Genomic DNA, 57,671 nt, shown 5'->3' with positions numbered 1-57,671 from the left:
CACGCCCACCGGCTCCGTGCCGAGCACGCGGCCCCTGCGCGAGGACAGGTCGGACATCACCGCGCCCACGTGCTCGTCGGAGACCAGCACGGACACCTCGTCGACAGGTTCGAGCAGCAGCGTGGGCACCTTGGTCGCGGCCTCCTTCAGCGCGAGCGCCCCGGCGATCTGGAAGGCCATGTCGGAGGAGTCGACCGAGTGGGCCTTGCCGTCGTACAGCGTCACCCGCACGTCCACCATGGGGTAGCCGGCGAGGACCCCGCGCTGCATCTGGGTGCGTACCCCCTTCTCCACCGAGGGGATGAACTGGCGCGGCACCACACCGCCGACGATCTTGTCCACGAACTCGAAGCCGCCACCGGACGGCAGGGGCTCGACCTCCAGGTGGCAGACGGCGAACTGGCCGTGGCCGCCGGTCTGCTTGACGTTGCGGCCCAGGGCCTGGCAGCGGCCGCCGAAGGTCTCCCTGAGCGGCACCCGCAGCTCGATCTTCTCCACCTCCACGCCGTGCCGCCTGCTCAGCCGCTCCAGCAGCACGTCGGTGTGGGCCTCGCCCATGCACCACAGCACGAGCTGGCGGGTCTCGGGGTTGTTCTCCAGCCGGAGTGTCGGGTCCTCTGCGACCAGCCGCTGCAACGCCTGGCTCAGCTTGTCGTCATCCGCCTTGGACCTGGGCTGGATCGCCACCGGCAGCAGCGGCTCCGGCATCGTCCAGGCCTTCATCACCAGCGGGTTCTCCCGGTCCGACAGGGTGTCGCCGGTCTCCGCGCGCGACAGTTTGGCCACCGCCGCGATGTCCCCGGCCACGCACTTGGCGGTCGTCCGCTGGAGCTTGCCCAGCGGCGAGGAGAGTGCCCCGATGCGCTCGTCCACATCGTGGTCCTCGTGCCCGCGGTCGGCCAGGCCGTGCCCCGAGACGTGCACCGTCATGTCGGGGCGCAGTGTGCCGGAGAAGACCCGCACCAGGCTGATCCGGCCCACGTACGGGTCGCTGGTCGTCTTGACGATCTCCGCGACCAGGGGCCCGTCGGGGTCACAGGTGATGCCGGCGACGGGCCGGCCGTCGATCGAGGTGATCTCCGGCATCGGGTGCTCGGGTGGCGAGGGGAAGCCCTGGGTGATGAGCTCCAGGACCTCCAGCGCGCCCACGCCGGTCCCTGCGGCCAGCACCGGGTAGAAGCCGCCGCGCGCGACGGCCTTCTCCAGGTCCCCGATGAGGGCCTTGGTGTCGATCTCCTCGCCGGAGAGGTAACGGTCCATCAGGGACTCGTCCTCGCTCTCCTGGATGACGCCCTCGATCAGGGTGCTCCGGTAGATCTCGATCTGGTCGGCGTAGGCCGGGCCTGGGGAGTTCTCCGTCCTGGTGCCGGTCGCGTAGTTGTAGAACTTCTGGCTCAGCAGCCCGATCAGGCCGTTCACCCTGCCGTTGGTCACCACCGGCAGGTACAGCGGCGAGACGCCGTCGCCGAAGGCGTCCTGGCAGGCGGCGAGGACGTCCTCGAAGTTCGCCCGCTGGTGGTCGATCTTGGTGATCACGACCGCGCGGGGCATCCCGACCGCCGCGCACTCCTCCCAGAGCATCCTGGTCAGGCCGTCCACGCCCTCGACGGCCGAGACGACGAACAGCGCCGCGTCGGCCGCGCGCAACCCGGCGCGCAGGTCGCCGGCGAAGTCGGCGTAGCCGGGCGTGTCCAGCAGGTTGATTTTGATGTCGTTGTGGATCACGGGGGCCACGGTGAGGTTCACCGAGCGCTGCTGGCGCACCTCGACCTCGTCGAAGTCGCTGGCCGTCGTGCCGTCCTCGACCCGGCCGGGCCGCTGGATGGTCCTGGTCGCGGCCAGCAGCGCCTCCACGAGCGTTGTCTTCCCTGCACCGGAATGGCCGACCAGCACGACGTTTCTTATCTTGTCCGGCTGATCGACCGTGGGTGCCCTCCCCGCGGCTCCCGCTGTTCCGCCGGTCGCTCTCTCCGCCACATCGCCTCCCGCGTCGTTGCCGAAGGGGCGCGGCCTTGGTGGGGCCACACCCCCGGGATCCGCTGCCGCGTCCGTACACCGCATGGACGCGGTGTGTTCACCAAATACCCATGTGGCGAATATCACAAGAGGGGTGGGGTGATCCTCTTGCGAGAGGGAAGTCTGATCGCTAAGTGTCCGAGCCTCCTCCGGAGAGCTCTCGCCGTATCGGCAACGCCCTGCCACACGGCCCGCCGATGCGCGCTCGCAGGCCGGGTGGCCTACGATCGGAGCGCGATGCTGAAACTTCTGCGCCCCGCCGTCACCCGAGTCTTGACCCCGCTGGGCAGGGCACTCACCCGCCGCGGGATCAGTCCCAACGTGATCACCGCCGTGGGCACGCTCGGCACCGTCGCCGCCGCGCTGTTCTTCTACCCCCGGGGTCAGCTGTTCGTGGGCACGATGGTGATCACCTTCTTCGTGCTGGCCGACCTCCTCGACGGGGTCATGGCCAGGATGACGGGCGCGGGAAGCACCTGGGGCGCCTTCCTCGACTCCACGCTCGACAGGGTCGGCGACGCGGGAATCTTCTCCGGGCTGGTGTTCTGGTTCATCGTGAGCGATCAGCGGACGCTGGCGGGGGTCGCGCTGTTCTGCCTCGTCGCCGGAGCGGTGGTGTCCTATGTCAAGGCCAGGGCGGAGGCGCTGGGCATGACGTGCGACGTCGGGCTCGCCGAGCGGCCGGAGCGCCTGGTGGTGGGCCTGGTCTCGGCCGGCCTCGGCGGCCTCGGCGTGCCGTACATCCTGGCCGCGGGGCTCTGGCTGCTCGCCGCGGCCAGCGCGGTCACGGTCGGCCAGCGCCTGCTGCACGTGCGCCGGCAGGCCGTCCCCACCCCGCCCAGGCCCCTCCGCTGATCGGAAATCGGAAAATCGATGACAGACAAGCCCTCCCCCCAGGACCGTCTCGTCGCGGCCGCGTTCGGTGCCGGATGGACGGTCGTGCCCCGCCTGCCCGAGCGGCTCACCGCCTGGGCCTTCCGCGCCGCCGCCGACCGGCTGTGGAAGCGCAGGGGAAAGTCGGTGCTCAGGCTGGAGGCCAACCTCGCCAGGGTCAAGGGCACCTCGCCGGGCGACCCGGCGATCCGGGAGCTCAGCCGCGACGGCATGCGCTCCTACTTCCGCTACTTCCACGAGGTCTTCCGGCTGCCTTCGATCTCCGTCGCCGAACTCGTCTCCCGGATGCACGTGACCGGGGTGGAGCCCGTCTACGAGAACCTCGCCGCGGGGCGCGGCGTGGTCCTCGCCCTGCCGCACATGGGCAACTGGGACCAGGCGGGCGCCTGGTTCGCCGGGACGGGACATCCCTTCACCACGGTCGCCGAGCGGCTCAAACCCGAGTCGCTGTTCCATCGCTACACCGCCTTCCGCGAGGGACTGGGCATGGAGGTGCTGCCGCTCACCGGTGGTGACGGCCACACCTTCGGCACCCTGGCGCAGCGCCTGCGCGCCGGGCTCCCGGTCGCCCTGCCCGCCGAGCGGGACCTGACCGCGAACGGTGTCGAGGTGCAGTTCTTCGGCTCGTCCACCCGGATGCCCGCCGGTCCCGGCCTGCTGGCCGTGCACACCGGGGCCGCCCTCATCCCGGCGATCCCCTACTTCAGGGGGACCGGCTGGGGCCTGCAGTTCCACGAGGAGATCGCGATCCCGGCCGAGGGCACCAGGAAGGAGAAGGTGGCCGTCGTCATGCAGAGCCTCGCGGGCGTCTTCGAGAAGGGCATCGCCGAGCACCCCGAGGACTGGCACATGCTCCAGCGCCTCTGGCTCGAGGACCTGGAGTCCAGGGGATGAGGATCGGCATCGTCTGCCCCTACACGTGGGACGTGCCGGGCGGAGTCCAGGTGCACATCCGCGATCTCACGGAGGCGCTCACCGAGGAGGGCCACCACGTCTCGGTGATCGCCCCCGCCGCGGACAACGCCCCGCTGCCCCCGTACGTGACCTCGGCGGGCCGCGCGGTTCCGGTGCCCTTCAACGGGTCGGTGGCCAGGCTGTCGTTCGGGTTCCTGTCGGCGAACCGGGTGCGCCGCTGGGTGCGCGAGGGCGCCTTCGACGTGCTGCACGTGCACGAACCGGCCATCCCCTCGCTGGGACTGCTCGCCTGCTGGGTGGCCAGGGGGCCGATCGTGGCCACCTTCCACGCCTCGTACGGTAACTCCCGGTCCCTCTCGGTCACGGCCTCGGTGCTGATGAGCGCGCTGGAGAAGATCACCGGCCGGATCGCCGTGTCCGACGCGGCCAGGAAGACCCTGGTCGAGTTCATGGGCGGCGACGCCGTGCTCATTCCCAACGGGGTGACGGTCGACCGCTACGCCGAGGGCGAGCCGCTGCCCGGCTGGGACCAGGGCGAGGTGATCGGCTTTCTCGGCAGGATGGACGAGCCGCGCAAGGGCCTGCCGGTGCTGCTGGAGGCGTTCGTCCTGCTGGCCGCCGAGCGCCCGGCGCTGCGACTGCTCCTGGCCGGGCCGGGCGACGCCGCCGAGGTGCTGGAGCGCGTCCCGGCCGCCCTCCACGACCGGATCGGCCTGCTCGGCATGGTCAGCGAGGAGGACAAGGTGCGCGCCTACCACACGGTCGACGTCTTCTGCGCGCCCAACCTGGGGGGCGAGAGCTTCGGCATCGTGCTGACCGAGGCGATGTCGGCCGGCGCGGCGATCCTGGCGAGCGACATCCCGGCCTTCCGCAAGGTGCTCGACGACGGCCAGGCGGGAGCGCTGTTCGAGACGGGCAACGCCGAGTCGCTCGCCCGCCGGGCCGCCGAGCTGCTCGACGACCCGGCGCGCCGGGCCAGGCTGTCGCAGGAGGCCCGCGCCGCCGTGCGGAAGTACGACTGGTCGACGGTCGCCCGTGACGTCCTGCGGGTCTACGAGACGGTGGCGAGCTCGGCCAGGGTCGAGGAGGACGCCGAGAGCGCGGGGAGTGACGAGGGCACGGTGGCGGGCAGGGACTGGGCCGAGGGGAACGACACGCCGTGACGACCACGCTGATCCTGGTGGTGGGCGCCGTCGTGGTGCTCTGCGCCGTCTACATCTCCTGGCGGGCGGGCCGGCTCGACCGGCTGCACATCCGGCTGGAGCTGGCCCGCGAGTCCCTGGACGCCGCCCTGGTGCGGCGGACCGCCGTCAGCCTGGAGCTGGCCGCCTCCCGGCTGCTGGACCCGGCGACGAGCCTGGTGCTGGCCGCGGCCGCCCACGAGGCCCGTACGGCGGGCCCCGAGGAGCGTGAGCACGCCGAGAGCGACCTGTCGCGCGCCCTGCGAGCCGTCGTCGACCAGGAGCGCTTCCGCGACCGGCTGGCCGACACCGCGGCGGGTTCCGAGCTGCTGGAGGAACTGGGGGCCGCGGTGGCCAAGGTCCTCTACTCCCGCCGGTTCTACAACAACGCGGTGGGCGTGACCCGCGCGGCGCAACGCCGCTGGCTGGCCCGCACGCTGCGGCTGGCCGGGCATACCGAGTATCCGGGCTTCTTCGAGATCGACGATGCGCCGCCGAAGGCGCTGGCCGCCGAATAAGCCGCACACAAACTGGAGTAACTGACAAGTCGGACACCGGTAGGCTCTTGGCGGTTTGTGGCTGAGTGGCTGACTTGAGGAGATGAATCGTGCGGGTTTCTCGGATGATCGCCGTCACGCTGGCGGGAGTCGCGGCTCTCGCGCCGGTCGCGGCCTGTTCCTCCGACAAGCCCGCGCCGGCGGGCAATCCGGTGGCGGGTGAGCCGAGTGCGGCTCCGACCCCCACGCCCGAGCCGACGCACCCCTTCACCGGACTGCCGGGCGCGGCCCGCAGGCCGGTGCTCGCGGCGAAGATCGAGAACACCTCGGCGGGCAAACCGCAGCTCGGCCTCAAAAGCGCGGACATCGTCTACGTCGAGCAGGTCGAGGCGGGCCTGACCCGGCTGATGGCGATCTTCTCCTCCAAGATCCCGGCCAAGATCGGCCCGGTTCGCAGCGCCCGTATCTCCGACCTGCACATCGTCCCGCAGTTCGGCAGGCCCGCCTTCGCCTACTCGGGCGCGCAGACCAAGATGCTCCCCCTCATCGCCGAGGCGTCGCTGTTCGACGTCTCCGACAGCCGGGCGCCGGGCGCCTACTTCCGGCAGGAAGGACGCTTCGCCCCCTACAACCTGTTCGCCAACACCAGGCAGCTGCTGACCGAGGCGCCCAAGGCGAGCAGGGCCAAGGACATCGGGCTCACCTTCGGCGACGCCCCCGAGGGCGGCGTGCCGCGGAAGGCGTACAGCGTGAAGTACCCGGCGGCCCGTTTCACCTTCGTCTGGTCGCAGGCGGCGGGCAAGTGGCTGATCTGGCAGGACGGCAAGAAGGACATGGCGGCCGAGGGCGGTCAGCTCGGCGCGCCCACGATCGTCGTGCAGTACACCAAGACGGAGCGCTCGGAGTTTCACGACAAGAACCAGAGCTACACGCCGCTGGTGCACAGCACGGGCAAGGGCAGGGCGATCGTGCTCCGCGACGGGCAGGCGTTTAAGGCCCGCTGGTCACGGGAGACGGAGAAGGACGGCACCGTCTTCACCACGGAGGCGGGTGAGCCGATGAACTTCGCTCCCGGTCAGGTCTGGATCGCGCTGGCCTCCGCCAAACCCGTCATTCCCTGACGCGCGAGTGCTACATGATGTTCAAGAAGATCAGCTAAGAACGACAAGACGGCGTGTAGGGGGCATCCTGCCCAGCGCCTACGATGGAAGCGTAGTGGCCGTCCGGCGCGGGCGGCCCGTGATCCGCAGCCGTCGTGAGGTAGAGACCGTGTCCAGCAGCACGCCCGAAGTCAGCGATACCACCGTCACCGGAACCGCCCGGGTCAAGCGCGGGATGGCAGAGATGCTCAAGGGCGGCGTCATCATGGACGTCGTCAACGCCGAGCAGGCCAAGATCGCCGAGGACGCCGGTGCCGTGGCCGTCATGGCCCTCGAACGGGTACCCGCCGACATCCGCGCCCAGGGCGGCGTCTCCAGGATGAGCGACCCCGACATGATCGACGGCATCATCGCCGCCGTCTCGATCCCGGTCATGGCCAAGGCGCGCATCGGCCACTTCGTCGAGGCCCGGGTGCTCCAGTCGCTCGGTGTCGACTACATCGACGAGTCCGAGGTGCTCACCCCGGCCGACTACGCCAACCACATCGACAAGTGGCAGTTCACGGTGCCCTTCGTCTGTGGCGCGACCAACCTGGGCGAGGCGCTGCGCCGCATCACCGAGGGCGCGGCGATGATCCGCTCCAAGGGCGAGGCGGGCACCGGCGACGTCTCCAACGCCACCACCCACATGCGCAAGATCAGGGGCGAGATCAAGCGCCTGACCTCGTTGCCCGCCGACGAGCTCTATGTCGCGGCCAAGGAGCTCCAGGCGCCGTACGAGCTGGTGGCCGAGGTCGCCAAGACCGGCAAGCTGCCGGTCGTGCTGTTCACCGCCGGTGGTATCGCCACCCCGGCCGACGCCGCGATGATGATGCAGCTCGGCGCCGAGGGCGTGTTCGTCGGCTCGGGCATCTTCAAGTCCGGCAACCCCGCCGAGCGCGCCGCCGCGATCGTCAAGGCCACCACCTTCCACGACGACCCCGACGTCATCGCGAAGGTCTCCCGTGGCCTGGGCGAGGCCATGGTCGGCATCAACGTCGACGACATCCCGGCCCCGCACCGGCTGGCCGAGCGCGGCTGGTAGCGGAACCCAGGGAAACCGGCGGAGAGGCGGCCTCCTTGACGGAGGCCGCCTCTCTGGCGGTAGAAGGGCCGGACAGGAAGGCCCAAGGCTGGTTATGAACCAGTTTGGGGTGATCTGGGGGGTGGCCCTACCCTAAAAAGGCTGTTTCATTTCCAGGGGAAGGACCATTGGTGACCATCGTCCCCACGATCGGCGTGTTCGCGCTCCAAGGCGACGTGCGTGAGCACGTGCGCGCGCTGGAGGCCGTGGGCGCCAGAGCGGTCGCGGTACGGCGCCCCCACGAGCTGGAGGCGGTCGACGGCCTCGTCATCCCGGGCGGCGAGTCCACCACGATGTGGAAGCTCGCCGAGACCTTTGAACTGCTCGAACCGCTCCGGATGCGGATCAAGGCGGGTATGCCCGCCTACGGCTCCTGCGCCGGCATGATCATGCTGGCGGACCGGATCGAGGGCGGCATCGAGGGCCAGCAGACGATCGGCGGCATCGACATGGTCGTCCGGCGCAACGCCTTCGGCCGCCAGGTCGACTCCTTCGAGGCCGACATCGACTTCGCCGGCCGCGGTGCCATGCGGGCGGTCTTCATTCGCGCCCCCTGGGTGGAATCCGTGGGTTCGGGGGTCGAAGTGCTGGCGTTGGCCGAACCTGGAGATAGGATCGTCGCGGTCCGTCAAGGACCGCTGCTCGCCACATCCTTCCACCCGGAGATTACCGGGGATGTTGGTGTGCATTCATATTTCGCTGAGATGGTGAGGGAGCTCTAGGGGATGTCCGGCCACTCCAAATGGGCGACGACGAAGCACAAGAAGGCGGCGCTTGACTCCAAGCGCGGCAAGCTGTTCGCCAAGCTCATCAAGAACATCGAGGTGGCGGCACGGACGGGCGGCCCCGATCCGGACGGCAACCCGACGCTGTACGACGCCATCACCAAGGCGCGCAAGAGCTCGGTTCCGATCGACAACATCGAGCGCGCCCGCAAGCGCGGTGGCGGCCTGGAGGCCGGCGGCGCCGACTGGCAGACCATCATGTACGAGGGCTACGCCCCCGGCGGCGTCGCGGTGCTGATCGAGTGCCTCACCGACAACCGCAACCGGGCGGCCTCCGAGGTCCGTGTCGCGCTGACCCGCAACGGCGGTTCGCTGGCCGACCCGGGTTCGGTGTCCTACATGTTCAACCGCAAGGGCGTCGTGCTCGTCCCCAAGGGCGAGCTGGGTGAGGACGACGTGCTGACCGCGGTCCTCGACGCGGGTGCCGAGGAGGTCAACGACCTGGGCGACCAGTTCGAGGTCGTCTCCGAGGCCACCGACCTCGTGCCGGTCCGCAAGGCACTGCAGGAGGCCGGGATCGACTACGACTCGGCCGAGTCCAGCTTCATGCCGACGATGAACGTCCCGCTCGACGAGGACGGCGCCCGCAAGGTCTTCAGGCTGATCGACGCCCTTGAGGACAGTGACGACGTGCAGAACGTCTGGGCCAACTTCGACGTCTCCGACGAGGTCATGGAGAAGCTCGACGCGTGATCTCGCGCTCGGCGTTCCCGTCGCGGAACTCCGGGCGGTGACCGCCTCCACCGCGCACCACGCGCTCGACCGCCGCTGACACTTCCCGCGGGCCCCGCGAGGGCCGTGCGCGACGTGCTCCCAGGCGGTAGAGTCTGGCACCGAACAGGTGTTCGGTGAGCGGAGGCGTGCCGGTGCGATTGCCCGAACTGCGGGTCATGGGGGTCGATCCCGGGCTTACCCGATGCGGGCTCGGCGCCGTCGAGGGGAGACCGGGCGCGCCACTGAGCCTGGTCAAGGTAGGGGTGGTCCGCACCCCCGCCGACGACGAGATCGGCGCCCGGCTGGTGGCGATCGAGGCCGGCATAGAGCAGTGGCTCGACGAGCTCGAACCCGACGCGGTGGCCGTGGAGCGGGTCTTCGCCCAGCACAACCTCAGGACGGTGATGGGCACCGCGCAGGCCTCCGCCGTGGCGATCCTGTGCGCCTCCCGCAGGGGGCTGCCGGTCGCCCTGCACACGCCGTCCGAGGTCAAGGCGGCGATCACCGGCAGCGGCACGGCCGACAAGCAGCAGGTCGGCACGATGGTGACCCGGCTGCTGCGGCTGGACGCCATGCCCAAGCCCGCCGACGCCGCCGACGCGCTCGCCCTCGCGATCTGCCACGTGTGGCGGGGTGGAGCCCAGAGCAGGCTGGCCGAGGCCGCGGCGAAGGCCGCGAGCGGCCCCGGCACGACCGCCGCGGCCTACTTCCGCGGCCGGGGCAGGGCCGGATACCCGAGAGGAACCACGAAGTGATCGCCTCGGTGCGAGGACAGGTGACCGTGATCGTCCCCGACGGGGCGGTCGTCGAGGTGGGCGGGGTGGGAGTGCTCGTGCACTGCACGCCGGGCACGCTGGCGACGCTCAGAACAGGCGAGGAGGCCCGGCTGGCCACCTCGCTAGTGGTCCGCGAGGAGTCGCTGACGCTGTTCGGCTTCGCCACCGACGACGAGCGCGGGATCTTCGAGATGCTGCAGACGGCCAACGGGGTCGGCCCCAAGGTCGCCCTGGCGATGCTGGCCGTGCACACCCCCAACGCGCTCAGGGTGGCCGTGGCCACCGCCGACGTCAAGGCGCTGACCAGGGTCCCCGGGGTGGGCCCGAAAGGCGCCCAGCGGATCATCGTCGATCTCAAGGGCAAGCTCGGCACGCCCGAGGAGGCGGTCAACGCCGCGCTCAACGGCCGCGCCGCCGCGCCCGTCTGGCGCGATCAGGTCCACTCCGGCCTGGTCGGCCTGGGTTACTCGGTGCGGGACGCGGACGAGGCGGTCGCCGCCGTCGAGCCCCGGGCCGAGGCCGAACTGGCCGAGGGCCGCACCCCGCAGGTGGCGGCGCTGCTCAAGGCGGCACTCAGCGCGCTGAGCATGCGATGAGAGGCTCGGCGGCGAAGGGGCGGCGGCCGGAGCGCGGGCGCCTCCGCCGTACGGTGAGCGGAGGTGGGACGGCGTGAGTTTCGAACGGGATCTGGTGTCGCCGGACGCCGAGGGCGACGAGAGGAACATCGAGGCGGCGCTGCGGCCCAAGCGGCTCGATGAGTTCATCGGCCAGGCACGGGTGCGCGAGCAGTTGTCCCTGGTGCTGCAGAGCGCGCTGCGGCGCAACCGGCCGCCGGACCACGTGCTGATGAGCGGCGGTCCCGGGCTGGGCAAGACGACCCTCTCCATGATCATTGCGACCGAGCTCTCCGTGCCGCTCCGGATCACCTCGGGGCCCGCGCTCGAGCGGGCCGGTGACCTCGCGGCGATCCTGTCGACCCTCTCGGAGGGCGAGGTCCTGTTCATCGACGAGATCCACCGCATGGCCAGGCCCGCCGAGGAGATGCTCTACCTGGCGATGGAGGACTTCCGCGTCGACATCGTGGTGGGCAAGGGGCCGGGGGCGACCGCGATCCCGCTGGAGATCGCCCCGTTCACCCTGGTCGGGGCCACCACCAGGGCCGGCATGCTCCCCGCGCCGCTGCGTGACCGCTTCGGCTTCGTCGCGCACATGGACTTCTACGGGGTCGCCGAGCTGGAGGAGGTGCTGCACCGCTCCTCGCGCCTGCTGGGCGTGGCGCTGCCGGACGACGCCGCCACCGAGATCGCCGGCCGCTCGCGGGGCACGCCCCGTATCGCCAACCGCCTGCTGCGCAGGGTCCGCGACTTCGCCGAGGTGCGCGCGGAAGGCGTCATCACCAGGGACGTCGCCTCCGCCGCGCTCAACCTCTACGAGGTCGACGCCGAGGGGCTCGACAGGCTCGACCGGGCGGTGCTCGAAGCGCTGCTGCGCAAGTTCGGCGGTGGCCCGGTGGGGCTGTCGACGCTGGCGGTCGCGGTGGGGGAGGAGCCGGAGACGGTCGAGGTGGTCGCCGAGCCGTTCCTGGTGCGGCAGGGCCTGCTGGCCCGCACCCCCCGTGGCCGGGTCGCGACCGCCGCGGCCTGGACCCATCTGGGGCTGGTGCCCCCGCCGGACGCCTTCGGCGCCTCGCTTCTCATCGATCTTGGGGATGATGCCGAGCAAATCTAGCGTTGTGCATCGGTAGGGGAGACGTACAAGGTTGATCACAGATAGATGACAACTGTATCGAAATGGGAACTTCCCTGCGTGCCGAATCGTGACTTCGTTGCCGTGCTTCTAACAACTCGCCTAAACTCCGAGCCTTGGCTGGCTGTGTAGGCTGACGTGCTGAGCGGCATGGTCGTATATGACGTCCGGTTTCACGCCGGTCATTCTCAAGAGAGGGAGCGGCCCTGTGGGCGGCAACTATTCAAGTCTGATCATGATCGCTCTCATGGTCGTGGTTTTCTACTTCCTGCTGATCCGGCCGCAGCGTAAGCGGCAGCAGGAGCAGGTCAAGATGCAGAACAGCCTCGCGCCGGGCACCGGTGTCATGACCACGACGGGTCTTTTCGGGACCGTGGTGGCCATCGACGCCGACGACGTGATCCTGGAGATCGCCCCCGGTGTGGAGACCCGCTGGGTGAAGGCGGCGATCGGCCGCGTCCTGGTTCCCGTCGACGATGCGGAGGAGGATGTCAAGCCCGCCGACCACGACGTCGCGGAGACCGCCGAGCAGCAGAGTGAAGAGCGCGACTCGGCGAGCAAGAAACTGTGAGTAGGTTCACCACCAATCCCCTATAACCGAAAGTCGACCAGTGGCCCGACCGACCAGCGGCCAGAGCAAACCGGGGCGCATGCTCCTGCTGCTTCTGGCGATCATTCTCGCCATGGGAGGGGTGATGCTCCTCAACAAGGCGTACACCCCGGAATATGGCCTCGACCTCGCCGGCGGCACGACAGTGACGCTGCAGCCCATCACCCCGAACGGAAGCGCTCCCTCCCAGGAGAGTCTCGACCTGGCGGTGAACATCATCCGCGAGCGGGTGAACGGCAGCGGCATCTCCGACGCCGAGGTCGCCAAGTCCGGTGACAACATCGTCATCTCCGTCCCCGGAGTTGGCCAGGAGGAAGTCGTCAAGCTGGTCGGCACCACTGCGGAACTACGGTTCCGCCAGGTGCTGGCGATCGGGGCCGGATCGCCTCCGCCCCCCGGAGAGCTGGCTACCCAGGCGCCGACGCCGTCTCCCTCGCCCACCACCTCAGGGGGCAAGGGGACCAGGGCGCCCAGGCCCACCGACTCCGCGGCGCCGAAGCCGTCCGCGACGGCCGCCCCCGACACGAACACCTCGCCCGCCGGGCGCGCCCTGTCGTCGGGGCTGCTCAAACCAAGCCCGGGAGCCGGCTCCGAGTCCTCTACGGAGCCTGCTCAACCCGGCGACCAGTCTTCCAAGCCGGGTGACGGCAGCGCCGCGCCGACGGCCCCGCCGACAGCCCCGCCGACGGCGGCCGACGACCCCATGGCGGGTGTCGACCCCACCGGGATCGACCCGGCGGCCCTCAAGGAGTTCCAGACGCTCGACTGCGCCAAGCAGACGAACCGAGGGGCCCAGGACGCGCCGGACAAGCAGTACGTGGGCTGCAGCACCGACGGCAGCACCAAGTTCATCCTCGACAAGGCGGCCGTGACCGGCACCTCGATCGACAGTGCGTCCTCGGGTGTCGACCAGACCACCGGCGAGTGGCTCGTCCAGCTCTCCTTCAAGGGCCAGGGCCCCGACCAGTGGTCGAAGGTCACCACCACCGCCTTCAACTCGCAGGCCCCCCGCAACCAGATCGCCATGGTCCTCGACGGCATGGTCATCTCCGCGCCCGTCATCCAGGAGCCGATCACCGGCGGCCGTGCGCAGATCTCCGGCAACTTCACCCAGGTGAGCGCCGACGAGCTGGCCAACCAGCTCAAGTACGGCGCACTCCCGCTGAAGTTCGAGAAGAGCTCCATCGACGAGGTCTCCTCCACCCTGGGCGCCGACCAGCTGCGCGGCGGCCTCATCGCGGGCGCGATCGGCCTGCTGCTGGTCGTGATCTACTCGATGCTCTACTACCGGGGCCTGGGCGTCGTCTCGGTGCTGAGCCTCCTGGTGGCGACGATCGTGACCTACCAGTCGGTGGTGCTGCTCGGCGCGTTCGCCGGCTTCCGCCTCTCGCTGCCGCACATCATCGGTCTGATCGTCTCGATCGGTATCACCGCCGACTCGTTCATCGTCTACTTCGAACGTATCCGTGACGAGATGAAGGAAGGCCGCCGCTCGCTGCGCACGGCGATCGAGGTCGCCTGGGTCCGGGCCCGGCGCACGATCCTCATCGCGGACGCCGTCATGTTCATCGCCGCCGTGGTGCTCTACTTCCTGGCGGTCGGCGGTGTGGCCGGGTTCGCCTTCGCGATGGGCCTGACCACGCTCATCGACATCGCGGTGGTGTTCATGTTCACCAAGCCGTTCGTCGCGATGCTGGCGAGGCTGAAGTTCTTCGCCAAGGGGCACAAGCTCTCCGGTCTCGACGCCGAGCGCATGAGCGAGACCGTCACCGCTCCCAAGTCCGCTCCGCAGGAGGCCTGATGTCCGGCATCGCGCGTCGGCTGTACCGGGGCGAGGTCAACGTCGACTTCGTCGGCCGCAGGAAGCTTTGGTACAGCCTCTCCGTAATCCTGCTGGTGATCTCCATCGCCGGTCTGGTCGTCAACGGCCTCAACCTGGGCGTGGAGTTCAAGGGCGGGTCCGTCTTCTCCTTCAAGGCCCCGGCGTCCGTCAACATCGAGCAGGTGCGCGGCACGTTCACCGATGCCGGTGTGCACCAAGTCATCGCGCAGACGACCCAGAACGGCTGGCGGGTCACCACGGAGAGCCTCCCGGCAGAGCAGGTCACCGCGGTCCAGAAGGCGGTGGCGAGCGAGTTCAAGCTGCCGCAGAACGAGGTCAACCTGCAGGTGATCGGTGCCTCGTGGGGCGGCCAGGTGGCCAACAAGGCCGTCATCGGACTGATCGTCTTCATGCTGGCGATCATCCTGTACCTGACGATGGCCTTCGAGTGGAAGATGGCGCTGTCGGCCGTCGTGGCGCTGCTGCACGACCTGGTGATCACCGCCGGTGTCTACGCCTGGTCCGGCTTCGAGGTCACCCCGGCGACCCTGCTGGGCTTCCTGACCATCCTCGGATACTCGCTGTACGACGCCGTGGTCGTCTTCGACATGATCAAGGAGGTCACCGCCAAGCTCGGCACGACCTCCAAGATGACCTACACCGAGGCTGCCAACAACGCGCTGAACCACACGCTGATCCGGTCGCTGAACACCACCCTGGTGGCGATCCTGCCGGTCGCGGCGATCCTCTTCATCGGCACCACGCTGTTCGGCGCCGGTACCCTGAAGGACCTGTCGCTGGCCCTGTTCGTCGGCATGATCGTCGGAACCTACTCCTCGCTGTGCGTCGCGACGCCACTGCTGGTCACGCTGAAGGAGCGCGAGCCGCGCTACCAGGCGATCGCCCGCAGGCTCGCCGCCCACGGGGGTGGCTCCGGGGGCAGGACGACGCGTCAGCCGGTCACCGCCGGAGCGTCCAACGGGGCCGCCAACGGGACCGCCAACGTGGCCAACGGGGCCGCGGCCGGCGGCGACAAACGCAAGAAGAAGTAAGCTCCGAGCAGTTCGCGCCTCCGCTCCCTGCCCAGGGGGCGGAGGCGTTTTCCTTCCCCCTCCCCAAGGAGTGCCGACCATGACCGAGCTGAGCAGGCTGATCCTCGATCGCATCCGTGACGTGCCCGACTACCCGCAGCCCGGGGTGATGTTCAAGGACATCACGCCGCTGCTCGCCGACCCGGTGGCGTTCGCCGCGGTGACCAGGGCGCTGGCCGGGCTGTACGAGGTTGACAAGATCGTTGGAATCGAGGCGCGGGGGTTCATCCTGGCCGCCCCGGTCGCCTGCCAGGCGGGCGCGGGCTTCGTCCCGGTACGGAAGAAAGGCAAACTGCCCGCTGAGACGCTTGAGGCGTCCTACGATCTGGAGTACGGCTCCGCCATCATCGAGGTTCACCGGGACGCCTTCATCCCCGGAGAGCGCGTTCTCATCGTCGACGACGTGCTCGCCACGGGAGGAACGGCGCGCGCGGCGGTGGAGCTGGTCCGCGAGGCGGGCGCCGAGGTCGTCGGCCTCGCCGTGCTCATGGAGCTGGCCTTCCTCAAGGGTCGCGAGCGCCTGACGGACGTCGAGTTGCACTCTCTCGTCGTCGTTTGATCGACCCCGCGGACAAAAGCACACAACCCCGTCTGGATACACTGAGGGATCTGGACTCGAACGTGAGGAGTCTGAGTGCCCCGTGATGTGGTCGTCCCCGACACGACCGCCAACGGTGGCGGTCCCGAGATGGCCGTCCCAGCAGGCGACGCCGGTTCCGCCATGTCCGGAGCCGCCGAGGAGAAGCCGGCGGTAAGGCGAAGGCTCGCACGTTTTGGGGGGCAATGGGGTGGCGGCATGAATCCGGTTCTGGAGCCGCTGTTCCGCACGGTCCGCGCCACCCATCCGAAGGCGGATCTGCGGCTCATCGAGCGCGCCTACGACGTGGCGGCCTATCACCACCGCGACCAGAAGCGCAAAAGCGGTGACCCGTACATCACCCACCCGCTGGCGGTGGCGACGATCCTGGCCGAGCTCGGCACCGACGACGAGACGCTGTGCGCCGCGCTGCTGCACGACACCGTCGAGGACACCGCGTACGGCCTGGACGAGCTGCGCTCGGACTTCGGCGACAACATCGCGCTGCTGGTCGACGGCGTCACCAAGCTCGACAAGGTCAAGTTCGGCGCCGCGGCCGAGGCCGAGACCGTACGCAAGATGGTCGTGGCGATGTCCCGGGACATCCGGGTGCTGGTGATCAAGCTCGCCGACCGGCTGCACAACATGCGCACCATGCGCTACCTGCCCGAGCACAAGCGGCACCAGAAGTCCCGCGAGACGCTGGAGATCTTCGCGCCGCTCGCCCACCGGCTGGGCATGAACACCATCAAGTGGGAGCTGGAGGACCTCGCGTTCGCCATGCTCTACCCCAAGCGCTACGACGAGATCGCCCGGATGGTCTCGGAACGGGCCCCGCGCAGGGACCTGTTCCTGCAGGAGGTCATCGAGAAGGTCTCCGGCGACCTGCGGGACGCCAAGATCCGCGCGGCCGTCAAGGGCCGTCCCAAGCACTACTACTCCGTCTACCAGAAGATGATCGCCAGGGACGTCGCCTTCGACGACATCTACGACCTGGTCGGCATCCGGGTGCTGGTCGACACGGTCCGCGACTGCTACGCGGCGCTCGGAACGATTCACGCGCGATGGAACCCGGTGCCCGGCCGGTTCAAGGACTACATCGCGATGCCCAAGTTCAACATGTACCAGTCGCTGCACACCACGGTAATCGGCCCGGAGGGCAAGCCGGTGGAGCTGCAGATCCGCACCCACGGGATGCACCACAGGGCCGAGTACGGTGTGGCGGCGCACTGGAAGTACAAGGAGGACATGACCACCTCCGGTCCTCCGGGGGCGAAGCTGAAGCCCGCCAGCGACATGGCCTGGCTGCGGCAGCTCCTCGACTGGCAGAAGGAGACCGCCGACCCGGGGGAGTTCCTGGAGTCGCTCAGGTTCGACCTGTCGGTCTCGGAGGTCTACGTCTTCACGCCCCGGGGCCAGGTCATCGCCCTGCCCGAGAACGCGACGCCCGTCGACTTCGCCTACGCCGTGCACACCGAGGTGGGGCACCGTTGCATCGGGGCCAGGGTCAACGGCCGCCTGGTGCCCCTGGAGTCGCGGCTGGGCAACGGTGACACAGTGGAGATCTTCACCTCCAAGTCGCCCGACGCGGGCCCCTCGCGTGACTGGCTGAAGTTCGTCAAGTCGGGACGGGCCCGTAACAAGATCCGGCAGTGGTTCTCCAAGGAGCGCCGCGAGACCGCGATCGAGGCGGGCAAGGAGGCGATCGGCCGCGCCATGCGCAAGCAGGGCCTGCCGCTGCAGCGCCTGATGTCCGGAGAGTCCCTCCTGGTCCTCGCCAGGGATCTGCGCTACCCGGACGTCTCCGCGCTCTACGCGGCCGTGGGAGAGGGCCACATCGCCGCGCAGGCGGTCGTGCAGAAGCTCGTGACCTCCATCGGAGGAGTGGACGGCGCGGAAGAGGACATCGCCGAGGTCTCCGTGCCGACCAAGCTGCGCGGTCGTCCCCGGGGCAGTGGCGGCGCCGGAGTGGTCGTCGCGGGCGACTCCGACGTCTGGGTCCGCCTGTCGCGATGCTGCACTCCCGTGCCGGGCGATGAGATCGTCGGTTTCGTCACCCGCGGGCACGGCGTGTCGGTGCACCGCACCAACTGTCCCAACATGGATCAGCTCAAGTCCGAGCCCGACCGCCTGGTCGAGGTCGCCTGGTCCGCCGCGGACGACTCGGTGTTCCTGGTCGCGCTGCAGGTCGAGGCGCTCGACCGGCCGCGCCTGCTCTCGGATGTGACCCGCACGCTCTCCGACCAGCACGTCAACATCCTGTCGGCGTCGGTGACGACGTCCAGGGACAGGGTGGCGATCAGCAAGTTCACCTTCGAGATGGGCGACCCCAAGCATCTGGGGCACGTCCTGAAGGCCGTCCGCAACATCCAGGGCGTCTACGACGTCTACCGGGTCAGCGGCGCCGGTTCCTGAGCGTCGGGCGCGCCCTCGGCCCCTCACCGAGCCGGGGGCGGCGCCGACGCCCCATCACGAACGACAGGGCCGCGGAGGGCACTCCCCGGTAGGGGAGCCCTCCGCGGCCCTGTCGGTCCTTCAGATCGCGTCAGCCGCCCGCGGAAGGGGTCAGGAGAACTCGGCGAGCGTGCGCTCGGCCTCCTCCAGCCAGGAACGGCGGGCGGCGAGGGCCTCCTCGGCGTCCTTGACGTCCTTGTCCCTGCCCGCGTCCCTGGCCTTGGTCAGGCGGCCCTCCAACTGCGCGATCGACTTGCGCAGCTGGTCGACCGTGTTCTGGGCACGGGCGCGCGCCTCGGGGTTGGAGCGCTTCCACTCCGCCTCCTCGGCCTTGCGGACCGCGTCGTCGATCTTGCGCAGGCCGCCCTCCAGCCGGTCGCGCTGCTCGCGCGGGACCGGGCCCGCGGCCTCCCAGCGCTCCAGGATGCCGCGCAGGGCGCTCCTGGCCGCACGGACGTCGGTGACCGGGAGGATCTTCTCGGCCTCGGTCAGGAGTTGCTCCTTGGCCTCGGCGTTGGCCGCCAGCGAGGCGTCGCGCTCGGCGAAGACGGCCGAACGCGCCTGGAAGAACTGGTCCTGGGCGCCCTTGAAACGGCCCCAGAGCTCGTCCTCGACCTCCCGGGAGGCCCGGCCGGCGGACTTCCACTCCTGCATCAGCTCGCGGTAGGCCGACGCGGTGGCACCCCAGTCGGTGGACGAGGCCAGCGCCTCGGCCTCGGCCACGATGCGCTCCTTGGTGGAGCGCACGCCCTCGCGCTGCTCGTCCAGCCCCGCGAAATAGGCCTTGCGCCGCTTGGCGAAGGCCGTGCGGGCCGCCGACAGGCGCTTCCACAGCGCCGCCTCGGTCACCCGGTCGATGCGCTCGGCGGCCTTCCACTCATCGATCAGCTGGCGCAGCCGCTCGCCACCGGTCTTCCAGTGGGTGGTGTCGTCGGCGATGCGCTCGGCCTCGGCGACGATCCGCTCCTTGACGCCCTTGGCCTCGGCCCTGGCCACGTCGCGAGCGGCCTTGACCTCCTCCCGGCGCTGGGCGACCAGCTCCGTGAGGGTGTTGAGGCGGTTCAGCAGCGCGTCGAGGTCGCCGACCGCGTGCGCGTCGGTGATCGCCTCGCGGAGCTTGACGATGGTCGCCTCCGCCTGGGCGGGCGGCAGGTCAGTGCCGCGGAGCCGCTGTTCGAGCAGGGTGACCTGCCCGGCCAGCTCGTCGAACTTGCGATGGAAGTAGGCGAGTGCCTCTTCCGGTTCGCCGGCCTGCCAGGACCCGACGGCCCGTTCTCCCTCAGCCGTACGTACGTAGACGGTGCCGTCGTCGTCTACCCGGCCCCACGGGTCGGTGCTCACCGTGTCCTCCCGCACTTTCATCAGCCTTTCGGGACTTACCGCCCCTTGTATGTATTACGTCAGCTCTTGCTGGACATTGTCACGTCTTTGATTTCGAGGGTTTCCTTCGGTGCCCCGGTGCCGTCAGGTCCCGGAGTGATGACGCCCGCCTTGTTCACCTTGTCGAGGATCTCCAGGCCCTTGGTGACCGTACCGAAGGGGGTGTAGTCCGGCGTCAGCGGGGCGTCGCCGTACACGAGGAAGAACTGGCTGCCGTTGGTGTCGGGACCGCTGTTGGCCATGGCCACGACGCCGCGGGTGTACTTGGCGCCCTCCAGGTTCTCGTTGACGAAGCGGTAGCCGGGGCCACCCTGACCGTCGGTGGGGTTCTTGCCGTCGGCCTTGGCCAGCGGGTCGCCGCACTGCAACATCGGGAACTGGTCGGAGCCCAGCCGGTGACACTTGGAACCGTCAAAGTACTTCTTCTGCGCCAGGAAGGCGAAGGAGTTGACGGTGCACGGAGTCTTGTCGGCCGACACCTTGATGACGATGTCGCCCTGGTTGGTCTTGAGGGTCATCGTCGTGGGAGTCTTGTCGACCTTCGCCGGAGGCAGGCCCACGTTCTTGGTCGTGCCGCCTTCCGAGGCGACGTAGCCACAGGTTCCGCTGGCCGCGTCGAAGGCCGTCGGCTGCGTGCCGGCCTCGGAGGCCGCCTCCGAGGGGTTCCCCGAAGGGCTCCCCGAGGGCGCCGGATCGGCGGTCGCCGTCGTGTCGGAACCTCCGAACACGCTGGTCGCGACGATCACACCCGCCACAGCCAGCACACCGACCACACTGGTGCCGATGAGTGCGATGCGCTTGGCCCTGGCGACCTTGGCCTCACGTTCGACGCGTCGCTTCATCTGCCGCTCGTAGTGCTCGCGCGCCAACTGCTTCTGGCGCTCCCTGCCGCTCACCGCTTCGCCCTCCCGAGTGCCGAGTCGTACTTAATGAGGTGGGCGAATCGTATCGGCCAATGGGTAATGGTTCGCAGCCCGCCGACCCGCACCGGTACCCTTCGGTTACATTCCCATCCGCATTCTTGACGAGATCAGCTGAGGCAGATGCTCATCGCCGGCTTTCCCGCAGGGTCCTTCCAGACCAACTGTTACGTCGTCGCTCCCGCCGCGGGCGAGGAGTGCGTGGTCGTCGATCCAGGCCAGAACGCCGTCGGCGACCTCGATGACCTGCTGCGCGAGCACAGGCTCAAACCGGTCGCGGTGCTGGTCACCCACGGGCACCTCGACCACATGTGGTCGGTGGCCCCGGTCTGCGGCGCGCGTGACGTCCCCGCGTGGATCCATCCCGAAGACCGCGAGCTGCTGTCCGATCCCGGCAGGGGAATGTCGCTGTCCGCGAAACAGCAGCTGTTCGGGGGACTGACCTTCACCGAGCCGGACGACGTGCGCGAGCTCGCGGACGGCGAGGTGCTGCGACTGGCGGGCCTGGAGCTCACCGTCGACCACACCCCCGGCCATACCAGGGGGTCGGTGACCTTCAGGTTGCCCAGCACCGAGGAGATCCCCGACGTGCTGTTCTCGGGCGACCTGCTCTTCGCCGGCTCCATCGGCCGCACAGATCTTCCAGGCGGCGACTACCCGACCATCCTGCGCAGCCTGGCGGCCAAGTGCCTGCCGCTGCCGGCGGACACGGTGGTGCTGCCCGGCCACGGACCACAGACCACGATCGGCCAAGAGCGTGCCACCAACCCGTATCTCGCGGAGGCGGAGCAGGCCGCGGGCGCAGGCCCCGCGGGTCTCAGGCACGACCGCGGCCCCGGCAGGGGACTTTAGACAATGACTTTGCAGGCGCCCAAGGGCACCTTCGACTGGATCCCACCGCGTTCGGAGCGGGCACTCGCCGTACGCGAGGCGCTGACCGACCCCGTCCGCCGGGCGGGTTACGGCTACATCGAGACGCCGGTCTTCGAGGACACCGCGCTGTTCGTGCGCGGCGTCGGGGAGTCGACGGACATCGTCTCCAAGGAGATGTACACCTTCGAGGACAAGGGCGGGCGCTCCATCACGCTGCGCCCCGAGGGCACCGCCCCGGTGGTGCGCGCGGTCCTCCAGCACGGCCTGCACAACGGACAGCTTCCGGTGAAGCTCTGGTACTCGGGCAGCCAGTTCCGCTACGAGCGGGCACAGAAGGGCCGCTACCGGCACTTCTGGCAGGTCGGCGCCGAGGCACTGGGCGCCGAGGACCCGGCGCTCGACGCCGAGCTGATCCTGCTGGCCGTCGACGGCTACGCCGCGCTGGGGCTCACCGGGGTCCGGCTGCTGATCAACACGCTGGGCGACAGGGAGTGCCGCCCCGTCTACCGGGCCGCGCTCCAGGACTTCCTGCGCGGCCTCGACCTCGACGAGCCCACCCGGCAGCGGATCGAGATCAACCCGCTGCGCGTGCTCGACGACAAGCGCCCGGAGGTGCAGGAGCGGCTGGCCGGCGCGCCGCTGGTCGTCGACCACCTGTGCGGGGCGTGCAAGGCCTATCACGAGGAGGTCCGCTCGCTGCTGACCGCCTCCGGCGTGGCCTACACCGACGACCCCCGGCTGGTCCGCGGCCTCGACTACTACACGCGGACCACGTTCGAGTTCGTCCACGACGGGCTCGGCTCCCAGTCCGCGGTCGGCGGCGGAGGCCGCTACGACGGGCTGAGCGAGATGCTCGGCGGTCCCGCCCTGCCCAGCGTCGGCTGGGCGCTCGGCGTCGACCGTACGGTCCTGGCCATGGAGGCCGAGGGCCTGTTCGCGGGCGACGGCGAACAGGCGCGCGTACAGGTGTACGGTGTGCCGCTGGGTGAGGAGGCGCGCCGCCGGATGTTCCTTCTTGTCACCGAGTTGCGCCGGGCGGGCCTTGCCGCCGACATGTCGTTCGGCGGCAAGGGTGTCAAGGGCGCCATGAAGGGCGCCGACCGCTCGGGGGCGAGCCACGCGGTGATCCTCGGCGAGCGTGATATCGCCTCGGGGACCGCGCAGGTCAAGGACCTGGCCAGCGGAGAGCAGACCGCCGTACCACTCGCTGAGATCGTCACGACGTTGAAGGAGAGACTGGACAAATGATCCGCACGCACGAAGCGGGATCACTGCGCGAGGAGCACGCCGGGCAGCAGGTGACGCTCGCCGGATGGGTGGGGCGCCGCCGCGACCACGGCGGCGTGGTCTTCATCGACCTGCGTGACGCCTCCGGCTCCGCCCAGGTGGTCTTCCGCGAGGAGGACGACGCCCACGGCCTGCGCGCCGAGTACTGCGTCAAGGTCGTCGGGCAGGTGCGGGTCCGCCCCGAGGGCAACGAGAACCCCGACCTGCCGACCGGCGCGATCGAGGTCGTCGCCTCCGAGGTCGAGGTGCTCAGCGAGTCCGCCCCGCTGCCGTTCCCCATCGAGGGCGGGACCGGCATCTCGGAGGAGGCCAGGCTCAAGTACCGCTACCTCGACATCCGCCGCCCGCAGGTCGCGCAGGCCATGCGCACCCGCTCCAAGGCCACCTACCTCGCCCACCAGGTGATGGACGAGCACGGGTTCAACTACGTCGAGACCCCGATGCTGACCCGCTCCACCCCGGAGGGTGCCCGCGACTTCCTGGTCCCGGTCCGGCTTCAGCCCGGGAACTGGTACGCCCTGCCGCAGTCGCCGCAGCTGTTCAAGCAGCTCCTGATGGTCGCCGGGCTGGAGCGCTATTACCAGCTCGCCCGCTGCTTTCGCGACGAGGACCTGCGCGCCGACCGGCAGCCGGAGTTCACGCAGATCGACGTCGAGATGTCCTTCGTCGACCAGGACGACGTCATGGCCCTGGGGGAGGCGCTGATCGGCCGGATCTGGAAGGAGACGGTCGGCTACGAGCTGCCGAACCCGCTACCCCGGATGACCTACCGGGACGCCATGGCCCGCTACGGCTCCGACAAGCCCGACCTGCGTTTCGGCCAGGAGCTCGTCGAGATGACGGAGTTCTTCGCCGACACCACCTTCAGGGTCTTCCAGGCACCGTACGTGGGCGCCGTGGTCATGCCCGGCGGCGCCTCCCAGAGCCGCAAGGAGCTGGACGCCTGGCAGGAGTGGGCCAAGTCGCGCGGCGCCAAGGGCCTGGCTTACGTGCTGGTGGGCCAGGACGGCACGCTCGGCGGCCCGGTCGCCAAGAACCTGTCCGAGACCGAGGCGGCGGGCCTGGCGGCCAAGGTGGAGGCTGAGCCCGGAGACGCGATCTTCTTCGCGGCCGGCGCGGCCTCCGCGTCCCGCGACCTGCTCGGCGCGGCCCGGCTGGAGATCGGCCGCCGCTGCGGCCTGATCGACGAGTCGGCCTGGAACTTCCTGTGGATCGTCGATGCCCCCATGTTCGAGGAGGACGGCGAGGGCGGCTGGACCCCGGTCCACCATCCCTTCACCGGTCCGAAGCCCGAGTGGGCCGACAACTTCCAGGACCATCCTGGTGAGGCCCTGGCCTACGCCTACGACATGGTCTGCAACGGCATGGAGATCGGTGGTGGCTCGATCCGGATCCACCGCGCCGAGATGCAGCAGCGCGTCTTCGACGTGCTCGGCATCTCCAAGGAGGAGGCGGAGAACAAGTTCGGCTTCCTGCTGGAGGCGTTCAAGTACAGCCCGCCGCCGCACGGCGGCATCGCCTACGGCTGGGACCGGGTCTGCACGCTGCTGGCCGGCGGAGAGTCGATTCGCGACGTGATCGCCTTCCCGAAGACGGCCTCCGGTTTCGACCCGCTGACCGGCGCTCCCTCCCCGATCACGGCGGGGCAGCGCAGGGAGGCCGGGGTGGACGCCAAGCCCAAGGCGGAGGCCTAACCCCCCTCGGCCGGTCCCGGTGAGCCGGGGCCGGCCGAGATGGGGACCTAGCGGTAGATCCTTCGCTGGAGGCCGTACAGCTCGGAGTAGAGTCCGGAGCCCGCCAGCAGCGTGTGGTGGTCACCGTTCTCCACCACCCGGCCTCCGTCGAGGACGATGATCATGTCGGCCATCCGCACGGTGGAGAAGCGGTGGGAGACGAAGAGGGTGATCGCGCCGGAGCGGTGACCCGCCTCGTGCGAGGAGGCGGCGTAGCGGTCGAAGATCGCGTGTTCCGCGGCGGCGTCGAGCGCGGCCGCAGGTTCGTCCAGGACCAGCAGAAGCGCCTCCTGGCGCATCAGGCACCGGGCGAGCCCCAGTGTCTGCCACTGGCCGCCGGAGAGTTCGACGCCGTGGCCGTAGCCGTGGCCCAGCAGGCCGGAGAGCCCGCCGGGCACCGTCGCCACGATCCGGTCCGCGTGTGCCAGCCCGAGCGCCCGCGAGATCGCCTCCCGGTCCTCCAGCCGGGCGAGGTCACCGACTCCGACGTTCTCCCCGAGGCGCAACTCGAACCGGGCGAAGTCCTGGAACAGGGAGGCCACCCTGGCCTGCCACTCGCGGGGTGGCAGGTCGCGCAGGTCGATGCCGTCCACCAGGATCCGGCCCGAGGTGGGATGGTAGAGGCCGCACAGCAGCTTGACGAGGGTGCTCTTGCCCGCCCCGTTCTCGCCGACGAGCGCCACCGATCCGCCTGCAGGTATCGTCAGGCAGACGTCGCGCAGGATCATCCTGTCGGTCCCGGGGTAGGCGAAACTCACGTGCTCCAGCCTGATGCCCTCTCGTAGCCTCACGGGGACGCCGCCTTCCACGGGGGAAGGGCTCTCCCCCGGATCCCGGAGCGAGGCCAGCCGGTCCAGCGTCCTGCCGACGCCCTGTAGGGCGGTGAGCAACGTGGAGGCCCCGGACACCTGCACGCTCACCTGGACCGCCAGGGTGATGACCAGCACCACGTCGCCCGCGTCGGCCCTTCCCCGGGCGGCCTGCCAGATCACCAGCGTGATCGCGCCCCCGTAGGCGAGGGAGAAGGCCAGCTGGCCCAGCGTCCGTAGCCCGGCGGCCCTCAGGTGCGCGCCTCGCAGTGCCGCGCTGGTCTTCGACCAGCAGGTGTCCTGCTCCCGCAGGAGAGGAGGCTCGGCGTGAAAGAGCCGGATCTCCTTGATCGAGGCCGGGGTGGTCGCGAGTTCGAGCAGGTGGCGGGTGCGGCGGGTGCTCTCGGCGGTCGCCTCCTTCGCCAGCTCCAGCAGGTTCTGCGCCCGTCTGCCGATCAGCACCGACGGCAGCGCCGCCAAAGGCAGCAGGGCCAGCCAGGGATCGAGCATCACCAGCAGGACCGCGGTGAACCCGGTCTGCAGGACGAGCCCGCCCAGCTGGAGCACCGACTCCACCGCGGTGCGGGTCTTGCCCAGCTCCTGGCGGACGAGGTTCACGCTGTCGGCGAAGGCCGGGTCGTCCAGGCGCTCAAGCCGCGGCGAGCCGTTGACGTGGCGGACCAGCTCCTCGTGCAGCACGGTCTCGGCGAGTTCGCCGACCTCGAAGTAGGACAGGTGGGCGAAGTGCCCGAGCATCAGCTCCAGGACGAGGAGCACGGCGACGGCGCAGACGACCGCCGTCGCGACGTCGACCCTCCCCGCGACGGCGGCGTTGGTGAACTCCCGCAGCCCCACGGCCACGAGCGGGGTGGCCAGGTAGCCCACCGCCATCAGCCCGACCGCCTTGAGCAGGCGTACTCGGTCGACCCTCGCGGCGAGGCGCAACACGAACAGCGCGCTGAGCACGATCCATCTCATCGGCCGGCCTCCGTCCCCGGCGGGCCGGTCGCGAAGCGCCGGGCCTGCAGGTCGAAGAGGTCGGCGTAGCGTCCACCGGACCTCAGCAGTCCCGCGTGGTCCCCCTGCTCGACCACGCGGCCGTGCTCGACGACCACGATCCGGTCGGCCCGCCGTACGGTGGAGAAGCGATGAGAGATGATCACCGTGGTCAGCCCGCCGGTGATGGCGAGGAAACGGTCGAAGAACTCCACCTCCGCCCGGACGTCCAGCTGGGCGGTGGGCTCGTCCAGGACCAGGACGGAGGCACCCCGTTCGACGGCGAGAAAGGCGCGGGCCAAGGCGATCCGCTGCCACTGCCCGCCAGACAGGTCGCGCCCGCCCGCGTACTGCCCGGACAGCGGGGTGTCGAGGCCGGCGGGCAGGGAGTCCACCACCTCCAGCGCGCCCGCGCGCCGGGCGGCGGCGAGCAGGGCCGGTCTGTCCCCGAGCGCGGCGGGGGCGCCGAGGCCGATGTTGGCACCGGCGGGCAACTCGTAGCGGACGTAGTCCTGGAAGATCACGGCCAGCCGGCGCTGCCAGTCCCGGGGGTCCAGCCGCCGTAGGTCCTCACCGTCGACGAGAATTCTTCCCTCCGAGGGGTCGTAGAGGCGCGCCAGCAGCTTGACCAGGGTGGTCTTGCCGGCGCCGTTCAGTCCGACGATCGCGGTCGAACCCCCGGCGGGCAGCTCCAGGTCGAGGCCGTCCAGCACCTTCCGGCCGGTGCCGTAGGCGAAACCGACCCCTTCGAAGCGGATGCCGCGCCGGGGCAGCCCGCTCGCCGGGAGATCGCCCCGGGGAATCTCCCGCCGGCCGGCGGAGACCAGGTTCTCGAACTCCACCAGTGCCTCATAGGCGTTCAGCCCGTACTGGGTCTGCACGTCACTCTCCGGGAAGAAGGTCCCGAACCGAATGGCGAGCAGCGCCGACTGGAGGGCGATGGAGAGTTCGAGTAGGCCGAGGTCGCCCAGTGCGGCGGAGCGGGCGAGCCAGACCAGGAGTACGGTGCCCCCCACCAGGCCGACCAGGGTATAGCCCACGAACGGCCAGAACAGGATGCGCCGCCGGCCACTCCACAGGGCCGTCAGGTACTCCCGCGCGTCCACGCGGTGGCGCCGCTCGTACCAGTCGATCAGGCCCAGCGTCCTGAACTCCTTGGCGGCGGTGATCGCCGTGCCGATGTCGCGCAGATAGGTGACCCGCCGGCGCGGGCCGGACAGCTCGTGCCAGAGCGAGCCGAGGCGTCCCATGGATCCGCGCCTGCCGTGCCGGATCACCAGGGCGGTGACCGCCGCGACGGTGCCCGCGACCGGGGAGATCACGATTCCGATGAGGACCACCGCGCCGGCCAGCTGTGTGTACCTGGCGACCAGTGCGAGGGTGCCCGCCACCGCCTCCCCGGGAGTGGGCGGGAACCGGCCCAGGCCGTCGCGCGCGTCTCCGAGCCTGCCCACGACGTTCTCGCGTTCGAGCAGGGACAGTGGCGCCTCGGCCAGGGCGGAGCCCATCAACCGCCGGACGCAACCGCCGTCCACCTGGCGCGCGATCACCTCTCCCAGCGCGGCCTGGTAGGGCACCAGCGACTGCTGCAGGATGTAGGCGCCGACCGCGAGGGCCAGCGCCGCGCCGACGGTGACCGGGCCGGTTCCGCTCGCCGTGGTGGAGACCTCGGCGAGCATGACGCTCGTCCAGACGATGAAGCCGACGGGAAGCAGGCCCACCAGGAGGTTGATCGCGAGCGAGGTGCCCAGCGCGGCCGGACCCGCGAGGAGGAGCAGCCGGGCGAACGCGCGCCGGCGTTCCGCGGGGGACGCCGAAACGGGTGTTCCTGCGGTCATCGGGTTTCCCCGCCCCGGAGGGGAGGCGTTTGGACTATGATCGGCGGCAAAGCTGTGACGAAGCCAAGTAGGCCGGGACCATGCGAGCAACGAGAGAGCCGCCGGAGCTGGAAAGGCGGCCTCGCCCCCGGGCCGAAGACCCTTCCGAGCTGCGGGGAGGAACGGCGGGGCCACCGCGGTAACCGTCCAATGCCCCGCCGGTCGGCCCTCGTCATCGGGTCACAATGAGGTTCCGCCTCCGGCGGGGCAAAGGTGTGGTGGCACCGCGAGCGAAATGTCCCTGCTCGCCCGCACCTGATAGGGACTCCCGTAAGTTCTCTGTGCGGAGTTGCCATGCGAATTCTTTCCTCCCAGGTGTCCAAGCATGTCGGCGAGGAGGTGTGTCTCGCCGGTTGGCTGCATCGCGTTCGCGCGCTGAAGTCGGTGACCTTCGCCGTGCTTCGCGATCGGGACGGTCTCGTCCAGGTCGTCGCAGCCGACCCGGAGCTGGTGAGGCGCCTCGCCGAACTGCCCGAGGAGACCGTGGTCGAGGTGGTGGGCACCGCCACCGCCAACCCTCAGGCACCGGGTGGGGTGGAGATCACCTCGCCGACGTTTCGCGAACTCTCCGACCCGGCCGTCGCGCCCCCGTTCGACCTCTACCGGCCGGTGGTCTCGGCGGGTCTGCCCACCGTGCTCGACAACGCGGCGGTGGCCTTGCGCCACCCCAGGCTGCGCGCGCCGTTCGAGATCTCCGCGGCCTCGGTGGAGGGCTTCCGCCGGGCGATGGAGAGGCTGGACTTCATCGGGGCGCACACTCCCAAGGTGGTCTCCTCCGCCACCGAGTCCGGGGCCAACGTCTTCGCGCTGGACTGGTTCGGCCGCCGGGCCTACCTGGCGCAGTCGCCGCAGTTCTACAAGCAGACCCTGGTGGGGGTCTTCGAGCGGGTCTACGAGATCGGGCCGGTCTTCCGCGCCGAGCCGCACGACACCGCGCGGCATCTGGCCCAGTACACCAGCCTCGACGCCGAGATGGGCTTCGTGACCGACCACCGCGATGTCATGGCGGTCGTCCGCGAGGCGGTCGCCGACATGGTCTCCAGCGTCGCCCAGCGTGCCGCGGGGGCGGTGGAGCTGATCGGTGCCGAGCTTCCGGACGTACCGGCGGAGATCCCGTCGATCCACTTCGCCGACGCGCAGGAACTGCTGGCCCGCGAGAGCGGCGAGGACCCGCGGGGTGAGCCCGACCTGGCCCCCGCGCACGAGAGATGGCTGTGCGAGTGGGCTGTTCGCGAGTACGGTTCGGAGTTGCTGTTCGTCACCGGTTACCCCATGGCGAAGCGACCGTTCTACACCCACCCCGACCCCCTGCGGCCGGAGTACTCCAACAGCTTCGACCTGCTCTTCCGCGGCCTGGAGCTGGTCACCGGTGGGCAGCGGCTGCACCGCCACTCCGACTATCTCGCCGCCCTGCGGGCCCGCGGGGAGAGTCCGGAGCCGTATGCCGGCTATCTGGCGGCCTTCGCGCACGGCATGCCGCCGCACGGCGGGTTCGCCCTGGGTCTTGAGCGCTTCGTCGCCAGGCTGACCGGGGTGGACAATGTCCGCTGGACCACCCTCTTCCCGCGTGACCTGCACCGCCTGACCCCGTGAGCGGCGGGCCCCTCGCCGGCAGGGCGAGGGGTCCGTTCCTGGCAGGGCGGGGCTCACCCGCATAGGTGCCGCTTGAGGCTGTGCAGGGCCGGGACGAGCAGCAGCGGTGAGAGCGCGACCAGCCAGGCGAGATGCCCGGCGGCCGAGGTGAGGTCGCCCTCGATCACCAGGGACCTGGACAGCTCCACACCGTGGTGCAGTGGGGAGACCTCGGCGACCGCGCGTAGCGCCGCGGGCAGCCTCTCCGTCGGGAAGAAGACCCCGCTGATCAGGGTGAGCGGGGTCAGCACCAGCGTGTAGAAGTAGGAGTAGGCGTTTATCGCCCGGACCGCGCCGGTGAACAGCAGGCCCGCACAGGCGAAGACCAGGCCGAGCGGGAGCAGGGCCGGCACGGCCAGCAGGGCGGTGCTCGCGGGCGCGTATCCCAGCGCGGCGAGGATCGCGAGGTAGACGCCGGTGTAGACCATGCATCGGGTCAGTGCCCAGATCAGCTCGCCCAGCGCGATGTCCACCGGCTCGACGGGACTGGTCACGGCCGCGTCGTAGCTGCGGGCGTGGCGCAGCCGTACGAAGACGTTGTAGGTGACCTCGAAGACGGCGCCGTTCATCGCGGTGACGGCGAGCAGTCCCGGGGCGACGAAGCTCGCGTAGGAGGACCCCAGGGCCTGTCCGTCCACGTAGAAGCCCAGACCGATCCCCAGAGCCGCCAGGGAGAAGACCGGTTCGAAGAAGTTGGGGACGATGGTGGTCTTGTAGGACTTCCTGAACAGGGTGAGGTCGCGCCACCAGATCCGGCCGGCCAGGCTGAGGGAGGGGGGCGGCACCGCCCGGCGCGGCCTGTGCCGACCGCGTGGCCTGGGGGGCACGGGGAGGGGCGTGGGGAGATCAGCCGGGGGAACGGGGCGCTCGCGTTCCAGGGCGTGCAGCGCGTCCTGCAGCGAGCTCGGCCGGACCATGAGCTCCTCGGCTCCGGTCACCTGGAGCTCGTCGGCCAGGCCGGTGACGGAATCCCCGAACACCAGGAGCCGGTTGCCCACCCGCAGCCGGGTACGCGTCCGCGTCCAGGCGGGTTCCGTGGCCCCGGAGTGCGGGACGCCGAGCTCGACCACGTACCTCGGCACGGTCGCGGTGATCAACCGCCGCGGGCTGGAGGAGCGCAGCACGCGTCCGGAGCCGAGCACGGTGACGCCGTCGCAGAGGCGTTCGACCTCCTCCATATGGTGCGTGGTGAGGATCAGGGTCTTGCCCGACTCACAGAGCGCGTCGAGCAGGTCCCACAGCAGCAGACGCCCCTCGGGGTCGAGGCCGGTGCTCGGTTCGTCCAGCAGGATCAGGTCCGGATCGTTCACCAGGGCGCGGGCGATCAGCAGGCGCCGCTGCATGCCGCCGGAGAGCGTCTGGGGCATGGAGCGGGCGTGCGCGGTGAGATCCACCGTCTCCAGCAGTTCGTCGGCGCGGGCGGCCGCGCTCCGGCCGGAGAGCCCGTGGTAGCGGCCGAAGGTGGTGAGGTTCTCCCGGACGAGGATCTCGTTGTCGTAGGTCATCCCCTGCGGCACCACCCCGATCCGCGCCTTGACCTGTCGGGGGTGGAGCGCCACGTCGTGGCCGAGGACCCGAAGCGACCCTCGGTCGGGTGCCAGAGTGGCGCTGAGCATACGCATCAGGGTCGTCTTGCCGGCGCCATTGGGCCCGACCAGAGCGTGACGCCCGCCTGCCGGGATCGAGAGGGAGATTCCCGCGAGGGCGAGATGGGAGTCATGCCAGCGGTACAGGTCGTGGCCCTCCACCGCGGGGGAGGGCGAATCGGCGACAGCGGTGCCGACCTTTTTGGGATCGACCGAATCTAAAGCGCTCAAGATGAGAAATACCTTTTCGGCAGAGGTGATCCGATGATTCCCCGGATGTTCGCATGGAGAGCGCGAGTGCTCCATCGGTAAGCGTCACGGTTGGTCCAGTCGACAGGCCATAGCCGCATATATGCAGACTTTGTTACGGTTGGCTCCGTCAGTGAAGTAAACGGGATAACTCTGGCGGTTTCATCAGGGGAATCCCTGAAGCTTTGCAGGCAATCATTACGCTTGGATGATTTCCGCAGTTGAGGCGCCTTCCGCTGCGGTCGACGCCGGCACGGGTGACGGCCGTGCGGGACCTCCTACCGAGGGGAAGAATGGGCGTTGTCGGCAGGGACCGTGAGCTCGACATGATCGGGACATGGATCGGCGGCCGTGCCCCCGGTCCCTCGATGGCCGTGCTGAGCGGGGAGGCGGGCATCGGCAAGTCGGCCATCTGGTCCGGCGCCCTGAAGACGGCGGGGCCGGGGCGCGTTCTCTCCTGCCGGTTCGACGAGAGCGAGGCCACCCTGGCCTACGCAGGGCTGGGAGACCTGATCGGCGCCGTCGAGGGCTCCGCGGCCGTACGCGGCCTGCGTGAGCCGTTGCGCCGGGCCTTGGCCGCCGCCCTGTGGTGGGAGCATCCCCGGCAGACGCCGCCGGACCGGCGCGCGGTGGCGCTCGCCGTTCTCGACCTGGTCAGGCGTCTGTCCGCCGAGGGAGCCTTGCTGATAGCCCTCGACGGAATCCAGTGGATGGACCCCGAGACGGAGGTCGTGCTCGCCTTCGTGTTCCGGCGCCTGAGCACCGAGCCCGTGAAACTGCTGGCCACCCTCAGGACCGGGGCGGACAACGGGGCGTGGCCCCCACTCGCCCGGGTGCTGCCCGCGGAGCGGGTGGTCTGCTGGGAGGTCGGCCCGTTGTGCCCCGACGCCCTGGCCGCGGTGCTGGAGGACCGCCATGGCATCGCCCTCACCCGCCACGTGCTGCGGCGCCTGCACGAGGCGTGCGGCGGCAACCCGCTGTTCGGCCTGGAGATGGCCCGAGACCGGGCCTGGCGGCCGAACCCGGCCGACGAGGTCTCCCTGCCGGGGAGCCTGCGGCACCTGCTGCGCGAGCACGTTTCGAACCTCTCGCCGGCCGCCGTCGAGGCGGCGTTGGTGGTCGCCTGCGCCGCCCGGTCCACGGTCGGCCTGGTCGAGCGGGTGACCGGAGGGCTGAAGGGACTGGTGGAGGCGACCACCGGCCGGCTGGTCGTCGTCGAAAGGGAATCGCCGCGCTTTCGCAACTCGCTGCTGCGCAGCACGGTGCTGGAGGTCGCGGGGCCGCTGCGGCGGCATCAGATGCACGTGCGGCTCGCCCGGGCGGTACGGGACCCGGAGGAGCGCGCCAGGCACCTGGCGCTGACCGCCGGCGAGCCCAACGCCGCGCTGGCCGAGACCCTCGACACGGCGGCCGGGCTCGCCGCCGCCCGGGCCGCGCCGCTCAGCGCGGCGGACCTGGCGGTTCACGCCGTCCGCCTGACCCCTGCCGACCAGGCCGAGGTCGCGTTGCGCCGCCGGCTCGCCGCCGCCGGCCACCTGATCTCCGGGGGAGACGGAGCACGGGCCCGCGCCATCCTGGAGGAGGCGCTGCCGCACTGCTCCTCCGGGCCCGACCGGGCGAACGTGTTCTTCCTGCTGGGGCACGCCGTCTTCGCGTCCGGTGACGTCGCGGGTTCGCTGATACCCCTGCAGTGGGGCCGCGCGGAGATCGCCGACCAGCCCGAGCTGCTGATTCCGATCATGGCCAGCCTCACCTACTTCTGCATGCACGGGGGTGATCTCACCGCCGCACTGGGACACGCCAGGGAACTGCTCGGCCTGGCCGAGAGAGCCGGTGACCGCGCGATGTGCGACGAGGCCGCCGTCGTGCTGTGCACGCTTGAGCTCATGTGCGGTGCCCCGGCCCCCGCCGTGGTGCCGGTGCCCCACGGCGGGGCCGCCCTGGGGCGTCCGCCGCTGGTGGCTCTGCACATGTACGGATATCTGTGCCGTTGCATGGGTGACCTCCCGGCGGCTCAGGCCGCGTTCGGAACCCTTGACACCGCCGCCGAGACCGGGACCGCCGCCGACTGGGGGATGGTCTGGGCCACCGAGGTGGAGTGCCTCGCCGGTGACCTCCAGACGGCGGCACGGTACGCGGACCTGGTCGCTCGCACCGCCCAGGAGACGGGAGCCCCGCCGACCGCGGCCCTGCTGGCCGAAGGGCTCGTACTCGGCGTACGTGGTGAGCTGGAGCGGGCCCGGCAACTGGCGGAGGAGGCGTTGGCCGCGGCCGACGCCTCGGGCCATCGGATGGCGGTGTTGATGATCCGGGCGCTGCTGGGCTTCGTCGAGCTGTCCGGCGACGACCCGATGGCGGCCGTGCTGCACCTCGACGCCGCCGACCGGATATGCGGTGAGCTCGGAGCGATCCCAGAGGTGCTCTGTCCCACCGCGGGAGCCGACCACGTCGAGGCGCTGGTCCAGGTCGGACGCTACGAGCAGGCCGCCGAGCGCGCGGGCAGGATCCGCTGGGCCGGCCGCCTCATCGACCGCCCCCTGGTACGCGGTCTGGCCGCCAGGGCCGGCGGCGTGCTGCTGACGGCCACCGGCTCCCCCAAGAGAGGAGCCGGTGAGCTGGAAGCCGCGGTGGAGGAGTTCTCCGTGGCGGGTGTGCCCTTCGAACTCGGCCGTACCCTGCTGGCGCTGAGCAGGGTGCAGAGCCGCCTGCGGCGCAGGGAGGAGGCCCGGCGCACCGCCGAGCGGGCGGGCAGGATCTTCAGCGAGCTCGGTGCCGAGAGATGGGCCGCGCGGACCGTGCTCCGTTCCCGTCTCTCCGCGCCCAACCGCCTGACGATCTCTGAGGCCCGCGTCGTCGCGCTGGCGGCCGAGGGCCGGACGAATCAGGAGATCGCCGCGGAGCTGGCGATCGAGGTGAAGACGGTGGAGAGCCACCTGTCCAGCGCCTACCGCAAGCTCGGGGTGCGCAGCCGCACCGAACTCGCGGTCCGGATGAGCGCCGGCCGGCGGGATTCGGGTACGCCGGGAATATGACCGGCGGGCAGGTGCCCCTTTTCGAAATGGCCTTTCCGGGTTTTCCCCAATGACGAGGCAAGGACCGGCCTGTTTAATCGACTCCGACGAACCGATCGACCCGATCAACGTTCAGGCGGTCCAGGCGAGCGGAAAAGGAGGAGCAGGAACCCGCCCATACTCCGGGAATCGCGTTCTTCCTGGCCTTTCCCGTCGATCTGCCGCGTCACCCGGACCGGCATGAGAGCCACGGCAAGCGAACACCTCCGCAACGGAACGGATATCCGCCATGCCCAGATCGAGCGAGCCGCTGACAGAGATCTCCGTCGTCGAGCTTTCCGATGAGGAAAGGGAGAGCTTTCGCGCGGGAATCGGCTCTGTCGACGCCAACCCCTACGACGCGTTTGAACCGTTCCTGGCACAGGTCCGTGAAAGCCGGGAGGCGCTGCCGCGACGGGTCCACGACGCGCTCGACGACCTCAGGAACGGTCGCGCACCCGGCGCGCTGCTCGTGCGCAACCTGCCGATCGTCACCGATCTGCCGCCGACACCCGATCGTTCCTTCTCCGCACTGCCCGACCTCGCCGCGGTGGGCACCGAGGCGGTGCTGGCGAGTGCGGTGAACGTGCTCGGCGAGCCGTTCAGCTATCTGGAGTGGGACGCCGGCCACCTGGTCCACAACAAGTATCCGATCCATGCCCACCGCGACCTGCAGTTCGGTTCCAACGCGGTGGAGTTCCTGCTGCACACCGAGACACCCTTCCGTGACGTCTCTCCCGACTACCTCGCGCTGCTCTGCCTGCGCGCCGACCCGACCGGCCAGGCGAAGACCAAGGTCGCCGACATCACCAGGGTGGTCGACGCTCTGGACGAGGCCGACCTGGCGGTGCTCGCCAAGGCGCGCTACGCGTTCGAGACCGACAACCCGGTTGTCGTCGTCGACGGGCGCGGGCTCACCGAACCGCAGCCGATCGTCAGCTACCGGGACGGCACGAGGGTCGTCGAGTACGTCGGCGACCTGATCGCGACCGACGAGGAGTCACAGCGGGTACTGGAGATCCTCGGCCGCCGGGTCCTGGCGATCGCCGTCGATATCCCGCTGGCCGGAGGGGACCTGCTCGTTCTGGACAACTCGCGCGTGGTGCACGGGCGCAATGCCATCGTCCCGGGCTACGACGGGCGCGACCGCTGGCTGCAGCGCATGCTGGTGACCACGCGGCTACTGAACGGCGAGCACCGGGCCACCGGGCGGCTGGTCTCCGACCGGCGCTACGCGAACTACCCCACCGACTACCGCAAGGCGCTCCGCCAACCGGCCGCACGGTCGTAGGCGGACCGGGCACCGTCACGACGCGGAGGAATCTGACCATGTGGAACGGCTATCAGGTCGTCGACGCAGACGGCCACGTCATCGAACCCGGCACCCTGTGGGAGGAGTATGTCGAGCCCGCCTTCCGCGAGAACTGCCTGCGGGTGGAGCGCGACCGCCTCGACGGTGACCGCCTCATCATCGAGGGCAGGCCCTCCCGGCTGATCCGCCGCCTCGGCGGCGTTCCCTACGATCCCGGGACGCCGATCACCGACTGGAACACGCTGCGTCGCGCGGAGTACGCCTCCTTCGCCGAGTCGTGTCCGCCGGCCTCCCACGACGGTGCCTCCAGGCTGCGCTGGCTGGACGAGCACGGGATCGAGGCGACCCTGCTCTTTCCCTCGCTGGGGCTCATCTGGCCGCGCGAGGTGGATCCCGCCTCCCCGTACGCCGTCGCCCACCTACGGGCCTACAACCGCTGGCTGGCCGACTACGCCTCGGCGGCCCCCGGCAGGCTCGTCCCCGTCGGGCAGCTCGCGCTCTCTCCGCTGGTACGGCTGGAGGAGGAGGTGGCGGCGCTCGCCGCCGCGGGTTTCGGGCACGTGATGCTTCCGCACGGGGTCGCCGGCGAACTCGACGCCCGCCTCGACCCGTTCTGGGCATCGGCCCAGCATCACGGCCTGGTGGTCCACCTGCACAAGGTCGCCGTGCCGCACCTGCTGCCCCTGCCGCTGCCGACCAGCGTCCACGCCCCGGGCCCCGGCGCCTTCTTCAACCACGTCAACGAGATCCTGCCCGGACAGCTCTTCCTGGCCGGGCTGCTCGACGCCCGCGTCCCCGACCGCTTTCCCGAACTGCGCTTCGCCTTTCACGAGTGCAACATCGGCTGGCTGCCCGCATGGCTGGAACGCGCGCAGGAATCCTTCGAGACGCTGCGCGAGACCGGACGCGGCACCCCCGACCACCCGCCCAGGCACTATCTGCACGATCGTGACACCTTCTTCTTCTCAACCGGCCTCGGTGAACGACTCGACCGGCTTCCGGAGGAGCTCCACTCCCGCGTTCTGCTGGCCACCGACTTTCCTCATCCCGGCACGCCTTTCCGGCCGCGGGAGGAGTGGGCGCCGGTGCTGAAGGGACTTCCAGCCGGCCTGCGTCCTGCCCTGCTCGGTGAGAACGCCGTGCGCCTGCTGGACAAGTGATCCGCCGCACCACGACCACGCCCCCGACCAAGGATTCCCATGAAACGTGAGAGCCCTCATGGTTCCGACCTCCAGGTACGCCTGAGCAATCTCCACCGCGTGCGCGTCGAAGAGGTCTTCCGGCTCGGCGCCCTGCGAGACGGGGTGCGCCTCGCCACCACCGACATCCGGCTGCCCTTGCTGGGGCAGGTGCTGCCGCGCGTCGAACTCGTGATCAACGGCCCGGACTTCCAAAAGAAGATCACCGTACGGATCAACCAGTCGTCACCCTTCGTCTTCGACGGCTCCCGGCTGCGCGCCCTGATCAACGACGAGGAGCGCGAGGTCGCCTGCGAGCAGTTCGTCGACGACGACCGCGCCCCCACCGGCATGTACAACTTCGGGCTGCTCAGGGAGAACGGCACCCGAAGTTTCGTCTTCGACTACCACACTTACTGCGCCTACTCCTGCGACTTCTGTTTCAAGGAGAGCGAGTGGGAGGTGCTCTCCGTCCAGCAGGCGAAGACGGGTAACTACCAGGCCAACTTCGACAAATGCCTGGCCTACGTCGAGGCGCACGCGCTGGACTTTCGCACGAAGTACGACATCGTCTGGCTGTGCACCGGCAGCATCACCAACGAGGCCGTGGAGCTGGACCGTCACTGCCGGATGGCCAGGGCACTGCGAAAGGCCGGTTACACCGAGGGGATATACGTCTCGCAGGTCATCCCGCCCAGCCTCATCGGCGACCGGGAACGCCGGCTCGACTACCTCACCACCCTGCGGGAGGCGGGCGTCTCCCGCTTCAACAGCGGCATCGAGGTGGTCAGCGCCGACTACCGCCGCCGGCTCATCCACGGATACAAGGGCGACATCACCTTCGACGACTATGTGGAGATCTTCACCGACGCGGTGCAGGTATTCGGCCCGCACAACGTCGGCAGCTGCCTGCTGGCCGGGATCGAGCCCGCCGAGGAGACCCTGCGAGGGCTGCGCAAAATCGCCGAACTCGGGGTGGTCCCCTCGCCCACGGTCTTCACCGCGTTCGTGGTCAAGCAGCAGAGCATTCCCTTCGTATACGACCTCGACGAACTCATCGACGTGCACGTGCGGTTCAACGAGATCATCGACCAGCACGGGCTCCCCGTCTTCTCGGGGGTGTTCAGCCTTGCCTGAATCGGACACGCGCCGCTGGGAGAGACTGGACCTCTCGTGGGAGACGGCCGAGGAAATCGCCGAGTGGTGCGTCCCCCTGCCGGTGGACGCCTACGGTGACGCTCACCGGGCAGCGGAGCCGCTGCCCGCCGCAGCGTCCCAGCTGGCACGCGCGGCGGCCCGGTTCGGCCGCGACCTGGGGGAGGCAGGCCTGCTGCACGTCACCGGAGTCCTGCCTCCCCCTACGCTGCCGCCGACCCCCGGTCGCCCCTACGTCGAGCTGCGGCACCCGATCGGGACCGAACCGCTGATGCTGGCCCTCGGCGGCCTGGTCGGCGAGGTGATCTCCTTCGCGGACTGGCACGGAGGCGACCGGGTACAGAACCTGTATCCGCTGCGGGCCGAGGCGGCCCGGCAGAACGCCAGCAACGCGGTGTATCTGGAGATGCACACCGAGACGGCGTTCCGCCCCAACACGCCGGACGCCCTGATCCTGCTCTGTCTGCGCCCTGACCCCGGTGCCCGCACCCTGGTCTGCGACCTGCACGAGGTGTGGGACGGCCTCGACCCCGCTACCAGAGGGGCGCTGGCCGAGCCGGCCTTCGCCTTCCACCTGCCCGACGGCACGAGTACCGAGCCCAAGCCGGTGGCCACGCCAAGAGGGGGGCGGCTCCGTTTCAACTACGCCGACGCGCTGTGCGCGGTCGACGAGAGGCACCGGCTGCCACTGCGGACGCTGCGGGAAGGGATCCTGGCCAGGACCGTCGAGATCACCCTGCGGGCCGGGGATCTGCTGTTCCTCGACAACCTCCACCTCGTCCACGGCCGCAGCGGTTACGGTCCGCGCTATGACGGCACCGACCGCTGGCTGCAACGCTGCCTGATCCGTGCCGCCGCGGAGCGGGGGTGAGATGGCCGGCGGGAGGCCGCCGGCCCGCCGGCTCCGGCTGGGGCTCGCCTGTACCGGCTGGATCGCCGACTGGGCCGTCCATCAGCCGATCCGGGACGGCTCTCCGGCCGACGTGGTGTTCGTCGCCTCCCGCGACCCCGGGCGGGCCCGCGAGTACGCGCGCCGGTGGTCCATCCCCGCGTCGGGCGGCTGGTGGGAACTGCTGGAGCGACGCGACGTCGACGCCGTCTACGTCGCCACGCCCAACGCCGACCACGCCCGGCTCGCCCTCGACGCGGTCCTGGCGGGCAAGCACGTACTGTGCGAGAAGCCCCTGGGCCGTGACCCTCACGCCGTCGCCGAGCTGGCCGCCGAGGCTCACCGGCGGCACGTCCTGGTGCGCGAGGCCTACCACTACCGGGCCCATCCCGCGCCGGCCGGGGTACTGGCCGTGCTGAGGGCCGGCATGCTCGGGACGATCCGCCGGATCGACGTCCGCTACGGCTGGTGGCTGGATCGGGCGGACGACGTACGGCTGTCGCCCTCGCTGGACGGCGGCGCGCTGATGGACGTCGGCTGCTACGGACTCGACCTCGTGGGCCAGCTCACCCGGGGCCTTCCCGAGATCACCGGCACCCGGACGCTGACCGGTCCGACCGGGGTGGACCTGACCTGCGAGGTGAGGCTGCGGTCGGGGCCGGTGCGGGCCAGGGTATGGGCGGGCCTGCGCGCGGCCCGGCCCGTCTGCGAGGCGCGCGTCACCGGCACGAAGGGAGGACTCAGGCTGCGCTCACCCTTTCTGCCGGTGATGCCGGGCGCGGTGACGAGACCCCTGTTCGGAGCGTCGTGGAGCTCGCCGGTGGAGGTGACCGCCCCGCGCGCCGCGCCGTTCACCTCCTACAAGTATCAGCTCGACGCCTTCGCCCGCGATGTGGCCGCGGGCGCGTGGGGTGCGGAGGAGGGCATCGTCGGCCGGGCACATCTGCTGGGCCGGGTTCGGGAACGGATGACAGGAGAGAGATGAGCAACCTCTGCGACGTTGGCGTGGATCCCCGTCGCTGGTATCCGGCGTGCCGCACGGACGAACTGGGTCCGGGGCGGACAAGGGAGGTGCGCTTCCTCGGGCGGTCCTTCGTCGTCTTTCGCGACGGGCATGGTGCGGTTCACTGCCTCGACAACGCCTGCGTCCACCGGCGGGTCGCGCTGCACGAGGGCGAGGTGCGCGACTGCCGCATCGTCTGCCCGTACCACGGCTGGGAGTTCGGCCCGGACGGCGCGCTGTCCAGGATCCCCTACTGGGAGCCGGAGAAAGCACTGCCGCGGCTGCGGGTGCGGAGTTTTCCCGTCGTCGAGCGCAGCGGACTCGTCTGGTTCGTCCCCGAGCCGGTCGACCCGCTTCCCCCGCAGCCGCCCGACACCTCCCCCTGGGACGGCGGAGAGTGGTTCTCCTTCCGGCAGGACCGGATCTTTCCCAACCACTACGGGATCGGCCTGCTGAACGGGATGGACTACACCCACTTCCATCTGCATCGCAGGTACCAGCCCTGGTCCCGGCTGACCCTGCGCGACCTCACCGCCGGAGACGAACGCGTCTTCGGGGCGTACGAGGTGACCAGCGGGCGTGGCAGGGCCGAGCGTGTGCTCAGGCTGCTGCTCGGCTCCGACGCGGGGGCCGACACCGTGACCCACCCGCTGGAGGTTTACTACGACTACCCCCATCACCACGCCCACCTCGGTGACGGCATGGTCGTGTGGGTCTTCTTCCGGCCCGAAGAGCGCGACCGGGTCACCGTCTACATCACCCTGTACATCAGGGCCCGGCGCGGCACCAGACACCTACGTCAGTTCGCCGAGCCCTTCTTCCGTCGCCTGGTGCTCGCCCGGATCCAGGAACAGGACGCCTGGATCGGGGTCCGCGAGCAGATCGCCTGGGAGAGCCGGCCAGACGAACCCCGTTGCGAGCTCAACCCCGTCTCGGCGGCGGCGGAACGGCTGCTGCGCTCCCGATGGCAGGCCTACGTGGAGGAGGCCGACCCCCGGCCCGGCCAGTGGCCGGCCGTCCGGCTGGGCGGGCCGGCGAGACACTCCGCCTCCCCACTCGGCGCGGGACGGCCCGATGACGGCGCGTAGGGCATCCGCCCCTTCGGGGGAGGGCGAGGCCGGGATCCACGGCCAGGCGCTGTCGAAGAGCTATGGTTCCGCACGGCGGGCCGTCCACGCCGTACGCGACGTCAGCCTGAAGGTCCGCTCCTCGGAGTTCCTGGCGATCATCGGCCCCTCCGGCTGCGGCAAGACCACCCTGCTGCGGATGGTGGCCGGGCTGGAGACGCCCACCTCGGGCACGATCAGCTGCTGGGGCCGCTCGCCGGCGGAACTCGCGCGCGAACATCGCATCGGCATGGTCTTCCAGGACCCCGCGCTCCTGCCCTGGGCCTCCCTGCGGCGTAACGTGGAGTTCGTCTACCGCGCCGCCGGACGCCGCCCGGACCACGAACGCGTTCACGAGGCGCTGGATCTGGTCGGCCTCACCAGTCTCGCCCACCTGCGGCCCCACGAGGCGTCGGGAGGGATGCGCCAGCGCACCGCCCTGGCGCGGGCGCTGGTCATGGAACCGTCGCTGCTGCTGCTGGACGAGCCGTTCGGAGCGCTCGACGCCATCACCCGGCGCCGTCTCAACGGCGAACTCGAACGCGTCTGGACCGCCGTTCGGCCGACCACCGTCCTGATCACCCATTCGGTGGAGGAGGCGGTCATGCTCGCCGACCGTGTCGTGGTCATGTCGGACCGGCCCGCCACGATCCTCAGGGAGGTCACCGTGCCCCTGGCACGCCCCAGGCCCACCGTCCTGGACGAGACGTTCCGGGACACGGTCCGGGAGTGTATGGAGGCGCTCGATGCCTAGCCTTCGGCGGCGGGCCGGCACGTCGCTGCTGGGGCTGGCGTCGCTGGCGGCCGCCCTGCTGGTGTGGGACAGGTTCGCCTCGGGCGCCGGGCGCGGGGACGTCGCCTCTCTGGACGCGGTCGGCCGCCTCCTGGTGGACCGTCACGAACTACTCGTCGCGGCGGCCGCCGTCACTCTCGGCGAGGCGGCGCTCGGGCTGCTGACCGGGACCGTGTTCGCGGTCGTGGCGGCCTGGGCGGCTCATGTCACCGCCGGAGCGCGCGGGCCGCTCCAGCACCTGATGCTGATCTGCTACGCGGTCCCGCTGGTCGCGCTCGGACCGCTGCTGACCGCGTCCGTGGACCGCGGAGCCATACCGGTGATCGCCGCGGCGATCAGCGCGGCGCTGCCGGTCTTCTCCTCGGCCGAGGCCGGGTTCGGCGCGGTACGGGAAGGGCTGCGTGACCTCCTCACGGTGCACGGCGCGGGGAGGTGGCGCCGGCTGGTCCTGCTGGAGGTGCCCGGCGCACTCCCGTACGCGATCGACGGGATCAAGTTCGCCGTACCGGGGGCCCTGCTCGGGGCGCTCATCGGAGAGTGGTTCGGCGTCGAGCGAGGGCTGGGGGTCCTGCTCGTCTCCGGCCTGCGGGAGGGCCAGAGCGACCTGGTCACGGCGGTGAGCGTGCTCGTCGTGGTGACCTCCTCCGCCGTCTACGCGCTCTTCGCCCGCTGGGCCCGGACGGTGCAGCGCCGCCGCGGCATCACCGGGAGTGTCACGTGAGGCACACGGGTGCCCGCAGGCTACTGGGATACGGCTTCCTGCTGGGACTTCTCGCGGCGGGGTGGACCCTGGCCCGCGCCGGTGCCGCCGTGCCGGCGCTGCTGGTGCCCGACCCGGCGCGGGTGGCCGAGAGCCTGATCACCAAGGTCGTCGCGGATCCGGCGGCGCTGCCGCTCACGTTCGCGCGAGCCCTCGCCGGAACCGTGCTCGGGCTCACCTTGGGTACGGTGCTCGCCATCGTCTCGCACCTGGTCCCGATACTGGAGCCGCTCACCCGCGTCAGCGGAATGATCATGAGATGTGTGCCGGTGCTGGCCCTCAGCCCGCTAATCGCCACCTTCTTCGGCTACGGCGGCCCCGCGGCGGTGGCCACCGCGACAGTGATGAGCTTCTTTCCCTCCTTCGCCCTGGTCGGTGCCGCCCTGTGGCGGATCCCACCGGCCCTCCTTGACGTCATCCGGGTGACCGGCGGCGGTCGCGGCACGATCCTGCGCCGCGTCTCGCTCCCGATAGCCCTGCCCGAACTCGTGTTGGCGGCCAAGCTGACCTCCTGCGTCGGGGTGCTCGCCGCGCTCACCGCGGAGTTCCTCACCGCCAACGACGGGCTCGGCGCCCTGCTGGCCCGCTCCCAGGGGCTCCTGGACACGCCCACGGTGTGGGCGATCCTGCTGACGTCGCTGGCCGGTTCGCTGCTGGCCTACGAGGTCATGGACCTGGCCGAGAGGAAGACTCGCGCTCGCCTCTCACTGCACAAGAACTGACTCGCACCGCACCGCACCGGAACAGAACGGCACGAGAAATGGATGGACTCAGGGTGGATCGGCTCTCTCGGCGCGGTTTCCTCCGCACCACCACGGTTTTGGGCGGGCTCGGCGCCGCCGGAATGCTCACCGCGTGTTCCTCGGCCACCGGCAACGCGACCGAGGGCGGCGGGAAGGCGGTACGCACCCAGCTGTCCTGGCTGAAGACCGTCACCTTCGCGGGCTTCTACATCGCCGAGCAGCAGGGCTACTTCAGGGACGAGGGACTGTCCGCGCCGCTCCTCGCGGGCGGGCCGAACATCCCCGACACCGTCAGCGTCGTCGCCGCGGGGGGTGCGGACGTCGCGCTGGTCGACTTCGCCGCGCTGGTCAAGGCCCGCGAGAGCGAGGCCGACCTGGTGGCCGTCGGCGCCGTCTTCCAGGAGACTCCCGGAGGTTTCGTCAGCCTCGCAGCCAACCCGGTACGCACGGCACAGGAACTCGTCGGCCGCAGGATCGGCCTGTCACCCGGCGCCGAGGTGCTGGTGGAGGCGATCCTGAAGGTCAACAACCTGCCCGTCCGCTACGAGCGGGTGCCGGTGGGCGCCGGAACCGGTCCCCTCACCAAGAAGGAGTGCGACGTGATGGCCTGCTACGTCACCGCCCAACCCCTCGCGCTGGAACAGCAGGGTGTCGACGTGGTCAGCGTGACCCAGGGAGAGCTCGGCCTGCCCGACTACGCGCTGGTGATGGCCGTCCGGCGTGCCGACCTCCAGGCCGACCGGGCGCGCTTCGCCGCCTACCTGCGCGCCGTGATCCGCGGCTACCGGCACAACGTCAAGGACCCCGAACTGGGGGTCAGACTCACCCTGGAGAGGTACGGCAAGGATCTCGGGCTCGACGCCGAGGCGGTCCGGCGCGAGAACGAGGTGCAGAACGATCTCATCCGCGGCGGTGCCGACGTGGGGGGACTGGGCCACATCGATCCCGTCCGGCTGGCGGGTCCCGTCTACGCCGGGCTCAGAGCCAGGGGCATCGGCACGCTCCCGCCCGTCTCCGAGCTACTCGACACCGCCCTGTTGCGGGAGGCAGTCGTTGACTGACCATCAGGTTCCGGACATCTCGGTCGTCATCCCCACCTACAACCGATCGAGGGAGTTGGACCGCACCCTGCACACCCTGGCTCGCCAGGACCTGCCCCGGGACCGATACGAGGTGATCGTCGCCGACGACGGCTCGTCCGACGACACGCGAACCGTGGTCGAGAGCCACGCCGGCGCTCTTCACCTGGGCTACGTGTACCAGGAGGACCTTGGGTTCCGGGCCGGGCAGGCCCGCAACCTCGGCGCGGCACAGGCCCGCGGCCGGCTCCTGGTCTTCCTGGACAGCGGCACTCTCGCCTCCCGCCGGCTGCTGACCGGGCACCTGAGCGCGCACGAGGGCGGTGGCCGAGCGGTGATCGGCTACGTCTTCGGCTACGACCACGACGTCAGCGGCCGAGTCCGGCGTGACGACCTCGGCGACACCCCCGACGAGCTGATCGAGCGGTTCGTCCGGGCCGGCCGTCACCTGGACATGCGCGAGCCGAGTTACCGGAGTCTCGGCGACGCGCTGGAGGAGTACGCCGCTCCATGGATCTTCTTCTGGACCGCCAACGTGTCCGTCGCGGCGGACGACTTCCGGGCGCTCGGCGGTTTCGACCCCGACTTCGTGGGCTGGAGCGGGGAGGACGTCGAACTCGGCCGGCGCCTGTACGAGAAGGGGCTGACCTTCGTCCTGGCCCGGGAGGCGGCGAGCGTCGAGATCCCCCACGAGCGTGACCTGGACGCGCTACGTCCCAGCTACGACAGGCACGCGCTGCTCACGCTGAGAAAACACGTCGATCCGGTCGTCGAGGTCTCCACCGTCTGCTGGGCGCACGAGCTGCACCCCCGCCTCGCCGAACTGCGCGCCGCCACCGCGACCCGGTTCGATCTGGCGCGATCCTGGCCGGAGACCGGGACCACGGGTCCGGGCCGCTCGACCGTCCTGTTCGGAGCCGACTGCCTGGCCGCGGTGGCGGGCGGTGACCTCTGCCTCGAACCCGATCCCAGGCTGGCGGAGGAGGCCCGCCGCCGTGTCCCGGGCATCGAGATCCTGCCGCTGTACGGGTTCCGCACGCTGCTCGAACCCGACGCCTTCGACCACTGCCTGCTCGCCCCCTCGCTGCGGGCCTATCCTCGCTGGGCGCTGGAACTTCTGGAGGCCGAGGCGGCCAGGATCGGCCGACGGGTCAGCTGGTTGCCCGCACGGGCCACCGGCCGGCACGAGGAACGATGATGGCCCCCGCCCCGCGCATCAGTGTGGCCGTCATGTATCACCCGGCCAGGCAGGAAAGGCTTGCCCGGCTCGCCCGCGCGTGCCTGCCGCTGCGGATCGTCCCTGTCGCCGACCCAGATCCCGGTTCCTTCCCCAGCCCGCTGCGGACGGCGAAACGGGCCTGGGCGGCGTACGGCGCGGACGCCACCCACCACCTCGTTCTCCAGGACGACGTGCTGCCGGTGGACGGGTTCTCCACTCACCTGCTCGCCGCGGTCACCGCCAGGCCTGACGACGTGCTCGCCCTCTACGCGCACTGGAACTCCCCCTACAACTCCTACGCGATTCGCCAGGCGGCGGCGGGCGGCGCGCCGTGGGCGCGCCTGGTTCCCGGAGAGTGGACTCCGGCGCAGGGACTCGTCTTGCCGGTCGCGCTGGCCGCGGAGCTCGGCGAGTACCTGGCGGATGTTCCCGACCATGTCCGCGACGACGACACGTTGATCGATCGCTTCCTGCGCGAACGGGACCGGTGCGCGCTGGCGGCCGTGCCCCATCTGCTCGACCACGACGAGGTCGCCAGCGTCGCGGGGAACGCCGGTCACGGTGTGCGGCGCGCCACCGTGCTCCTCCCTGGAGCGGATCTTCCCCCCGGGCACTGGTCGGCACCGCCGCGCTTCGACAAGGGGGCGGTGATGCGCGCCGCGGGCGCCCGTGACTGGGACTTCTCGGTGACCTTCGCCTTCGCCGGCTGCTTCCTCGGTTTCCTGCGACCGGTGAACGACGACTGTGTCCGGCATCCTTTCGGGCGGTGGAGCGACTGGTGCGGGGTGCTCGGTCTCGGCCGGGCGGACGTCCTCGGCCCCCTGGAGGCGTTCCTCGGCTCCTCGGCCGGCCGTGACCTCGCCGGTGTCCTCGAAGGCGCCGGGACGTCGCCGGAGATCGCGGCTGAGCTGTGGGCGGCCGCCTTCCTCCTCGGTACCGATGCCGCCGATGGGGCGCCGGCGGGCCCGCTCACCGCACGTCTGCGGCGGGCCGTGATCACCAGCTGGGTCGACTCCGGGCTCTCCGGCACCGAGAAGGCGCGGCTCACCCCCGCGGCGCGCTCGGCACTGGTCGAGCTGGGAGTCGAGGGCCTGGCGCGCGGCCTGGCGCACGGCCCGGTCCCCGGAAGCGGACGGCCCGTGATGTCATGGGGGCCGCTGCCCGGCGACGGCGCGGCCACCGAGGCGGAGGCCTCGCCCGATGACCGTACCGTCGCCGGCCTCGTCCGCCTGCTGGCCGCAAGGGAGGCGGAGGGACTCCAGCGGACGGTGTGCCACCCCGGCCTCCTGACGGTCGAGGTCGTCGTCTGCCCCGTCTGTGAGGCCGGAGCCGAGCAGGCCGCCGCCCACCTCGGGAAGACGGAGTTCTTCCCCCTGCGGGTGGTGTCTTCGGCGAGGCCGGGGGAGAGCGGCGCGGCCGATCCGCCGCGGTTGCGGATGCTCGGGTGCGAGCGCCTCCCCGTCCACGGGCTGAGCCTGGTGGGGCACGTGCGAGAACGCCTGCCGGAGGTCTCCGGCGAGTTCGTCACCCGATCGGCCTTCCTGCTGGACAACGGGTTCCCACTCGACCTGCCCGACCCGCCGGCCGCCCTGAGGGCGGTGAACGCGGCAGAGCGATGGGCCGACGCCCTCTTCGATGGCGGCCTGTCGGCGTCCACCGCCCCGGCCGTCATGGTCGTTCCCTCGGCCCCCCTTCTCCGCCGACGGCCACCGGCGGCTGCCGGCGGCTGGATCGGGGAGGTGGGCCGGTACGACCTGGAGCTGGAGAGCCACCCGCTCACCCCGCATGCCCCCGCGCCGCCGCCGGGGCACGCCATCGGCGACTACGCCGCGCTCCGCGACGATCTCCTCCGGCGACGGCTGACTGAGATCACCCGCAACCATCCGCCGGGCCCCCGGGTGAACGGCAGGCTGGACCCCGCGCGGTTCGTGCGCCACTGACGGGCACCCGCCACGTCCCGCCCCGGAGACGACAGAACGCGCCGGCGGTCACCCCGCCGGCGCGTTCCGATGGCGGCGAGCCGCCGCGGGTCAGGCTAGGAGAGCCGTACCGTCTTGATGATCACGGGGATCTTGGGAGCGTTGGAGCCGCCGTCGCCGGTGATGTCGTCGGGGTTGGTGATCCAGCCGCCCTTGTAGATCTTTTCGAGGATCTCCATGCCCTGGGAGACCACGCCGAAGGGGGTGTAGGCCTTCTCCACCTGGTCGGTCTCGTCGGCCAGCGAGATCCAGAACTGGCTGCCGTTCTGGTTGACGGCGTCGGACGCCTGGGCCACCGCGACCGTGCCCTTGGTGTACGGCATCCCGCCGAGGTTCTCGCTGTCGTAGACGTAGCCCGAGCTGCCCTGACCGTCGGTGGGGTTCTTGCCGTCGGCCTTGGCCTGCGGGTCGCCGCACTGCAGCAGGCCCAGGCCGGAGTTCTCCGGGGTGGCCAGGCGGTGGCACTTGGTGTTGTCGAAGAAGTGCTTCCTGGCCAGGAAGGCGAAGGAGTTGACCGTGCAGGGGGCCTGCGCGGTCGCCAGGTCGATCACGACGTCACCGTGGTTGGTGGTGATCGTCATGGTCTTCAACTTCAGGTTGGGCTTGGTCGGCGGCCTGCCCACGTTCTTCATCGGGCTGCCGCTGGTGTCCTTGCGGTAGGAACAGGTCGTGTCGGCCGGGGCGGCCGTGATGCCCGGCTCGGGCGTCGCGACAGGATCCTCGGACGGTGTGCTGCTCGCGTCGGGCGTCGCGGCGGCCTGGACGTTCTTGTCGTCACCTCCGAGGAGCCTCACTCCGGCGAACAGGCCTCCCGCGACGACGACCACCGCGATGACCGCTCCGATGACGGCGTTCCGCTTCGACGTGCTCTTCTGCTGCTCAGCACGCTTCGCCTGCCGCTCTTTGTGCTCCCGAGCCAACTGGCTCTGGCGGTCCTCGGCGCTCACCGCTATGTCCTCCAGGATTACTGTTACATGACTTACGGACTGGCGGAAAGCGTACCGGCCCTAACGTGTGCTGCATGTAAGTGGCGGAATTCGCTAGATGGGGACAGAGGGGAAAGACCGGGATCTCTTCACACTCCCCATAACTCGTTCATGGTGAGATCCGTACCTGCCGATGACGAGCCACGCACCACCGGAGCACTCCATGTTCGACGAGATCCTCGGTCTGCCCCTTCACCCCCTGGTCGTCCACGCCGCCGTGGTCCTGACCCCGCTCCTGGCGGTGCTCGCCGTCGCGTACGCGCTGCTGCCCCGTACCCGCCCCGTGCTCACCTGGGCGGTGGTCGGGCTCGCCCCGATCGTGCCGGTGAGCGTCTTCGTGGCACGGGAGAGCGGGGAGTCGCTGGAGGAGGGCCGTTTCGCCTCCGCGAGCGGGCAGCTCGGTGAGCGCATAGCCGAGCACGCGGGCTTCAGCATCCCCCTGCTGCTCGTCACCCTCGCCCTCGGAGTGATGTCGCTGGCTCTCGTCCACGTCTCGCGCGGGGACCGGTTCGGCCGTTCGGCGGGGCCGGCCGTCTCGGCGCTGACCGTGGTCCTGGCCGCCGTCGCGCTCTACTACGTGTTGCGGGCCGGGCACAGCGGGGCCGTCGCCGTCTGGGGGAACTGAGGCGCGGCCGGGCAACGGTACTGTCTCAGGAGTGGACAGCCTGTTCGATTCGGCGGCGGAGGAGGCCCATCGTGGCCAGGAGCCCCTGGCGGTGCGGATGCGCCCCAGGAGCCTGGACGAGGTGATCGGCCAGCGGCACCTGCTGGGCCCCGGTACGCCGCTGCGCCGCCTCGTCGAGGCCGAGGCGCCGATGTCGCTCTTCCTCTGGGGCCCGCCGGGCACCGGCAAGACCACCCTCGCCTACGTGGTGGCGGGCGTCACCGAACGCCGCTTCGTGGAGGTCTCCGCGGTGTCGGCGGGTGTCAAGGAGGTCCGCGCGGCCATCGAGCAGGCACGGCGGGAGCTGGGCATGTCCGGCCGCCAGACCGTCCTGTTCGTCGACGAGGTGCACCGCTTCAACAAGGCGCAGCAGGACGCCCTGCTGCCCGCCGTGGAGAACCGCTGGGTCACTTTCATCGGCGCCACCACGGAGAACCCCTTCTTCTCCGTCATCTCGCCCCTGCTGTCGCGCTCGCTGCTGCTGACCCTGGAGTCGCTGTCTGAAGACGACATCCGGGTGGTGCTGGAGCGCGCCGTCGCCGACCCGCGCGGCCTGGAGGGAAGGGTGCGCCTGGCGCCCGAGGCCGCCGAGCATCTGGTGCGGCTGGCCGGCGGCGACGCCCGCAGGTCGCTCACCTACCTGGAGGCCGCCGCGCTGATCGCCGACGGCGAGGTCACCGTCGAGGTGGTGGAGCGGGCGGTGGACAAGGCCGCCGTGCGCTACGACCGTCAAGGCGACCAGCACTACGACGTGATCAGTGGTTTCATCAAGAGCATGCGGGGCTCCGACGCCGACGCCGCGCTGCACTACCTCGCCCGGATGGTCGAGGCGGGCGAGGACCCCCGGTTCATCGCCCGCAGGATCGTCATCTTCGCCTCCGAGGACGTCGGCATGGCCGATCCCACCTGCCTGCAGGTCGCGGTGGCCGCGGCCCAGGCGGTGGAGTTCATCGGCCTGCCGGAGGGGCGGCTCAACCTGGCCCAGGCGGTCATCCACTGCGCGCTGGCCCCCAAGTCCAACGCGGTGATCAATGCCATCGGCGCCGCCTCCGAGGACGTGCGGCGCGGCAACATCGGCCATGTCCCCGACCATCTGCGTGACGCCCACTATCCCGGAGCCAAGAAGCTCGGCCACGGCAAGGGCTACAGGTACCCCCACGACTTCGAGCACGGCCTGGTCCGCCAGGAGTACGCGCCCGAGGAGCTCAGGGACCGGCGCTACTACCGGCCCACCCGGCACGGCGCCGAGGCGGGCTTCGCCGACCGCTGGTCCAGGATCCGCGCCTTCCTGCGCGGAGGGTGACCTGCCGTGCCGCGCGCCCGGTCTCGCGGCTCGTCCCGCTCACACCGCCCGGTTCTCGGGACGCGGGTCCCAGGGAGGACCGGACCCGGCCCGGAGGCATGAGCCGGCGGCGCGCGGTAAGTGAGGATGAGTGATATCGGGCACGATAGGGTTTTGCCAATCCACCCGACCACGGCCGGGGTCACCTATGAGGGGACGGGTCCGCACATGCTTACCGCAGGAGAGGTCGCGGGGCTGATCGTCGCGATGGCCTGGGCGATCCTGGTCTGTTTCATGGCCGTCGTCATGGTCAGGCTGGCTCGCCTGCTCACCGAGACCACCAAGATGGTCTCCCAGCTGGGCGACCGCGTCGTGCCGCTGCTGGAGGACGTGTCGGCCGCCGTCGGCGAGACCAACCGTCAACTGGTCGCCATCGAGGCGATCACCAGGGACGTCAAGCAGGTCAGCGGGCACGTGGCCAAGGTCAGCGACATCACCCAGAACCTGGTCACCGGGCCGCTGATCAAGGTCGCGGCCCTCGGCCACGGCGTCCGCCGGGCCGTGGGCGCCCGCAGGCGCGCCAGGCCGGCCGCGCAGGCGCTGGAAAGGCGGCGGAGATGATCCGCAGGCTGTTCTACATGGGCCTGGGCGCGTTCGGCGCGCTGTGGGTCATGCGTAAGCTTCAGGCACTGCACCCGAACCACCTGGCCCGCCGGGCCGTTCGGAACGCGGGCGGGGTCCTGGAGCAGGCGCGGGATCTCGCGGAGGACGCCCTGCGAGGTGCGGCCGAGCGGGAAACCGAGTTGCGATCCAGGTTCGGGCTCGACACTGTGGAAGACCCCTATCACTCCAACGTAAAGGATGGCCGCTGACATGGAGTCGGCAGAGATCGCCCGCCGCTTCCTGCGCTTCTTCGAGGAGCGTGGGCACACCGTTGTGCCCTCGGCCAGCCTCATCGCCGAGGACCCGACGCTGCTTCTGGTCAACGCGGGCATGGTGCCCTTCAAGCCCTACTTCCTGGGCCAGCAGAAGCCGCCCTACAAGCGGGCCACCAGCGCGCAGAAGGTCGTCAGGACCCTCGACATCGACGAGGTCGGCAAGACGACCAGGCACGCCAGCTTCTTCCAGATGCTCGGGAACTTCTCCTTCGGCGACTACTTCAAGGAGCAGGCGATCCCGTTCGCCTGGGAGCTGCTGACCAAGCCCGAGTCCGAGGGCGGGTTCGGCTTCCCCGAGGACCGCCTCTGGGTCACCGTCTACCTCGACGACGACGAGGCCGCCGACATCTGGCACCGGAAGGCCGGAGTGCCGCTGGAGCGCATCCAGCGTCGTGACCTGGCGGACAACTACTGGCACATGGGCGTGCCGGGCCCCGGCGGGCCGTGCAGCGAGATCTACTACGACCGCGGTGCCGAGTACGGGCGCGAGGGTGGTCCGATCGTCGACGAGAACCGCTACCTCGAGGTGTGGAACAACGTCTTCATGCAGTTCCAGCTCGGTGCGGTCCGCAGCAAGACCGACTTCGACATCGCCGGTGAGCTGCCGGCCAAGAGCGTCGACACGGGCATGGGCCTGGAGCGCATGGCGGCGATCCTGCAGGGCGTCGACAACATCTACGAGATCGACACCACGTACAAGATCCTTGACCGGGCCGCGGAGCTCACCAGGACGCGCTACGGCCGCGACGAGCGCGCCGACGTCTCGCTGCGGGTCGTCGCCGACCACGTCAGGACCGGCGTGATGCTCGTGGCCGACGGGGTGCTGCCCTCCAACGAGGGCCGGGGATACGTGCTCCGCCGCATCCTGCGCCGTGCCATCCGCAACCTTCGCCTGCTCGGCGCGGGCGAGGAGCGCTACATGCACGAGCTCACCGCGGTGACCGTCGATGTCATGGGCCAGCAGTACGCGGAACTCAAGGCCGACGCCCCGCAGATCCACGGCGTCATCGACGCGGAGGAGGGGTCCTTCCTCGGCACCCTCCGCACCGGCACCGCGATCTTCGATGTGGCGGCGGAGGAGACCAAGCGCAAGGGGCAGGGCACGCTCGCGGCCGACCAGGCCTTCCAGCTCCACGACACCTACGGGTTCCCGATCGACCTGACCCTGGAGATGGCCTCCGAGCAGGGGCTGCAGGTCGACGAGGAGGGCTTCCGCCGGCTGATGAAGGAGCAGCGCGACCGGGCCAAGGCCGACGCCGCCTCCAAGAAGACCGGCAACGCCGACATCTCGGTCTTCGGCCAGATCCTGGAGAAGGCCGGCAAGGTCGAGTTCCTCGGCTACGACCACGTGACGGCCGAGGCCGAGGTCGCCGGCCTCCTCGTCGACGGCGCCTCCGTCGCCGCGGCGGGCGCGGGCACGACGGTCGAGGTCGTGCTGAGCCGCACCCCGTTCTACGCCGAGGGGGGCGGCCAGCTCTCCGACCAGGGCCTCATCCGCACCGGCGGGGCCGAGGTGGAGATCGTGGACGTGCAGTCCCCGGTCGCCGGCCTCGTCGTGCACCGGGGCAAGGTCCGCACCGGGGAGATCCGGGTGGGCGAGACGGCCCAGGCCGAGATCGACGTCGAGCGGCGCCGGGCCATCTCCCGCAGCCACACCGCCACCCACCTGGTGCACCGGGGCTTCCGCAACGCGCTGGGCGAGACCGCGGCGCAGGCCGGCTCCGAGAACTCGCCGGGCCGCTTCCGCTTCGACTTCACCGCCGCGGGCGCCGTGCCGCCCAGCGTGTTGCGCGACGTCGAGGACGAGGTCAACGCGGTCCTGATCAACGACCTGCGGGTCAACGCCTTCCACACCTCCCAGGCCGAGGCCCGCGCGATGGGCGCGCTGGCCCTGTTCGGTGAGAAGTACGGCGACACCGTCCGCATCGTCGAGGTCGGTGAGTACTCCCGCGAGCTCTGCGGTGGCACCCACGTCGCCAGCTCCGGGCAGCTGGGCCTGGTCAAGGTGCTGGGTGAGGCCTCGATCGGTGCGGGTGTGCGCCGGGTGGAGGCCCTGGTCGGCCTCGACGCGTTCCGCTTCCTGGCCAGGGAGAGTGTCCTCGTCGCCCAGTTGTCGGAGCAGCTCAAGGCCCGCAGGGAGGAGCTCCCCGAACGCGTCGAGGGCATCGTCTCCCGGTTGCGCTCCGCGGAGAAGGAACTGGCCACGTTGCGTTCGGCCCAGGCGCTCGCCGGTGCGGGGGAGATGGCGGGAAACGCCCGTGATCTGCATGGAGTCTCCGTTGTGACGCACCGTGCGCCTGATGGAACATCCCCTGATGATCTGCGTAAACTCGCCCTTGACGTGCGCGGCCGGTTCCCGAGCGACCGCGCCGCGGTCGTCGTCGTCGCCGGTGTCCCCAACGACCGGCCGGTCGTCGTGGCCGCGGTCAACGAGGTGGGACGCGACCGGGGTCTGAAGGCGGGCCGCCTGGTCGGCGTCGCCGCGAAGGCACTCGGAGGTGGCGGTGGCGGCAAGGATGACGTCGCTCAGGGAGGCGGTGTGCGTCCCGAGGCGATCGACGAGGCACTCGCGGCCGTCGAGCAGGCGATCACGCAGACGCTCACCTGATGGGGAACGACACTCTCGCGCCGCGGCCGGTACGAGGGTGGAGACAGAGATGATGAGAAACGGCATTCGGCTGGGTGTCGACGTCGGCTCGGTCCGTATCGGCGTGGCCAGGAGCGATCCCTCGGGGTTGCTGGCCACGCCGGTGGAGACCGTCCGGCGCGGCAAGGGCGACCTCGACCGGCTCGCGGAGATCACGGCCGAGTACGAGGTCGTCGAGGTGGTGGTCGGCCTGCCGACCTCGCTCTCCGGGCGGGAGGGGCAGGCGGCGGTCGTCGCCCGTGACTTCGCGAGCCGGATCGCACTCCGGCTGGCGCCCGTCCCGGTGCGGCTGTTCGACGAGCGGCTGACCACCGTCACCGCCCAGCAGGGGCTGCGGGCCAGCGGGGTGAAGGCGAAGAACCAGCGCGGTGTGGTGGACCAGGCCGCCGCCGTCGTGCTGCTCCAGGCGGCACTGGACGCCGAACGAGCCACCGGCAGGCCTCCCGGCAGCCCAGTCGAGCCTCCGGGCGGAAGGCCCGGTGACAGGCCCGCCGAGAGGCCGGGCGGCGGGACCGTTCGGTGAGCCGCCCGCGGCGGATATGGCCGCTGGTGGCCGGGGCGTCGGCGCTCGCCGTCGCCGCCGGGACGGCGGCCGGGATCTTCGCGGTCCGCCCCTATCTGATGCCCGCCGACTTCGAGGGGCCGGGTTCCGGCACGGTCGTCGTCGAGATCCCCGAGGGGGCGAGCGCCGACGCGATCGGGCTGGCGCTGGCCGACGCCGGAGTGGTGGCGAGTGCCAGGGCGTTCGTCCACGCGGCACAGGAGCAGGCCAGGACGGGCAGCCTGCGCCCCGGCCACTTCAGGCTCCGCAGGGGCATGGACGCCCGCTCGGCACTCGGCATGCTGGTGGCGCCCGAGTCGCGGATGGTGCGCAGGGTCACCGTCCCCGAGGGGCTCCGCCTGCCCGAACTGCTCGACCGGCTCGCCGAGGGCACCGGCATTCGCCGGGCCGACCTGACCAGAGCCGCGGACGACGCGCGGGCGCTGGGCCTGCCACGGTACGCCAGGAACGCCGAGGGCTTCCTGTTCCCCGCCACCTACGAGATCGAGCCCGACACGACCGCTCAGGACGTGCTGGTCGCGATGGTGGAACGTTACAAACAGGCCGCCGAGCAACTCGACCTCAAGGAGCGGGCCGCCAGGAAGCGGCTGACCCCCCTGGAGGCTGTCACGATGGCGAGCATCGTCCAGGCGGAGGGCGGGCGGGACCCGGACTATCCGAAGATCGCTAGAGTGATCTACAACCGGATCAGGGCAGGAACCCCACTTCAACTGGACACCACGGTGCTGTACGCGCAGAGGCGCAGGACCCTGGAGGTGTCCGAGAAGGACACCGAGGTGAGGTCTCCGTACAACACCTATCGCAGACCTGGCCTGCCCCCCGGACCCATCGCGAACCCCGGGGAGAAGGCGTTGATCGCGGCACTTCGGCCAGATCAAGGTGATTGGTTCTGGTTTGTAACCACAGATCCGGAGCATAGAATCACGAAATTCACTGACAAAGAGAGTGAGTTTGTGAGATACCGGGAAGAGCTGAACAGATACCTCGGGAAGCGTTGATGCCCGGCGGAACACCCCTCGTTCCGTCGCATGCGGCGCCCCGTACCCGCGAACCAGACGACCACTCCCGGAAAACCGGGAGGTCTGGCCGGGGGCTTTCCTTCGGTTTGGCACACCCGCTTGACGCCAGGCCGTCCCTAGCGGGAGATTGGCCAGCGTCTCTATGAACGATCTCGATATGGACTTCCTGGTCGGCTCCGACGACGAAGGTCGGCCGGGCCGAAAATCTCGCGCGTCCTCAGGACGCGACTCCGGCGGCCGGCGTGGCCGGCGTAGGAAGCGCCGCCGCAACCGGGGCGGCTTCCTCGCCCCCATGCTCGCGGTCATCGTGCTGCTCGGCGGCATCGGCGCCGCCGGCTTCTACGGCTACACCTGGGTCCGTGACGTGATGACCCCGGACGACTACACCGGCCCCGGGTCCGGCGAGGTCGTCGTGGAGATCAAGGACGGCCAGAACGCCTCCGACGTCGCCCAGACCCTGGAGGAGCAGGGCGTGGTGAAGAGCGTCAAAGCCTTCGTCAACGCCGTCGCCCAGGCGGGCAAGAGTTCCTCCCTGCAGCCTGGCGAATACGCCATGCGCAAGCAGATGGCGGCCGCGGAGGCCGTCAAGCTTCTCGATCCGGAGAAGCGGCTGCTGGAGAGGATCACTCTCAAGGAGGGGCTGCGCCTGATCGACACCCTCAAGCAGCTTGCCGAGAAGACCGGAAAGCCGCTCAGGGAGTTCCAGCAGGCGGCCAAGAACGGCCGGAAGCTCGGCCTGCCGTCCTACGCCAGGGGCCGGCTGGAGGGCTACGCCTTCCCGGCCACCTACGAGATCAGGCCCAAGATGACGCCCTCCGAGATCCTGGGCGCACTGGTCGAGCGCTTCAAGCAGACGGCGGAGAAGGACGACCTGCAGGGCAAGGCCAAGGAGCTCGGGCGCACTCCGCACGAGATCATGACGATCGCCAGCATCGTCCAGGCCGAGTCCGGCACCAAGGAGGACATGGGCAAGGTGGCCCGCGTCATCTACAACCGGCTCGCCGGCAACCCCCGCCTCAATCTGTCGATGGACAGCACCGTGATGTACGGGCTGAACAAGTACGGCATCGAGTCCTCCCACAAGGACCTTGAGAGCACCTCGCCCTACAACACCTACAGGTTCGCGGGCCTGCCTCCCGGGCCGATCGCCAACCCGGGCGACGACGCCATCCAGGCGGCGCTCAACCCCACCAAGGGTGACTGGGGCTGGTTCGTGACCACCTGCCCGGCGAAGCAGCTCACCAAGTTCGCCTCGACGGAGGCGGATTTCTTCGCGCTCAAGGCCGAGTACGAGAGAAACAAGGGGAACGGATGCTGAGAGCGGCGGTCCTGGGGTCACCGATCGCCCACTCGCTCTCCCCGTACCTGCACCGCGCCGCCTACGAGGGCATGGGCCTGCACGACTGGCGGTACGAGGCGATCGAGTGCGACGAGGCCGGGCTCCCCGGCCTCCTCGACGGGCTGGACGCCGGCTGGGCGGGGCTCTCGCTCACCATGCCGCTCAAGCGGGCCGTGCTGCCGCTGCTCGACACCGTCTCGGAACTCGCACTCCAGGTGGGCGGGGTCAACACGGTGATCCTGCGTGACGGCGTCCGGCACGGGGACAACACCGACGTGTACGGCATCGTCCGGGCGCTCGCGGAGGCGGGCGTGGCCACGCCCGC

At 70.3% G+C, this 57,671-nt stretch carries 48 protein-coding genes and 1 pseudogene (1 of these 49 running past the window's edge); 42 read left to right on the top strand and 7 right to left on the bottom strand.

The features are described from left to right. Positions 1-1,977 carry the 5' portion of an elongation factor G-like protein EF-G2 gene (locus AB0J58_RS14130; protein WP_364214848.1) on the bottom strand. It extends 156 nt beyond the left edge of the window, so 1,977 of the gene's 2,133 nt are visible here — the first part of the coding sequence; the start codon lies at positions 1,975-1,977; its stop codon lies beyond the left edge, outside the window. 276 nt (positions 1,978-2,253) lie between these two features. Between AB0J58_RS14130 and pgsA the strand changes: the two genes are divergently transcribed. The 16 genes from pgsA to AB0J58_RS14050 all read left to right on the top strand — a co-directional run bounded on the left by pgsA (position 2,254) and on the right by AB0J58_RS14050 (position 18,262). Continuing rightward, on the top strand, positions 2,254-2,871 hold the full coding sequence (gene pgsA, locus AB0J58_RS14125; protein ID WP_364214845.1) for a phosphatidylinositol phosphate synthase: 618 nt from the start codon (positions 2,254-2,256) through the stop codon (positions 2,869-2,871). Positions 2,872-2,889: 18 nt separating this feature from the next. Continuing rightward, positions 2,890-3,804: a phosphatidylinositol mannoside acyltransferase gene (locus AB0J58_RS14120; protein WP_364214842.1), complete on the top strand. Its 915-nt coding sequence runs from the start codon at positions 2,890-2,892 to the stop codon at positions 3,802-3,804. Further along, positions 3,801-4,988, top strand: coding sequence for a glycosyltransferase family 4 protein (locus tag AB0J58_RS14115; RefSeq protein ID WP_364214839.1), 1,188 nt, complete (start codon positions 3,801-3,803; stop codon positions 4,986-4,988). The genes AB0J58_RS14120 and AB0J58_RS14115 overlap by 4 nt, the downstream gene beginning before the upstream one ends. Further along, complete coding sequence (locus AB0J58_RS14110) at positions 4,985-5,524, top strand: hypothetical protein (RefSeq protein ID WP_343965123.1); 540 nt, start codon at positions 4,985-4,987, stop codon at positions 5,522-5,524. The genes AB0J58_RS14115 and AB0J58_RS14110 overlap by 4 nt, the downstream gene beginning before the upstream one ends. A gap of 89 nt (positions 5,525-5,613) precedes the next feature. Then, complete coding sequence (locus AB0J58_RS14105) at positions 5,614-6,624, top strand: DUF3048 domain-containing protein (protein ID WP_364214836.1); 1,011 nt, start codon at positions 5,614-5,616, stop codon at positions 6,622-6,624. 148 nt (positions 6,625-6,772) lie between these two features. Further along, on the top strand, positions 6,773-7,687 hold the full coding sequence (gene pdxS, locus AB0J58_RS14100; RefSeq protein ID WP_030919964.1) for a pyridoxal 5'-phosphate synthase lyase subunit PdxS: 915 nt from the start codon (positions 6,773-6,775) through the stop codon (positions 7,685-7,687). A gap of 170 nt (positions 7,688-7,857) precedes the next feature. Then, positions 7,858-8,448, top strand: coding sequence for a pyridoxal 5'-phosphate synthase glutaminase subunit PdxT (pdxT, locus tag AB0J58_RS14095; RefSeq protein ID WP_343965118.1), 591 nt, complete (start codon positions 7,858-7,860; stop codon positions 8,446-8,448). A 3-nt stretch (positions 8,449-8,451) separates the two neighbouring features. Then, positions 8,452-9,204: a YebC/PmpR family DNA-binding transcriptional regulator gene (locus AB0J58_RS14090; protein WP_362874724.1), complete on the top strand. Its 753-nt coding sequence runs from the start codon at positions 8,452-8,454 to the stop codon at positions 9,202-9,204. 188 nt (positions 9,205-9,392) lie between these two features. Beyond that, on the top strand, positions 9,393-9,980 hold the full coding sequence (gene ruvC / locus AB0J58_RS14085) for a crossover junction endodeoxyribonuclease RuvC (protein WP_037971696.1): 588 nt from the start codon (positions 9,393-9,395) through the stop codon (positions 9,978-9,980). Then, entirely contained in the window at positions 9,977-10,597 is a 621-nt protein-coding gene (gene ruvA, locus AB0J58_RS14080; RefSeq protein WP_364214831.1) for a Holliday junction branch migration protein RuvA, read from the top strand. Before ruvC ends, ruvA begins: the two co-directional genes overlap by 4 nt. A 73-nt stretch (positions 10,598-10,670) precedes the next feature. Then, positions 10,671-11,729 carry a Holliday junction branch migration DNA helicase RuvB gene (gene ruvB, locus AB0J58_RS14075; protein ID WP_364214828.1) on the top strand — a complete coding sequence of 353 codons (1,059 nt, stop codon included), beginning with the start codon at positions 10,671-10,673 and terminating at the stop codon, positions 11,727-11,729. A 253-nt stretch (positions 11,730-11,982) separates the two neighbouring features. Next, complete coding sequence (gene yajC, locus AB0J58_RS14070; RefSeq protein ID WP_364214825.1) at positions 11,983-12,318, top strand: preprotein translocase subunit YajC; 336 nt, start codon at positions 11,983-11,985, stop codon at positions 12,316-12,318. Positions 12,319-12,397: 79 nt separating this feature from the next. Continuing rightward, the gene (secD, locus tag AB0J58_RS14065) at positions 12,398-14,158 is read left to right on the top strand and encodes a protein translocase subunit SecD (protein ID WP_364214822.1); all 1,761 of its coding nucleotides are present in this window, start codon (positions 12,398-12,400) and stop codon (positions 14,156-14,158) included. Beyond that, complete coding sequence (secF, locus tag AB0J58_RS14060; RefSeq protein WP_364214820.1) at positions 14,158-15,231, top strand: protein translocase subunit SecF; 1,074 nt, start codon at positions 14,158-14,160, stop codon at positions 15,229-15,231. The genes secD and secF overlap by 1 nt, the downstream gene beginning before the upstream one ends. Positions 15,232-15,310: 79 nt before the next feature. Beyond that, on the top strand, positions 15,311-15,829 hold the full coding sequence (locus tag AB0J58_RS14055) for an adenine phosphoribosyltransferase (protein WP_364214817.1): 519 nt from the start codon (positions 15,311-15,313) through the stop codon (positions 15,827-15,829). 237 nt (positions 15,830-16,066) lie between these two features. Beyond that, positions 16,067-18,262, top strand: coding sequence for a bifunctional (p)ppGpp synthetase/guanosine-3',5'-bis(diphosphate) 3'-pyrophosphohydrolase (locus AB0J58_RS14050; protein WP_157594604.1), 2,196 nt, complete (start codon positions 16,067-16,069; stop codon positions 18,260-18,262). Between the two features lie 150 nt (positions 18,263-18,412). Here AB0J58_RS14050 and AB0J58_RS14045 read toward each other — a convergent pair whose 3' ends face one another. Beyond that, complete coding sequence (locus tag AB0J58_RS14045; protein WP_364214814.1) at positions 18,413-19,642, bottom strand: DUF349 domain-containing protein; 1,230 nt, start codon at positions 19,640-19,642, stop codon at positions 18,413-18,415. Between the two features lie 59 nt (positions 19,643-19,701). After that, the gene (locus AB0J58_RS14040; RefSeq protein WP_364214811.1) at positions 19,702-20,577 is read right to left on the bottom strand and encodes a peptidylprolyl isomerase; all 876 of its coding nucleotides are present in this window, start codon (positions 20,575-20,577) and stop codon (positions 19,702-19,704) included. Positions 20,578-20,724: 147 nt separating this feature from the next. On the opposite strand from AB0J58_RS14040, the gene AB0J58_RS14035 reads away from it, so the two are divergent. The 3 genes from AB0J58_RS14035 to aspS (AB0J58_RS14025) are packed head-to-tail and all read left to right on the top strand — an operon-like array spanning position 20,725 to position 24,455. Continuing rightward, positions 20,725-21,453 carry an MBL fold metallo-hydrolase gene (locus tag AB0J58_RS14035; protein ID WP_364214808.1) on the top strand — a complete coding sequence of 243 codons (729 nt, stop codon included), beginning with the start codon at positions 20,725-20,727 and terminating at the stop codon, positions 21,451-21,453. A 3-nt stretch (positions 21,454-21,456) separates the two neighbouring features. Next, positions 21,457-22,722, top strand: coding sequence for a histidine--tRNA ligase (hisS, locus tag AB0J58_RS14030; RefSeq protein ID WP_364214805.1), 1,266 nt, complete (start codon positions 21,457-21,459; stop codon positions 22,720-22,722). Then, a complete protein-coding gene (aspS, locus tag AB0J58_RS14025) occupies positions 22,719-24,455 on the top strand; it encodes an aspartate--tRNA ligase (protein ID WP_364214802.1) in 1,737 nt (578 codons plus the stop codon). Before hisS ends, aspS (AB0J58_RS14025) begins: the two co-directional genes overlap by 4 nt. A gap of 47 nt (positions 24,456-24,502) precedes the next feature. Here the strand turns inward: aspS (AB0J58_RS14025) and AB0J58_RS14020 are convergent, their stop codons facing one another. Next, entirely contained in the window at positions 24,503-26,281 is a 1,779-nt protein-coding gene (locus AB0J58_RS14020) for an ABC transporter ATP-binding protein (RefSeq protein ID WP_364214799.1), read from the bottom strand. Further along, on the bottom strand, positions 26,278-28,137 hold the full coding sequence (locus AB0J58_RS14015) for an ABC transporter ATP-binding protein (RefSeq protein WP_364214796.1): 1,860 nt from the start codon (positions 28,135-28,137) through the stop codon (positions 26,278-26,280). Before AB0J58_RS14015 ends, AB0J58_RS14020 begins: the two co-directional genes overlap by 4 nt. Positions 28,138-28,470: 333 nt before the next feature. On the opposite strand from AB0J58_RS14015, the gene aspS (AB0J58_RS14010) reads away from it, so the two are divergent. Beyond that, positions 28,471-29,769: an aspartate--tRNA(Asn) ligase gene (gene aspS, locus AB0J58_RS14010; protein ID WP_364214793.1), complete on the top strand. Its 1,299-nt coding sequence runs from the start codon at positions 28,471-28,473 to the stop codon at positions 29,767-29,769. Between the two features lie 53 nt (positions 29,770-29,822). Here aspS (AB0J58_RS14010) and AB0J58_RS14005 read toward each other — a convergent pair whose 3' ends face one another. After that, a complete protein-coding gene (locus AB0J58_RS14005; protein ID WP_364214790.1) occupies positions 29,823-31,625 on the bottom strand; it encodes an ABC transporter ATP-binding protein/permease in 1,803 nt (600 codons plus the stop codon). Between the two features lie 311 nt (positions 31,626-31,936). Between AB0J58_RS14005 and AB0J58_RS14000 the strand changes: the two genes are divergently transcribed. From AB0J58_RS14000 to AB0J58_RS13940, 13 genes are all read left to right on the top strand, one after another. Further along, entirely contained in the window at positions 31,937-34,675 is a 2,739-nt protein-coding gene (locus AB0J58_RS14000; RefSeq protein WP_364214787.1) for a LuxR family transcriptional regulator, read from the top strand. Positions 34,676-34,943: 268 nt separating this feature from the next. Beyond that, positions 34,944-35,984: a TauD/TfdA family dioxygenase gene (locus tag AB0J58_RS13995; RefSeq protein ID WP_364214784.1), complete on the top strand. Its 1,041-nt coding sequence runs from the start codon at positions 34,944-34,946 to the stop codon at positions 35,982-35,984. Positions 35,985-36,022: 38 nt separating this feature from the next. Then, on the top strand, positions 36,023-37,165 hold the full coding sequence (locus tag AB0J58_RS13990; protein ID WP_364214781.1) for an amidohydrolase family protein: 1,143 nt from the start codon (positions 36,023-36,025) through the stop codon (positions 37,163-37,165). Positions 37,166-37,204: 39 nt separating this feature from the next. Beyond that, on the top strand, positions 37,205-38,320 hold the full coding sequence (locus AB0J58_RS13985) for a hypothetical protein (RefSeq protein ID WP_364214778.1): 1,116 nt from the start codon (positions 37,205-37,207) through the stop codon (positions 38,318-38,320). Next, positions 38,313-39,209 carry a TauD/TfdA family dioxygenase gene (locus tag AB0J58_RS13980; RefSeq protein WP_364214775.1) on the top strand — a complete coding sequence of 299 codons (897 nt, stop codon included), beginning with the start codon at positions 38,313-38,315 and terminating at the stop codon, positions 39,207-39,209. The genes AB0J58_RS13985 and AB0J58_RS13980 overlap by 8 nt, the downstream gene beginning before the upstream one ends. A 1-nt stretch (position 39,210) precedes the next feature. Further along, positions 39,211-40,212, top strand: a complete 1,002-nt coding sequence (locus tag AB0J58_RS13975) for a Gfo/Idh/MocA family oxidoreductase (RefSeq protein WP_364214772.1) — start codon at positions 39,211-39,213, stop codon at positions 40,210-40,212. After that, positions 40,209-41,318, top strand: a complete 1,110-nt coding sequence (locus tag AB0J58_RS13970) for a Rieske (2Fe-2S) protein (protein WP_343966415.1) — start codon at positions 40,209-40,211, stop codon at positions 41,316-41,318. The genes AB0J58_RS13975 and AB0J58_RS13970 overlap by 4 nt, the downstream gene beginning before the upstream one ends. After that, on the top strand, positions 41,305-42,090 hold the full coding sequence (locus tag AB0J58_RS13965) for an ABC transporter ATP-binding protein (RefSeq protein WP_364214769.1): 786 nt from the start codon (positions 41,305-41,307) through the stop codon (positions 42,088-42,090). Before AB0J58_RS13970 ends, AB0J58_RS13965 begins: the two co-directional genes overlap by 14 nt. Continuing rightward, entirely contained in the window at positions 42,083-42,850 is a 768-nt protein-coding gene (locus AB0J58_RS13960) for an ABC transporter permease subunit (protein WP_364214766.1), read from the top strand. The genes AB0J58_RS13965 and AB0J58_RS13960 overlap by 8 nt, the downstream gene beginning before the upstream one ends. Further along, complete coding sequence (locus AB0J58_RS13955; RefSeq protein WP_364214763.1) at positions 42,847-43,611, top strand: ABC transporter permease subunit; 765 nt, start codon at positions 42,847-42,849, stop codon at positions 43,609-43,611. Before AB0J58_RS13960 ends, AB0J58_RS13955 begins: the two co-directional genes overlap by 4 nt. Before the next feature lie 53 nt (positions 43,612-43,664). Then, positions 43,665-44,693, top strand: a complete 1,029-nt coding sequence (locus AB0J58_RS13950) for an ABC transporter substrate-binding protein (protein WP_364214760.1) — start codon at positions 43,665-43,667, stop codon at positions 44,691-44,693. Then, entirely contained in the window at positions 44,686-45,909 is a 1,224-nt protein-coding gene (locus AB0J58_RS13945; protein ID WP_364214757.1) for a glycosyltransferase, read from the top strand. The genes AB0J58_RS13950 and AB0J58_RS13945 overlap by 8 nt, the downstream gene beginning before the upstream one ends. Next, a complete protein-coding gene (locus tag AB0J58_RS13940) occupies positions 45,906-47,870 on the top strand; it encodes a hypothetical protein (protein ID WP_364214754.1) in 1,965 nt (654 codons plus the stop codon). The genes AB0J58_RS13945 and AB0J58_RS13940 overlap by 4 nt, the downstream gene beginning before the upstream one ends. Positions 47,871-47,965: 95 nt before the next feature. On the opposite strand, the gene AB0J58_RS13935 is transcribed toward AB0J58_RS13940, so the two are convergent. Further along, positions 47,966-48,856 (bottom strand): peptidylprolyl isomerase, encoded by an 891-nt coding sequence (locus AB0J58_RS13935; RefSeq protein ID WP_364214752.1) that lies wholly within the window; start codon positions 48,854-48,856, stop codon positions 47,966-47,968. A gap of 202 nt (positions 48,857-49,058) precedes the next feature. On the opposite strand from AB0J58_RS13935, the gene AB0J58_RS13930 reads away from it, so the two are divergent. The 9 genes and pseudogenes from AB0J58_RS13930 to AB0J58_RS13890 form a co-directional block, all read left to right on the top strand. Then, positions 49,059-49,520, top strand: coding sequence for a hypothetical protein (locus AB0J58_RS13930; RefSeq protein WP_364214749.1), 462 nt, complete (start codon positions 49,059-49,061; stop codon positions 49,518-49,520). Between the two features lie 31 nt (positions 49,521-49,551). Then, on the top strand, positions 49,552-50,862 hold the full coding sequence (locus AB0J58_RS13925; protein ID WP_364214746.1) for a replication-associated recombination protein A: 1,311 nt from the start codon (positions 49,552-49,554) through the stop codon (positions 50,860-50,862). Between the two features lie 207 nt (positions 50,863-51,069). Then, a complete protein-coding gene (locus AB0J58_RS13920) occupies positions 51,070-51,462 on the top strand; it encodes a DUF948 domain-containing protein (protein WP_343966394.1) in 393 nt (130 codons plus the stop codon). Further along, entirely contained in the window at positions 51,459-51,713 is a 255-nt protein-coding gene (locus AB0J58_RS13915; RefSeq protein ID WP_343966392.1) for a hypothetical protein, read from the top strand. Before AB0J58_RS13920 ends, AB0J58_RS13915 begins: the two co-directional genes overlap by 4 nt. Position 51,714: 1 nt before the next feature. After that, the gene (alaS, locus tag AB0J58_RS13910) at positions 51,715-54,387 is read left to right on the top strand and encodes an alanine--tRNA ligase (RefSeq protein WP_364214744.1); all 2,673 of its coding nucleotides are present in this window, start codon (positions 51,715-51,717) and stop codon (positions 54,385-54,387) included. Between the two features lie 52 nt (positions 54,388-54,439). Beyond that, positions 54,440-54,949, top strand: a complete 510-nt coding sequence (ruvX, locus tag AB0J58_RS13905) for a Holliday junction resolvase RuvX (RefSeq protein ID WP_364214960.1) — start codon at positions 54,440-54,442, stop codon at positions 54,947-54,949. Then, entirely contained in the window at positions 54,946-55,986 is a 1,041-nt protein-coding gene (gene mltG, locus AB0J58_RS13900) for an endolytic transglycosylase MltG (protein WP_364214741.1), read from the top strand. Before ruvX ends, mltG (AB0J58_RS13900) begins: the two co-directional genes overlap by 4 nt. 163 nt (positions 55,987-56,149) lie before the next feature. Next, positions 56,150-57,325 carry an endolytic transglycosylase MltG gene (gene mltG / locus AB0J58_RS13895; RefSeq protein ID WP_364214738.1) on the top strand — a complete coding sequence of 392 codons (1,176 nt, stop codon included), beginning with the start codon at positions 56,150-56,152 and terminating at the stop codon, positions 57,323-57,325. After that, a pseudogene (locus AB0J58_RS13890) lies at positions 57,319-57,671 on the top strand (shikimate dehydrogenase); the annotation flags it as partial. The gene mltG (AB0J58_RS13895) and the pseudogene AB0J58_RS13890, both read left to right, overlap by 7 nt.

It is taken from the genome of Streptosporangium sp. NPDC049644 (assembly GCF_040675205.1).
GTDB lineage: Bacteria > Actinomycetota > Actinomycetes > Streptosporangiales > Streptosporangiaceae > Streptosporangium > Streptosporangium fukuiense.
Note: the sequence above shows the minus strand (reverse complement) of the source record. Positions and strands in the feature narration are given on the sequence as shown.

Coding starts and splice junctions, on each gene's coding strand:
- pgsA (WP_364214845.1), top strand. CDS start 2,254: ATGCTGAAACTTCTGCGCCCCGCCGTCACCCGAGTCTTGACCCCGCTG.
- AB0J58_RS14120 (WP_364214842.1), top strand. CDS start 2,890: ATGACAGACAAGCCCTCCCCCCAGGACCGTCTCGTCGCGGCCGCGTTC.
- AB0J58_RS14115 (WP_364214839.1), top strand. CDS start 3,801: ATGAGGATCGGCATCGTCTGCCCCTACACGTGGGACGTGCCGGGCGGA.
- AB0J58_RS14090 (WP_362874724.1), top strand. CDS start 8,452: ATGTCCGGCCACTCCAAATGGGCGACGACGAAGCACAAGAAGGCGGCG.
- yajC (WP_364214825.1), top strand. CDS start 11,983: ATGATCGCTCTCATGGTCGTGGTTTTCTACTTCCTGCTGATCCGGCCG.
- secD (WP_364214822.1), top strand. CDS start 12,398: ATGCTCCTGCTGCTTCTGGCGATCATTCTCGCCATGGGAGGGGTGATG.
- secF (WP_364214820.1), top strand. CDS start 14,158: ATGTCCGGCATCGCGCGTCGGCTGTACCGGGGCGAGGTCAACGTCGAC.
- AB0J58_RS14055 (WP_364214817.1), top strand. CDS start 15,311: ATGACCGAGCTGAGCAGGCTGATCCTCGATCGCATCCGTGACGTGCCC.
- AB0J58_RS14050 (WP_157594604.1), top strand. CDS start 16,067: ATGAATCCGGTTCTGGAGCCGCTGTTCCGCACGGTCCGCGCCACCCAT.
- AB0J58_RS14035 (WP_364214808.1), top strand. CDS start 20,725: ATGCTCATCGCCGGCTTTCCCGCAGGGTCCTTCCAGACCAACTGTTAC.
- hisS (WP_364214805.1), top strand. CDS start 21,457: ATGACTTTGCAGGCGCCCAAGGGCACCTTCGACTGGATCCCACCGCGT.
- aspS (WP_364214802.1), top strand. CDS start 22,719: ATGATCCGCACGCACGAAGCGGGATCACTGCGCGAGGAGCACGCCGGG.
- AB0J58_RS14020 (WP_364214799.1), bottom strand. CDS start 26,281: ATGAGATGGATCGTGCTCAGCGCGCTGTTCGTGTTGCGCCTCGCCGCG.
- AB0J58_RS14015 (WP_364214796.1), bottom strand. CDS start 28,137: ATGACCGCAGGAACACCCGTTTCGGCGTCCCCCGCGGAACGCCGGCGC.
- aspS (WP_364214793.1), top strand. CDS start 28,471: ATGCGAATTCTTTCCTCCCAGGTGTCCAAGCATGTCGGCGAGGAGGTG.
- AB0J58_RS14000 (WP_364214787.1), top strand. CDS start 31,937: ATGGGCGTTGTCGGCAGGGACCGTGAGCTCGACATGATCGGGACATGG.
- AB0J58_RS13995 (WP_364214784.1), top strand. CDS start 34,944: ATGCCCAGATCGAGCGAGCCGCTGACAGAGATCTCCGTCGTCGAGCTT.
- AB0J58_RS13990 (WP_364214781.1), top strand. CDS start 36,023: ATGTGGAACGGCTATCAGGTCGTCGACGCAGACGGCCACGTCATCGAA.
- AB0J58_RS13985 (WP_364214778.1), top strand. CDS start 37,205: ATGAAACGTGAGAGCCCTCATGGTTCCGACCTCCAGGTACGCCTGAGC.
- AB0J58_RS13975 (WP_364214772.1), top strand. CDS start 39,211: ATGGCCGGCGGGAGGCCGCCGGCCCGCCGGCTCCGGCTGGGGCTCGCC.
- AB0J58_RS13970 (WP_343966415.1), top strand. CDS start 40,209: ATGAGCAACCTCTGCGACGTTGGCGTGGATCCCCGTCGCTGGTATCCG.
- AB0J58_RS13965 (WP_364214769.1), top strand. CDS start 41,305: ATGACGGCGCGTAGGGCATCCGCCCCTTCGGGGGAGGGCGAGGCCGGG.
- AB0J58_RS13960 (WP_364214766.1), top strand. CDS start 42,083: ATGCCTAGCCTTCGGCGGCGGGCCGGCACGTCGCTGCTGGGGCTGGCG.
- AB0J58_RS13940 (WP_364214754.1), top strand. CDS start 45,906: ATGATGGCCCCCGCCCCGCGCATCAGTGTGGCCGTCATGTATCACCCG.
- AB0J58_RS13930 (WP_364214749.1), top strand. CDS start 49,059: ATGTTCGACGAGATCCTCGGTCTGCCCCTTCACCCCCTGGTCGTCCAC.
- AB0J58_RS13920 (WP_343966394.1), top strand. CDS start 51,070: ATGCTTACCGCAGGAGAGGTCGCGGGGCTGATCGTCGCGATGGCCTGG.
- AB0J58_RS13915 (WP_343966392.1), top strand. CDS start 51,459: ATGATCCGCAGGCTGTTCTACATGGGCCTGGGCGCGTTCGGCGCGCTG.
- alaS (WP_364214744.1), top strand. CDS start 51,715: ATGGAGTCGGCAGAGATCGCCCGCCGCTTCCTGCGCTTCTTCGAGGAG.
- ruvX (WP_364214960.1), top strand. CDS start 54,440: ATGAGAAACGGCATTCGGCTGGGTGTCGACGTCGGCTCGGTCCGTATC.
- mltG (WP_364214738.1), top strand. CDS start 56,150: ATGAACGATCTCGATATGGACTTCCTGGTCGGCTCCGACGACGAAGGT.